This is a genomic window from Blastomonas sp. SL216, assembly GCA_026625625.1.
Lineage (GTDB): Bacteria > Pseudomonadota > Alphaproteobacteria > Sphingomonadales > Sphingomonadaceae > Blastomonas.
In genome coordinates, this window is record CP113055.1 from 1,430,072 (window position 1) to 1,487,112 (window position 57,041).

Annotated in this window: 54 protein-coding genes (2 of these 54 running past the window's edge); 22 read left to right on the plus strand and 32 right to left on the minus strand. The window is 63.9% G+C overall.

All coding sequences use genetic code 11. The annotated features are described in order from the left end of the window. A protein-coding gene (locus OU999_06805; GenBank protein ID WAC24887.1) for a hypothetical protein crosses the window boundary here: on the minus strand, nucleotides 1-1,548 show its 5' portion. Its footprint begins 393 nt before the window's first position; only the first 1,548 of its 1,941 coding nucleotides appear in the window; it begins with the start codon at nucleotides 1,546-1,548; the stop codon falls past the left edge of the window. A 297-nt stretch (nucleotides 1,549-1,845) separates the two neighbouring features. Between OU999_06805 and OU999_06810 the strand changes: the two genes are divergently transcribed. Further along, a complete protein-coding gene (locus OU999_06810; protein WAC24888.1) occupies nucleotides 1,846-2,313 on the plus strand; it encodes an Lrp/AsnC family transcriptional regulator in 468 nt (155 codons plus the stop codon). Between the two features lie 82 nt (nucleotides 2,314-2,395). Here OU999_06810 and OU999_06815 read toward each other — a convergent pair whose 3' ends face one another. Continuing rightward, entirely contained in the window at nucleotides 2,396-3,733 is a 1,338-nt protein-coding gene (locus tag OU999_06815) for a hypothetical protein (GenBank protein WAC24889.1), read from the minus strand. Between the two features lie 231 nt (nucleotides 3,734-3,964). On the opposite strand from OU999_06815, the gene OU999_06820 reads away from it, so the two are divergent. The 3 genes from OU999_06820 (at nucleotide 3,965) to gyrA (ending at nucleotide 8,252) form a co-directional block, all read left to right on the plus strand. Then, nucleotides 3,965-4,723: a YaaA family protein gene (locus OU999_06820; GenBank protein ID WAC24890.1), complete on the plus strand. Its 759-nt coding sequence runs from the start codon at nucleotides 3,965-3,967 to the stop codon at nucleotides 4,721-4,723. Then, on the plus strand, nucleotides 4,720-5,415 hold the full coding sequence (locus tag OU999_06825) for an SDR family NAD(P)-dependent oxidoreductase (protein WAC24891.1): 696 nt from the start codon (nucleotides 4,720-4,722) through the stop codon (nucleotides 5,413-5,415). Before OU999_06820 ends, OU999_06825 begins: the two co-directional genes overlap by 4 nt. Nucleotides 5,416-5,555: 140 nt before the next feature. Continuing rightward, entirely contained in the window at nucleotides 5,556-8,252 is a 2,697-nt protein-coding gene (gyrA, locus tag OU999_06830; GenBank protein WAC24892.1) for a DNA gyrase subunit A, read from the plus strand. Between the two features lie 3 nt (nucleotides 8,253-8,255). Here the strand turns inward: gyrA and OU999_06835 are convergent, their stop codons facing one another. From OU999_06835 to OU999_06845, 3 genes are read right to left on the minus strand one after another with little or no spacing between them, the layout of a single operon-like run. Then, nucleotides 8,256-8,645, minus strand: coding sequence for a type II toxin-antitoxin system death-on-curing family toxin (locus OU999_06835; protein ID WAC24893.1), 390 nt, complete (start codon nucleotides 8,643-8,645; stop codon nucleotides 8,256-8,258). A gap of 1 nt (nucleotide 8,646) precedes the next feature. Further along, the gene (locus OU999_06840; protein WAC24894.1) at nucleotides 8,647-8,874 is read right to left on the minus strand and encodes an AbrB/MazE/SpoVT family DNA-binding domain-containing protein; all 228 of its coding nucleotides are present in this window, start codon (nucleotides 8,872-8,874) and stop codon (nucleotides 8,647-8,649) included. A 31-nt stretch (nucleotides 8,875-8,905) separates the two neighbouring features. Beyond that, a complete protein-coding gene (locus OU999_06845) occupies nucleotides 8,906-9,577 on the minus strand; it encodes a lysoplasmalogenase (protein ID WAC24895.1) in 672 nt (223 codons plus the stop codon). A 96-nt stretch (nucleotides 9,578-9,673) separates the two neighbouring features. Between OU999_06845 and trmFO the strand changes: the two genes are divergently transcribed. After that, entirely contained in the window at nucleotides 9,674-11,044 is a 1,371-nt protein-coding gene (trmFO, locus tag OU999_06850) for a methylenetetrahydrofolate--tRNA-(uracil(54)-C(5))-methyltransferase (FADH(2)-oxidizing) TrmFO (protein WAC24896.1), read from the plus strand. On the opposite strand, the gene OU999_06855 is transcribed toward trmFO, so the two are convergent. Both OU999_06855 and OU999_06860 read right to left on the minus strand, forming a co-directional pair. Beyond that, on the minus strand, nucleotides 11,045-11,497 hold the full coding sequence (locus tag OU999_06855) for a hypothetical protein (GenBank protein ID WAC24897.1): 453 nt from the start codon (nucleotides 11,495-11,497) through the stop codon (nucleotides 11,045-11,047). It abuts the gene before it with no gap. A gap of 43 nt (nucleotides 11,498-11,540) precedes the next feature. Next, nucleotides 11,541-12,218: a hypothetical protein gene (locus tag OU999_06860; GenBank protein ID WAC24898.1), complete on the minus strand. Its 678-nt coding sequence runs from the start codon at nucleotides 12,216-12,218 to the stop codon at nucleotides 11,541-11,543. A 111-nt stretch (nucleotides 12,219-12,329) separates the two neighbouring features. Between OU999_06860 and OU999_06865 the strand changes: the two genes are divergently transcribed. Genes OU999_06865 through OU999_06875 form a run of 3 tightly spaced genes read left to right on the plus strand, consistent with a single transcriptional unit; the run spans nucleotide 12,330 to nucleotide 15,798 of the window. After that, nucleotides 12,330-14,330 carry a Tad domain-containing protein gene (locus OU999_06865; GenBank protein ID WAC24899.1) on the plus strand — a complete coding sequence of 667 codons (2,001 nt, stop codon included), beginning with the start codon at nucleotides 12,330-12,332 and terminating at the stop codon, nucleotides 14,328-14,330. A gap of 5 nt (nucleotides 14,331-14,335) precedes the next feature. Then, on the plus strand, nucleotides 14,336-14,926 hold the full coding sequence (locus OU999_06870) for a pilus assembly protein (GenBank protein ID WAC24900.1): 591 nt from the start codon (nucleotides 14,336-14,338) through the stop codon (nucleotides 14,924-14,926). Beyond that, entirely contained in the window at nucleotides 14,923-15,798 is an 876-nt protein-coding gene (locus OU999_06875; GenBank protein WAC24901.1) for a pilus assembly protein, read from the plus strand. Before OU999_06870 ends, OU999_06875 begins: the two co-directional genes overlap by 4 nt. A 75-nt stretch (nucleotides 15,799-15,873) precedes the next feature. On the opposite strand, the gene OU999_06880 is transcribed toward OU999_06875, so the two are convergent. The 4 genes from OU999_06880 to eno all read right to left on the minus strand — a co-directional run bounded on the left by OU999_06880 (nucleotide 15,874) and on the right by eno (nucleotide 20,228). After that, entirely contained in the window at nucleotides 15,874-17,259 is a 1,386-nt protein-coding gene (locus OU999_06880) for a pyruvate dehydrogenase complex E1 component subunit beta (GenBank protein WAC24902.1), read from the minus strand. Next, the gene (gene pdhA, locus OU999_06885; GenBank protein ID WAC25371.1) at nucleotides 17,259-18,281 is read right to left on the minus strand and encodes a pyruvate dehydrogenase (acetyl-transferring) E1 component subunit alpha; all 1,023 of its coding nucleotides are present in this window, start codon (nucleotides 18,279-18,281) and stop codon (nucleotides 17,259-17,261) included. The genes OU999_06880 and pdhA overlap by 1 nt, the downstream gene beginning before the upstream one ends. 255 nt (nucleotides 18,282-18,536) lie before the next feature. Further along, on the minus strand, nucleotides 18,537-18,848 hold the full coding sequence (locus tag OU999_06890; GenBank protein WAC24903.1) for a septum formation initiator family protein: 312 nt from the start codon (nucleotides 18,846-18,848) through the stop codon (nucleotides 18,537-18,539). A gap of 105 nt (nucleotides 18,849-18,953) precedes the next feature. Continuing rightward, entirely contained in the window at nucleotides 18,954-20,228 is a 1,275-nt protein-coding gene (gene eno, locus OU999_06895; GenBank protein WAC24904.1) for a phosphopyruvate hydratase, read from the minus strand. A gap of 224 nt (nucleotides 20,229-20,452) precedes the next feature. Between eno and OU999_06900 the strand changes: the two genes are divergently transcribed. The 4 genes from OU999_06900 (at nucleotide 20,453) to OU999_06915 (ending at nucleotide 22,300) form a co-directional block, all read left to right on the plus strand. Beyond that, entirely contained in the window at nucleotides 20,453-21,082 is a 630-nt protein-coding gene (locus tag OU999_06900) for a hypothetical protein (GenBank protein ID WAC24905.1), read from the plus strand. A 24-nt stretch (nucleotides 21,083-21,106) separates the two neighbouring features. Beyond that, nucleotides 21,107-21,544 carry a phage holin family protein gene (locus tag OU999_06905; protein ID WAC24906.1) on the plus strand — a complete coding sequence of 146 codons (438 nt, stop codon included), beginning with the start codon at nucleotides 21,107-21,109 and terminating at the stop codon, nucleotides 21,542-21,544. Beyond that, on the plus strand, nucleotides 21,541-21,915 hold the full coding sequence (locus OU999_06910; GenBank protein ID WAC24907.1) for a hypothetical protein: 375 nt from the start codon (nucleotides 21,541-21,543) through the stop codon (nucleotides 21,913-21,915). The genes OU999_06905 and OU999_06910 overlap by 4 nt, the downstream gene beginning before the upstream one ends. 160 nt (nucleotides 21,916-22,075) lie before the next feature. Next, a complete protein-coding gene (locus OU999_06915; GenBank protein WAC24908.1) occupies nucleotides 22,076-22,300 on the plus strand; it encodes a DUF4170 domain-containing protein in 225 nt (74 codons plus the stop codon). Nucleotides 22,301-22,312: 12 nt separating this feature from the next. Here the strand turns inward: OU999_06915 and OU999_06920 are convergent, their stop codons facing one another. From OU999_06920 to carA, 5 genes are all read right to left on the minus strand, one after another. Next, nucleotides 22,313-22,990 (minus strand): rhomboid family intramembrane serine protease, encoded by a 678-nt coding sequence (locus OU999_06920; protein WAC24909.1) that lies wholly within the window; start codon nucleotides 22,988-22,990, stop codon nucleotides 22,313-22,315. A gap of 3 nt (nucleotides 22,991-22,993) precedes the next feature. Continuing rightward, the gene (gene greA / locus OU999_06925; GenBank protein ID WAC24910.1) at nucleotides 22,994-23,470 is read right to left on the minus strand and encodes a transcription elongation factor GreA; all 477 of its coding nucleotides are present in this window, start codon (nucleotides 23,468-23,470) and stop codon (nucleotides 22,994-22,996) included. A gap of 107 nt (nucleotides 23,471-23,577) precedes the next feature. Next, nucleotides 23,578-26,931, minus strand: coding sequence for a carbamoyl-phosphate synthase large subunit (gene carB, locus OU999_06930; GenBank protein WAC24911.1), 3,354 nt, complete (start codon nucleotides 26,929-26,931; stop codon nucleotides 23,578-23,580). A gap of 63 nt (nucleotides 26,932-26,994) precedes the next feature. Further along, nucleotides 26,995-27,366 carry a ribonuclease E inhibitor RraB gene (locus tag OU999_06935; GenBank protein WAC24912.1) on the minus strand — a complete coding sequence of 124 codons (372 nt, stop codon included), beginning with the start codon at nucleotides 27,364-27,366 and terminating at the stop codon, nucleotides 26,995-26,997. Beyond that, nucleotides 27,363-28,541, minus strand: coding sequence for a glutamine-hydrolyzing carbamoyl-phosphate synthase small subunit (gene carA / locus OU999_06940; protein WAC24913.1), 1,179 nt, complete (start codon nucleotides 28,539-28,541; stop codon nucleotides 27,363-27,365). Before carA ends, OU999_06935 begins: the two co-directional genes overlap by 4 nt. Nucleotides 28,542-28,766: 225 nt before the next feature. Between carA and OU999_06945 the strand changes: the two genes are divergently transcribed. The 3 genes from OU999_06945 to rpoD all read left to right on the plus strand — a co-directional run bounded on the left by OU999_06945 (nucleotide 28,767) and on the right by rpoD (nucleotide 33,324). Next, the gene (locus OU999_06945) at nucleotides 28,767-29,225 is read left to right on the plus strand and encodes a GatB/YqeY domain-containing protein (GenBank protein ID WAC24914.1); all 459 of its coding nucleotides are present in this window, start codon (nucleotides 28,767-28,769) and stop codon (nucleotides 29,223-29,225) included. A gap of 43 nt (nucleotides 29,226-29,268) precedes the next feature. Further along, nucleotides 29,269-31,146, plus strand: a complete 1,878-nt coding sequence (gene dnaG, locus OU999_06950; GenBank protein WAC24915.1) for a DNA primase — start codon at nucleotides 29,269-29,271, stop codon at nucleotides 31,144-31,146. 165 nt (nucleotides 31,147-31,311) lie between these two features. Continuing rightward, a complete protein-coding gene (rpoD, locus tag OU999_06955; protein ID WAC24916.1) occupies nucleotides 31,312-33,324 on the plus strand; it encodes an RNA polymerase sigma factor RpoD in 2,013 nt (670 codons plus the stop codon). A gap of 138 nt (nucleotides 33,325-33,462) precedes the next feature. On the opposite strand, the gene OU999_06960 is transcribed toward rpoD, so the two are convergent. The 4 genes from OU999_06960 to OU999_06975 form a co-directional block, all read right to left on the minus strand. After that, the gene (locus tag OU999_06960; GenBank protein ID WAC24917.1) at nucleotides 33,463-34,107 is read right to left on the minus strand and encodes a hypothetical protein; all 645 of its coding nucleotides are present in this window, start codon (nucleotides 34,105-34,107) and stop codon (nucleotides 33,463-33,465) included. After that, nucleotides 34,104-34,550, minus strand: a complete 447-nt coding sequence (locus OU999_06965) for a hypothetical protein (protein WAC24918.1) — start codon at nucleotides 34,548-34,550, stop codon at nucleotides 34,104-34,106. Before OU999_06965 ends, OU999_06960 begins: the two co-directional genes overlap by 4 nt. Nucleotides 34,551-34,801: 251 nt before the next feature. Further along, entirely contained in the window at nucleotides 34,802-35,620 is an 819-nt protein-coding gene (locus tag OU999_06970) for a sterol desaturase family protein (GenBank protein WAC24919.1), read from the minus strand. A gap of 93 nt (nucleotides 35,621-35,713) precedes the next feature. Beyond that, on the minus strand, nucleotides 35,714-36,769 hold the full coding sequence (locus OU999_06975) for a helix-turn-helix domain-containing protein (protein ID WAC24920.1): 1,056 nt from the start codon (nucleotides 36,767-36,769) through the stop codon (nucleotides 35,714-35,716). A 195-nt stretch (nucleotides 36,770-36,964) separates the two neighbouring features. Here OU999_06975 and OU999_06980 point away from each other — a divergent pair, with 195 nt between their 5' ends. Together OU999_06980 and OU999_06985 are read left to right on the plus strand one after the other, a co-directional pair. Then, on the plus strand, nucleotides 36,965-37,300 hold the full coding sequence (locus tag OU999_06980; protein ID WAC24921.1) for a UrcA family protein: 336 nt from the start codon (nucleotides 36,965-36,967) through the stop codon (nucleotides 37,298-37,300). A gap of 378 nt (nucleotides 37,301-37,678) precedes the next feature. Next, nucleotides 37,679-40,210: a TonB-dependent receptor gene (locus OU999_06985; protein WAC24922.1), complete on the plus strand. Its 2,532-nt coding sequence runs from the start codon at nucleotides 37,679-37,681 to the stop codon at nucleotides 40,208-40,210. Between the two features lie 20 nt (nucleotides 40,211-40,230). On the opposite strand, the gene OU999_06990 is transcribed toward OU999_06985, so the two are convergent. Both OU999_06990 and OU999_06995 read right to left on the minus strand, forming a co-directional pair. Beyond that, entirely contained in the window at nucleotides 40,231-41,916 is a 1,686-nt protein-coding gene (locus tag OU999_06990) for a PAS domain-containing protein (GenBank protein ID WAC24923.1), read from the minus strand. Nucleotides 41,917-42,220: 304 nt separating this feature from the next. Beyond that, on the minus strand, nucleotides 42,221-42,361 hold the full coding sequence (locus OU999_06995; protein WAC24924.1) for a hypothetical protein: 141 nt from the start codon (nucleotides 42,359-42,361) through the stop codon (nucleotides 42,221-42,223). A gap of 143 nt (nucleotides 42,362-42,504) precedes the next feature. On the opposite strand from OU999_06995, the gene OU999_07000 reads away from it, so the two are divergent. Further along, on the plus strand, nucleotides 42,505-43,737 hold the full coding sequence (locus OU999_07000; protein WAC24925.1) for a hypothetical protein: 1,233 nt from the start codon (nucleotides 42,505-42,507) through the stop codon (nucleotides 43,735-43,737). Nucleotides 43,738-43,776: 39 nt separating this feature from the next. On the opposite strand, the gene OU999_07005 is transcribed toward OU999_07000, so the two are convergent. From OU999_07005 to OU999_07015, 3 genes are all read right to left on the minus strand, one after another. Then, nucleotides 43,777-44,223: a hypothetical protein gene (locus OU999_07005; GenBank protein ID WAC24926.1), complete on the minus strand. Its 447-nt coding sequence runs from the start codon at nucleotides 44,221-44,223 to the stop codon at nucleotides 43,777-43,779. Between the two features lie 176 nt (nucleotides 44,224-44,399). Beyond that, nucleotides 44,400-45,596 carry a DUF1343 domain-containing protein gene (locus tag OU999_07010; GenBank protein WAC24927.1) on the minus strand — a complete coding sequence of 399 codons (1,197 nt, stop codon included), beginning with the start codon at nucleotides 45,594-45,596 and terminating at the stop codon, nucleotides 44,400-44,402. 35 nt (nucleotides 45,597-45,631) lie between these two features. Next, nucleotides 45,632-46,153, minus strand: a complete 522-nt coding sequence (locus OU999_07015) for a DOMON-like domain-containing protein (protein WAC24928.1) — start codon at nucleotides 46,151-46,153, stop codon at nucleotides 45,632-45,634. Between the two features lie 232 nt (nucleotides 46,154-46,385). Here OU999_07015 and OU999_07020 point away from each other — a divergent pair, with 232 nt between their 5' ends. Next, complete coding sequence (locus OU999_07020; GenBank protein WAC24929.1) at nucleotides 46,386-47,327, plus strand: fatty acid desaturase family protein; 942 nt, start codon at nucleotides 46,386-46,388, stop codon at nucleotides 47,325-47,327. A 9-nt stretch (nucleotides 47,328-47,336) separates the two neighbouring features. On the opposite strand, the gene OU999_07025 is transcribed toward OU999_07020, so the two are convergent. The 3 genes from OU999_07025 to OU999_07035 are packed head-to-tail and all read right to left on the minus strand — an operon-like array spanning nucleotide 47,337 to nucleotide 50,533. Beyond that, nucleotides 47,337-47,906 carry a type 1 glutamine amidotransferase gene (locus tag OU999_07025; GenBank protein WAC24930.1) on the minus strand — a complete coding sequence of 190 codons (570 nt, stop codon included), beginning with the start codon at nucleotides 47,904-47,906 and terminating at the stop codon, nucleotides 47,337-47,339. A gap of 57 nt (nucleotides 47,907-47,963) precedes the next feature. Then, nucleotides 47,964-48,944, minus strand: a complete 981-nt coding sequence (locus OU999_07030) for a magnesium and cobalt transport protein CorA (GenBank protein ID WAC24931.1) — start codon at nucleotides 48,942-48,944, stop codon at nucleotides 47,964-47,966. Next, on the minus strand, nucleotides 48,941-50,533 hold the full coding sequence (locus OU999_07035) for a lysine--tRNA ligase (GenBank protein ID WAC24932.1): 1,593 nt from the start codon (nucleotides 50,531-50,533) through the stop codon (nucleotides 48,941-48,943). Before OU999_07035 ends, OU999_07030 begins: the two co-directional genes overlap by 4 nt. 43 nt (nucleotides 50,534-50,576) lie before the next feature. Here OU999_07035 and OU999_07040 point away from each other — a divergent pair, with 43 nt between their 5' ends. The 3 genes from OU999_07040 to OU999_07050 are packed head-to-tail and all read left to right on the plus strand — an operon-like array spanning nucleotide 50,577 to nucleotide 54,491. After that, nucleotides 50,577-53,414, plus strand: coding sequence for an ATP-dependent DNA helicase (locus tag OU999_07040; GenBank protein WAC24933.1), 2,838 nt, complete (start codon nucleotides 50,577-50,579; stop codon nucleotides 53,412-53,414). After that, complete coding sequence (locus tag OU999_07045) at nucleotides 53,411-53,956, plus strand: histidine phosphatase family protein (protein ID WAC24934.1); 546 nt, start codon at nucleotides 53,411-53,413, stop codon at nucleotides 53,954-53,956. The genes OU999_07040 and OU999_07045 overlap by 4 nt, the downstream gene beginning before the upstream one ends. A 4-nt stretch (nucleotides 53,957-53,960) precedes the next feature. Continuing rightward, a complete protein-coding gene (locus tag OU999_07050) occupies nucleotides 53,961-54,491 on the plus strand; it encodes a GNAT family N-acetyltransferase (GenBank protein ID WAC24935.1) in 531 nt (176 codons plus the stop codon). Between the two features lie 9 nt (nucleotides 54,492-54,500). On the opposite strand, the gene OU999_07055 is transcribed toward OU999_07050, so the two are convergent. The 4 genes from OU999_07055 to plsX all read right to left on the minus strand — a co-directional run. Beyond that, nucleotides 54,501-54,875: a MerR family transcriptional regulator gene (locus tag OU999_07055; protein WAC24936.1), complete on the minus strand. Its 375-nt coding sequence runs from the start codon at nucleotides 54,873-54,875 to the stop codon at nucleotides 54,501-54,503. Next, nucleotides 54,868-55,167, minus strand: coding sequence for an integration host factor subunit alpha (locus OU999_07060; GenBank protein WAC24937.1), 300 nt, complete (start codon nucleotides 55,165-55,167; stop codon nucleotides 54,868-54,870). Before OU999_07060 ends, OU999_07055 begins: the two co-directional genes overlap by 8 nt. A 118-nt stretch (nucleotides 55,168-55,285) precedes the next feature. Beyond that, a complete protein-coding gene (locus tag OU999_07065) occupies nucleotides 55,286-56,278 on the minus strand; it encodes a ketoacyl-ACP synthase III (protein ID WAC24938.1) in 993 nt (330 codons plus the stop codon). After that, nucleotides 56,275-57,041, minus strand: the 3' portion of a protein-coding gene (plsX, locus tag OU999_07070) for a phosphate acyltransferase PlsX (GenBank protein ID WAC25372.1). Its footprint extends 304 nt past the window's final position; only the last 767 of its 1,071 coding nucleotides appear in the window; its start codon lies off the right edge, out of view; it ends in the stop codon at nucleotides 56,275-56,277. Before plsX ends, OU999_07065 begins: the two co-directional genes overlap by 4 nt.

Consider the following 57,041-nt stretch of genomic DNA (forward strand, 5'->3'; position numbering starts at 1 on the left):
GGACCCCGAATAGTCGAGCAGAGGCTGGACCCGGGCGGACAGGCGTTCGACCAGATCGGTCAGCGGCACATGGCCTTGCGGATCGTCGATCGCGTTGCGATCGAGCCGCAGCGCGGTGTCGAGATCATCGAAACCGCTGAGCAGCTGCCGCGCATCCTGCCGGATCCGCAGCGCCATCTCGCGATATTCGCTGAGCACGGGGCCGAACAGCTGCTGCTCGATAATCTCGGAAAAGCCCATGATCGCATTGAGCGGCGTGCGCAGCTCGTGCACGATCTGGCGCAGGCCATCGCGGCCCGCCAGCCCGGGGGCGCCATCGGGACCGGCGCTTTCCCACGCCATCGGGCGGCGCAGGGTGCCGCTATAACCGGTAAAGCGCCCGGTCGCGCGGTCGAAACAGGGGTCGGCATCGATGCGCCATTCGCCCGCGAGCGCGGCGGCGCTGCCCAGGTCCGCGCGGCCGCCACGGATCGGCATCCGGCGGCTGAACGCGGTCGACACCGCCGCATCGACGCCGCGATAGCCGGTGATCGCTGGCTGGGCGAGCGACAGGCCGTGGACCATGCCCAGCATGATGCCGCGCGTGCTGGCGATGCTGCCATCCACGCCGGTCGCGAACTGGAAATGCTGATGGCCTTCGGGCCAAAGACCGGGCGCGCTGAACGGCTCTTCTGCAGGCTCGGCGGAGACAGGTTCGCTCGCCAATGCGCTGGCAGCTTCGCCAGCCGGTTCATCGGCCGGCTGTTCGGGAACCGCACCCTGGATCGCCTGTTCCAGTTCCTGCCATCCATCGCGGCTGCGCGCCGGGCTTTCTTCCATCGCCTGGCGAATGCGGACCTCTTGCAAGGCCTCGATGCGCTTGACGATCTCGCCGATGCTCTGCGGGCCCTGATTGTCGGCGACCGGCGCGGGCGCAGGTTCGGGCTCCGGTTCCGCCTGAGGCTCCGGCTCCGGCTCTGGCGCAGGTATCGAAGCGTCTGCGGGCGGCGCTGTTTCAGCAGCGTCTTCAGCCTCAACGACCAGCGCTTGCGGAATGAAGACAGTCTCGGCCATCTCTTCCGGTGCCGCATCGGCTATGGCTTCGACGGAGATCACCGGCTGCGCCACCGCAGCAGGCAGCGCGGTGTCATACAGGCCGAGCTGATCGAGCAGCGCCTGGGTGCGCGGGCCGAGGTCGCGGCGGTTGCGCAGGAAAGCGCGTGCACGCGTCGGCAGCGCCGGGACCAAAGCCGCCCATTGGCCATCGTCCAGCCGTGCCGCGCGCACAGCAGCGCTGGCGATATCGGGCTTTTCGGAGGCGAGATACTGGACGAGGACCGGCGAGACCAGCCGGCCCGACAGGCATTGCACGGTCAGCAAGCGATCGGCATCGCTGACCGTGGCGCGCAACTGATGGATGCGCGCCAACGCAGGCGCATGACGCTCGTCCACATCGTCGCCGCCGATCTGCCCCAGAATGTCGACCAGCTGGCGATATTGCGCCACCGCTGCCGTCCCGGTGGGAACCGCACCGGCCAGCACGGTGGAGAGGCGGTCATCATAGCGCATCGGCGGGGCAGCGGTCCTTGAAATCGGATCTTGAATTCTGGTTGGGCCAGGCACCTGCGATACACAGGACCTGCCCTCAGGAACAGGGATAGTCCGCGCAGCCCGCCTGCGAAAGGGCGCTTTTCGTCGCGTCGCAATGTGGGACAATTGCGTTACCGAATAATTATATTATAGATGGGTGGCGTCATGTTGCGGAAAATTTCCGCCTGACGCCCAATTACCGCAGGTTCAGCGCCGCAGCGATGCCACGCCATCGCACCGGTCTCGTTCCTGCCGGAGCAAGCCAGGGGAAAAATCGTGTCAAGTCTGGACCATATCGACCGGCAGTTGCTGACCCGGCTTCAGGAAGAAGGCCGGATCACCAATGTCGAGCTGGCAAGCCGTGTCGGGTTGACCGCGCCCCCTTGCCTGCGCCGCGTGCGCGCGCTGGAAGAAGCCGGAATCATCCGAGGCTATCATGCCGATATCGATCCCCAGAAACTGGGCTTTGCGATCACGGTCTTTGCCATGGTCAGCCTCAAGAGCCAGGCCGAGAGCGATCTCAAGGCGTTCGAAGAGCATGTCAGCACGCTGCCCGAAGTGCGCGAGTGCCATATGCTCAACGGCGAGATCGACTTCATCCTCAAGATCGTCGCGCGCGACCTGCAGGAATTCCAGGCTTTCCTCACCTCCAAGCTGACCCCGGCCGCGAATGTCGCCAGCGTCAAGACGTCGCTGACCATCCGCACGTCGAAACAGCAGCCCGGCGTTCCGCTCGAAGAATAAGCGGCTCGTTCAAGGCCACAAAAAAGCAGGCCTGGCGCGATGCCAGGCCTGCTTTTTTTGTCTTGCGATCAGGCTGAAGCGATCAGGCAGCCGGAGCTGCTGCGCCTGCACCCGCCTTCTGATCGACATACAGCACCCACAGCTTGGCAAGCGGCGCGCGAACGCCGCTCATGCCGCTGAGCGTCTGTCGCGCGGGGTCATATTTGCCCTGCGCGATCTGGGCGATCGCCTGGACCATCTGTGCACGCTCGGTATCGGCAACGCCCTTGGTCAGCGCGATCCCGGCCAGTTCCTCGGCTTCGGCATATTGCTTGTTGGCGAGCAGCGCGTCTGCCGTTGCAAGCGTCACCGTCGCGGTCGCCTTGCCGCGCGAATCGCGCACCGATTCAGGCAAGGTGCCGACATATTCGCCGCGGTTGCTGTTGGCGGTCGTCAGCGCGTCCTTGAAATAGGCATTGCTGTCGGTGATGACGCCTGCAGCCTTGCCTTCCTCGATCACCGCGATGACTTCGGTCGGACGACGCGCAGCACCGGCAGCTTCGATATATTCCTGATAATCGGCAGCGCTGGACATGCCGCCGGTCATGCGCAGCAGACGCATCGCATCGAGGCTCTGTTCGCTGGTGAAGCCGCGATTGTCGCTCTGCATCGCGCGGATCACTTCGTTCCACGCGCCCTTGCCGGTATCGGCACGCAGCAGAAGCTGTGCAAAGGCGCTGCTGTCGGTCTTGGTGGCGCGGGCGATCTGGAAACCGCGCTTGGCCCAGCTTGCGGCATATTGCTTGTCGGCAGCCAGATTGCCTTCCACCGCGCGCTGCAGATAGGGCAGGCCCTGCGCTGCCAGCGGGGCGTTGGTGGCATCGATGCTGCGACCGCCGGACTTGGCAATGGCTTCACCGAAATGCGCTTCGGCCAGCTGGAACAGATTGACCGGGCTGTTCTGACCGGCCTGCACGGCGGCGGTCAGGAAGGTGCGGGCACGGGCGAAGTCATTCTTCACCAGCGCCTTTTCGCCGATGAAGCTGTTGAAGGTGCGCATTTCGGCTTCGGTTGCCTTGCCGCTGGTCAGCGCCATTTCGACGCCCTTCATTTGCATCGCTTCATCGTTCTTCTTGAGGCCGATCTGCAGCGACATCTTGCCGGTGAGATATTTCTCGTCGGCGCTTGCCGCAACGGCAGCCGCTTCGGTCAGCTTGGCTTCGGCGGTGACGAAATCGCTCGCGCCAAAGGCGGTCTGCGCGGCGGCAAAGGCGTTGCGGAACTCGGGGCTCAGCTCCATCTGCGGCGCTTCTTCCTTGCCCTTCTTGCCCTTCTTTTCCTTCTGGGCGAAGGCGGCATCGACCGGCAGTGCCAGCGAAACCGCCGTGGTTCCGGCCAGGGCCAGCATCAGAGCCATGTTGAAACGGGAAATGCGACGCATGTTATCCTCCGAACTAAAACACGGCATTTTGGGGTGCCGATCATGTACAAGCCTTTGGCGGCTGGTTGATGAAGCCGTCCTTAATGACTCTGGCAGGAACGGACAACGACCTTTGCGGTTCCGGGCCAAAAAGCCCGCCGCGCGGCGATCTTGGCGTCATCACAGTGCCGGCCCCTCGCGCTCCAGCGATGGTCTTTGCATCGGTCCGTCGCTGGTCTATGCGCTGGCGCCATGATCATCCTGCTTTCCCCCGCCAAATCGCTGGATTTCGATTCGCCTGCCCCCGCCATCGCGCCGACCCAGGCGCGCTTCGAGCCGGAAACCGAACGGCTGGTGAAATCCGCAGCACGCCTCAGCAAGGCGAAGATGAAGCAGATCATGCCGGTCTCGGACGCGCTGATCGACCTCAACTATGCCCGCTATCGCGGCTTTTACGACCAGCCAGAGCGCCCCGCTGCGTTCGCCTTCAACGGCGATGTCTATACCGGGCTCGAGGCCAGATCGCTGGAAGAGCCTGCGCTGGCCTTTGCGCAGGACCATGTGCGCATTCTGTCCGGGCTGTACGGGCTGCTGAGACCGTTTGACAGCATGCGACCCTATCGCCTTGAAATGGGGACGCGATGGGCGCCCCGGCACAATTCCCTGGTCGCTTTCTGGGGGGATAAGATCGCCGCGACAATCGCGCAGGACCTGTCCGCCAGCGGCGGCGACACGATCATCAACCTCGCCAGCCAGGAATATTTCGCTGCGGCCGACAAGGGCCTCACCCGGCGCGGCATCCGCGTGATCACCGCCGATTTCCGCCAGCAGGGCCCCAAGGGTCCGCGCTTCGTCAGCTTCGATGCCAAGCGCGCGCGCGGCATGGCGGCGCGCTTCCTGTGCGAGAACCGGCACACCGACCCCGAAGCGCTGAAGGGCTTTGACAGCGACGGCAATCGCTTCGATCCCGAGGCGAGCGACCACGACGTCTGGCGCTTCGTGCGCGCATGAGCCGCAACACCGTCATCATCGGAGCCTCTGGCGGCCTTGGCTCGGCCTTCGTCCGCCAGGCCGGACAGCGCGGTGACACGGTGGTCGCGCTGGCCCGCAGCTTGGCAGGCAATGACCATATCGACCTGGAGGATGAGGCCAGCATCGCGGCGGCAGCGGCGCGGCTGGCCGATCGCGGCTTCGTACCCGATCAGGTGATCGTCGCCACCGGCCTGCTCCATGCCGATGGCCGCGGGCCTGAAAAGAGCATGAAGGACCTGGATGCCGCCTGGATGGCGCGCAACTTCGCGGTCAACACCATCGGCCCTACTCTGGTCGCCAAGCATTTCGTTCCGCTGATGCCACGCAAGGCCCCTGCCCTGTTCGCCGCCATCGGCGCGCGGGTGGGCAGCATTTCGGACAATCGGCTGGGCGGCTGGTACGGCTATCGCGCGGCCAAGGCGGCGCTGCACATGACGATCCGCAACATCGCCATCGAATGGGGCCGCCGCAACGACCAGTCGATCGCGGTCGCGCTGCACCCCGGCACGGTCGATACCGCGCTCAGCAAGCCCTTTCAGGCCAATGTCGCAGACGGCAAGCTGTTCGACGCCGACCGGAGCGCAGCCATGATGCTGGACGTGCTGGCGGGGCTGAATCCGGCCGATTCGGGCGGTATCTTTGCCTTTGACGGCAGCGCAATTCAGCCCTGACGGTAAGGGGCATCCAAGCCCCTGTTTTTCTTGTTGAAAAATACCCGTAAAACGCCCGCAAAAGCTGGCTTTTCTGCAGGGTGTCGCCTAGAGCCGAGGCTGACGCGAAAGCGTCATAAAAGGCATAAAAGGCGCATGGAATGAACGATACCACCGCACCCGCGGAACCCAGTGAAATCGAACGCATCGACATCGTCGACGAGATGCGGTCGAGCTATCTCGACTATGCGATGTCGGTCATCGTCAGCCGCGCCCTGCCCGATGTTCGTGACGGCCTGAAGCCCGTCCACCGCCGCATTCTCTTCGCCAGCCAGGAAGGCGGCTTTGTCGCCGGGCGGCCGTATCGCAAGTCCGCCAAGATCGTCGGCGACGTGATGGGTAACTATCACCCTCATGGCGACAGCGCGATCTACGACGCCCTGGCGCGCATGACGCAGGACTGGTCGATGCGCGTGCCGCTGATCGACGGTCAGGGCAATTTCGGATCGATGGACCCCGATCCGCCGGCCTCGATGCGATACACCGAAGCGCGCCTCGCCAAGGTCGCCAACAGCCTGCTCGACGATCTCGACAAGGACACCGTCGACTTCACCCCCAACTATGACGGATCGCGCGACGAGCCGCAGGTTCTGCCCGCGCGCTTCCCCAACCTGCTGGTCAACGGCGCTGGCGGCATCGCGGTCGGCATGGCGACCAACATTCCACCGCACAATCTGGGCGAAGTCATCGATGCCTGCCTCGCGTGGATCGACAACCCGATGATCGAGCTGGAAGATCTGATGAAGATCGTCCCCGGCCCCGATTTCCCGACCGCGCCGCTGATCCTGGGCCAGGCGGGCGTGCGCAACGCCTATTCGGTCGGTCGCGGATCGATCATGATGCGCGCGCGCCACAAGATCGAGGAAGGCCGCGGTGACCGCCGCTCGATCGTGCTGACTTCCATTCCCTTCCAGGTCGGCAAGAACAGCCTGGTCGAAAAGCTGGCCGAGGCCGCCAAGGAAAAGCGGATCGAAGGCGTCAGCGACATACGCGATGAATCGAACCGCGAAGGCGTGCGCGTGGTCATCGACCTCAAGCGCGATGCCACGCCCGATGTCGTGCTCAACCAGATCTGGCGGCACAGCCCGGCCCAGTCGAGCTTCCCCGCCAATATGCTCGCCATTCGCGGCGGTCGCCCGGAAGTTCTGCCGCTCAAGGAAATCATCGAGGCATTCGTCCGCTTCCGCGAGCAGGTGATCACCCGCCGCACCAAGTTCGAGCTCGCCAAGGCGCGCGACCGTGCGCATATCTTGCTGGGCCTGGTCGTTGCGGTCACCAATATGGACGAGGTGGTGCGGATCATCCGCTCGTCCGCTTCGCCCGCCGAAGCCCGCGCCGCGCTGATCGCGCGGCAATGGCCGATTGCCGAAATCGCGCCCTATATCCGCCTGGTCGAGGCGATCGAGGCGGAGATCGAGGGCGATACCTATACGCTGAGCGACGTGCAGGTTCGCGCCATTCTGGACCTGCGCCTGCATCGCCTGACCGCCCTGGGCCGCGACGAAATCGGCAATGAATTGAAGGTGCTTGCCGCCAGCATCGAAGAGTATCTCGCAATTCTGGCCGACCGCGCCAAGCTGTACGAGGTGCTGCGCGAAGAGCTGATCGCGGTGCGTGACGAATTCGCCACCCCGCGCCTGTCGGAAATCGCGCCGGCTGCCGATGGCATCGATGACGAAGACCTGATCGAGCGCGAGGAGATGGTCGTCACGGTCACGCTGCAGGGCTATATCAAGCGTACCCCGCTTGATGCCTTCCGCGCCCAGGCACGCGGCGGCAAGGGCCGCTCCGGCATGGCAACCAAGGACGAGGACGCCGTCACCAGCATGTTCGTCACGTCGACGCATACGCCGGTGCTGTTCTTCTCGACCCATGGCAAGGTCTATCGCCAGAAGGTGTGGCGCCTGCCCGAAGGTGGCCCGGCGACGCGCGGACGGCCGATGATCAACCTGTTGCCGCTCGCCACAGGCGAGACCATCCAGACCGTGCTGCCGCTGCCCGAGGACGAGAGCACCTGGTCCAATCTGCACGTGATGTTCGCCACCGCCAACGGCACGGTCCGCCGCAACTCGATGGATGCGTTCACCAACATCCCGTCGAACGGCAAGATCGCGATGCGCTTTGACGAAGGGTCGGACGACCGGCTGATCGGCGTCGCGCTGCTGACCGAGGGCGACGATGTGCTGCTCGCCACCCGTCAGGGCAAGGCGATCCGTTTTGCCGCCACCGATGTCCGCGAGTTCCAGAGCCGCACCTCCACCGGTGTGCGCGGCATGACGCTGCGCGATGGCGACGAGGTGATCTCGCTCTCCATCCTGGGCGGATTTGCCGCCAGCACCGAGGAGCGCGACGACTATCTGCGCGCCGCACCGTGGAAGGGCAACGAGGCCGAACCGACGCTGAAGCCCGAGCGCGTGGCCGAATTTGCCGAAGCCGAACAGTTCATCCTCACCGTGTGCGCCAATGGCTATGGCAAGCTGTCCTCGGCCTATGAATATCGCCGCACCGGACGCGGTGGCCAGGGTATCACCAATATCGACAATATCGATCGCAACGGCCCAGTTCTGGCGAGCTTCCCGGCGCACCAGTCGGATCAGCTCATGCTGGTCACCGATCAGGCCAAGCTCATTCGCCTCAGCCTGTCGACCATGCGCGTCATCGGCCGCAATTCGGCAGGCGTGCGCCTGTTCAACGTTGCCGATAACGAACATGTCGTCAGCGCCGCACGCATCGCCGAAGAGGATAATGGCGACGAGCCGGGTGTGGACGTGGACGAGGCCGAAGCGCCGAGCGAATAAGGCTCAGCCGCGCGGCACGATATGATCGCGAAACCAGCGGGCGACCTCATCCTCGGTGAGGTCGCCTGCGGCGAGTGCCATCGTCATGACGACAAGCTCGGCCTCGGTGATTTCGAATGCCACGTCATTGAGCAGCAAAAAGGTCAGCGCGACCACAGCAGCGCTGCGCTTGTTGCCATCGGCAAAGGGATGGTTGCGCGCCAGGCCAAAGGCATAGGCGGCGGCCAGATCAGCGGCGTCCGGCTCTCCATAAGCTGCGAGATTGAGCGGGCGAGCAAGTGCGCTTTCGACCAGCGCCGCATCGCGGATGCCGCTCAGTCCGCCATGTTCGGCAATCTGTTCGTCATGGAGCGCAAAGACGACATCCTGGCGTACCCAAATCCAGTCGGCCACCTCACTTGGCCAGTTCGCGCAGCGCGTTGCGATAACGCGCCATCACGTCACGGGCTGCCGACATCTGCTTGTCGAACTCGGGATCAGCGGACTTGAGCGCGATGCCATCTGCCTGCTTGACGACGGACACCTCGTCGCCCTGCGACAGGTTGAGATGCGCCAGCACGTCCTTGGGCAGGATCACCCCGGTCGAATTGCCGATCTTGATGAGCTTGAGGGGCTTGTTCATACGAATGTTATAACACGCGGCTGCCCATGCTTCAACCTGCGACCCTCGGGTCCTTGTGGCGCAGGCTCTGGATGACACCGGTGCAGATCAGGAACTGCCCGAAATAATAGAGCGGCCAGATCAGCCAATCGGGGATGGCCGAGCCTTCCAGCGGCCCCAGCCGGGCGAAGATCAGCAGGTCCGACACCACGAACATCAGCGCGCCAAAGCCGACGCGATAGCGCGGGAAATCGCTGGTCCAGGCCATGGCCGCCATCACGGCAAGGAACAGGCTGTACAGCGCGATGCCGCCCGCCCCGCTGCGGTCCATCGGCAGCGCCCAGGCGATCAGCACCACGCACGGCACCAGCAGCAGCGCAAACAGCCGCTGGCTGAACGTGACGCTGGCCCTCCGGTGCCGCGCATAGAGCCAGATCGCGACGACATGGCCGAACAGGAACGCGACCGCGCCATAGATCATGTCGATCTCGATCAGCATGTCGCCGATCGCGCCCAGCGCCATTACCGCGCCGATCATGCGGCCATCAGCCGAATGGTGGCGGACCAGGGCAAAGACCGCGAGAAACCCGACGCCCAGCCCCTTCCACAGCATCAGGTACAGCCCCGGGATCGGCGCATCACTGACAAAGAAATAGCTGATCGCTGCCACGAGGCTCACCAGTAGCCAAGGCCGCGATTCCGCCAGCGCGCGTTTGACGACCATGTATCTTCCCCCGTTTGCGTCCGTACCCCTGATGGCACCGAAGACCGATCATGCGCAAGCTGGGCAAATGCCCTCACACACGCTATCTGCACGCGCATGAGCAACAGCAGCGATTTTCAGCACCAGATTCACATCATCGGCGGCGGCCTGGCCGGATCAGAGGCGGCATGGCAGCTCGCGCAAGCAGGCATCAAGGTGCGCCTGTCCGAAATGCGCGGCAGCGGCGAGATGACGCCCGCGCACCAGACCGATGGCCTGGCCGAGCTCGTTTGCTCGAACAGCTTCCGCTCGGACGATGCCGATCGCAACGCCGTCGGCCTGTTGCACCAGGAGATGCGCACGCTGGATTCGCTGATCATGGCATCGGCAGACAAGGCCAAGGTGCCCGCCGGCTCTGCGCTGGCGGTCGATCGCGACATCTTCTCCGAAATCGTCACCAAGGCCTTGGCCGAGCACCCGAATATCCGGATCGTGCGCGAGCGGATCGACAGCCTGCCCGGCGAAGGCCCGACGATCATCGCCACCGGCCCGCTCACCGCCATGTCGCTCGCCCAGTCGATCGGCGCGGCGACGGGCGAGGATGCGCTGGCGTTTTTCGACGCGATAGCCCCCATCGTCCACCGCGACAGCATTGACATGGACATCTGCTGGATGGCGAGCCGCTGGGACAAGGTCGGGCCGGAGGGCGATGGCAAGGACTATATCAACTGCCCGATGGACAAGGACCAGTATCTGGCTTTCCATCGCGGTCTGATCGAGGGCGACAAGACCGAGTTCAAGGAATGGGAGAAGGACACGCCCTATTTCGAGGGCTGCATGCCGATCGAGGTCATGGCGGCGCGCGGGGTCGATACGCTGCGCTTCGGGCCGATGAAGCCCGTCGGGCTGGACAATCCGCGCACCGGGCGCTGGCCCTATGCGGTGGTTCAGCTGCGCCAGGACAACAAGCTGGGCACCTTGTGGAACATGGTCGGCTTCCAGACCAAGCTGAAGCACGGCGCGCAGGTCGAGCTGTTCCGCACCATTCCCGGGCTGGAAAAGGCCGAGTTCGCGCGGCTGGGCGGGCTGCACCGCAATACCTTCATCAACTCGCCGCGCCTGCTCGACGGGCAGCTGCGCCTGCGCAAGGCACCGCATATCCGCTTTGCCGGGCAGATTACCGGCTGCGAAGGTTATGTCGAAAGCGCCAGTGTCGGCCTGATGGCGGGGCGCTTTGCCGCCGCCGAACTGCAGGGGCGCTCGCTGGATACGCCGCCGGTAACCACCGCGCTCGGCGCGCTGCTTGGCCATATCACCGGCGGTGCGGAGGCGAGCGACTTCCAGCCGATGAACGTCAATTTCGGCCTGTTTCCGCCGCCTGAGGAGCCTGTCCACAAAAAGGCGCGCAAGGAAGCCTATACCAGCCGCGCCCGTACCGATCTGCAGGGCTGGCTGAACGGGACGGGCGAGGCTGTCGCCGCCGAATAATCAGCATTTGCAGCGCTGCACCGCGCGCTTGGGCTTGGTGGTGGCGAATTCCTCGGGCGACAGGCGGCCATTGCTGTCGCCATCGGCGCCGGCAAAGCGCTGCGACGTCGCGACCGCCCATTCCTCGAAGGTCAGCAGATTGTTGCCGTCCTTGTCGAGCGCGCGGAACGCCTTGGTCCGGCTGGCGAGCAGTTCCTCGCGGGTGATGATGCGATCACCATTGCGGTCGAACCGGGCAAAGCGGCGCTCTTCGCGGGTCATTTCGGTGGCCTGGGGCGGTTCGGGTCCGCGCATGGTTCCAGGATCAGCATTGGGCAGCCCGTCGTCCTGAAGCTCGGGCGGCGGTGCGGCAATATCGGCGAGCGCATCATCCCGTTGCTGCTGCGCGCGGATGAGGAAGAAGCCGCCGATCATCAGCGCGATGGCGGCCAGCCCGCCCAAAAGGATGCGCATTGCCCTGCCCTCCTCACTTCGCTGGCGACGGGCGGCTGGCTTATCAGCGCCCCGTCAGCCCGTGCCAGACCAGCCGGGCGAACACGCCCGGACTGCCCCAGGGACGATCCATCCGCCCCGATGCGATGTCAAGCTGCACCGCGCGCGTGATGATCGCCAGCGGGCGAAGCCTGCGCGGCAGGGCGATGCGCTTCAGCGCCGGGGTGTCGATCCCGGCCATAGCCGCATCCAGCACGGGCGTCCGCCGGTGGAAACGCAGCATGTCCCACAGCGCCCAGGCCCTGCCCGCCTGAGCGAGCGCAGCGCGGTCAGCCCCGCAATCGAGCGCGCAAAAGGCAGCGAACAGCGCGCCGCGACCGGCCGCAAATTCGGCCACGGCTTCGGCATCCTCTGCTTCCAGCGCCGCCTCCCAGCCACGGATCACCGGGCCAAGCGCCTCGGGCAAAGCCAGCCCTTGGGCCTCCAGCGGCAGCAGCGCGGCCAGCGCCGGATTGGCGGACGGGCGTTCGGCTGCGGGCTTGGCGATGACGTCATGCCACCATTGCAGCCGGATCTGCGCCAGCATCGGTTCACGCGCCTGCAGCACGATGCCTGCCATCTGCGCATCGAAGGCGAACAGCGCCTGGCACCAGCTGCGCATCCTGGCATCACCATAGCCAGTGGCGAGCGTCACCAGCGGTGAGACGGGAGTTTCGGGCGCGACCATGGCTGCGCGATCCACGAAAATCTGCCGCGGATCAAGGTAAACATGGGCGTAACCATCTCCCTTTGAAGGCTGCTTACCATTGCGCGCGTAGAAGAATGGATACGTCGCAGGGGCACTATCCAGACCATGACCATCCGCAACACCGAAAACCAGCGCCTTGAAAGCATCGCGCGGCCCGTCGCCGCAGCGGACGTGAAGCGCCCGGTGCTGAGCCGGCTGCTTGCGTCGAAACGCGGCAACGTGCTGCCCATCCTGGCCGCCAGCATCCTGCCGATGGCCGCGATGATCGGCGGCGCTGTCGACATGAGCCGCGCCTATATGGTCAAGTCGCGCATCCAGCATGCGTGCGATGCCGGCGTGCTCGCCGGACGCCGCGCCATGGCAGCCAGCACCTATTCGACCGCAGCGCAGAACCAGGCGCAGGACTTTTTCGATATCAACTACAAGGCGGGCTATAACCGCACCACCAATGTGGTGTTCACCACCAGCAACCCCACGGGCAGCAGCAAGGTGCTGGGCAGCGCATCGACGATCATGCCGACCACCATCATGGGCATGTTCGGCAAGCCTTCCCTGACCATCGCGGTATCGTGCGAGGCCGAGCTCAACCTCACCAATACCGACACCACCTTCGTGCTCGACGTCACCGGATCGATGCTCGAGACGATCCCCAATGGCAGCGGCGGCAGCATCGTCAAGATCACCGCACTGCGCAATTCGGTGATGAGCTTCTACGATACGCTGGCCAACGCCTCGTCGGGCAGCAACGCGCGCGTGCGCTATTCGTTCGTGCCCTATTCGACCAACGTCAATGTCGGCGAACTGCTTTATGATGCCAATCAGCAGTGGCTGGTGGGCGGCAATTCGGGCGAGACCTGGCCTTATCAGACGCGCCGTCCGATCTGGAGTATCCCGGTCACCGAAACCAATACGTCGGTTGATACCCAGAGCTCAGAGGTGCTGGAGACCTATGGCACAACGCTGAATATCGCGAAGTGCACGGATTATGGCAACAACGTCAATTTCGATCAGGCTACCGGCTGGAACTTCAGGCCGAACCCTCAGGGTTCACCCATTGTCGTGCAGAACGGCAATGTGAAGACCACGACCACCTATGTGCAGCACACCCACAACGGCCAGGCGTGGCCCAATTGGACTTCATCCAATCGCCGCACCTGTGTGCGCAAGAAAACGACGACGGTCGAGACGACTACCACCACGACCACGACCACCTACGTTCTGTCGCCGACCTGGCAAAGCGGGGCAACCTTCTCCTATTGGGAATATGGCCAGTTCAGCTTCCCGGTCGATGCCTTTCTCCGCTCGATCAAGTCGGCCAATCCGGCCGTGACCACGCCGAGCGAAACCAACGGCAGCACCAGCCGCTGGGGCGGATGCATCGAGGAGCGCGACACGCTTGCCGCGTCCAACTTTGCCAGCACGTCCAGCGGCATCACCGCCGATGGCAGTGCGAACGCGCATGACCTCAATATCGATGCAGTCCCCACCAGCACGGCAACCAAATGGCGGCCCTATTGGGAGGATGTCTATTTCTACCGCAATGACGGCACCAGCATCAAGAATTACGGCGGCGGCTATACCGCCTGCCCCAGCAAGGCGACGCTGCTCGCGACGATGACGCGCGATCAGGTGCAGACCTATGTCAACGGTCTGGTCGCGGTGGGCGGCACCTATCATGACGTCGGCCTGCTCTGGGGCGCACGGCTTGCCTCGCCGCAGGGCCTCTTCCAGTCGACCGTCAACGCCAACCCCGGCAATGCCGGCTCGGTCAGCCGTCACATGATCTTCATGACCGACGGCCAGCTGACCAGCTATGACTTTGTCGCCAGCATGTACGGCGTGGAAATGTACGACCGGCGCGTCACCGGCGGCAGCAACGACCCGACCCAGCTTGAGCGCCAGCGCCGCCGCTATCTCGCGATCTGCGAGGCGATCAAGTCAAAGGGCATCCGCCTGTGGGTGATTGCGTTCGGCACCACGCTGACCGCCGACATGCAGACCTGCTCGAGCAGCGGCAGTTCGTTCACCGCATCGAACAGTTCGCAGCTTAACACCGCGTTCCAGAATATCGCCAAGCAGATTTCCGAGCTGAGGTTGACCAAGTGATGCGCATGCCCGGATTTCTCAGGCGAGCAATCGGCGACCGGCGCGGGGTGACCGTGACCGAGTTCGGCCTGATCGCGCCCACGTTTCTCATGCTGCTGCTCGGCGTGTTCGACCTGGGCTATACCGTCTATGCCCGCGCTATCCTGGATGGCGCGGTGCAGAAGGCGGGCCGCGATTCCGCACTGGAAACCGGCACGCTAAACGTGGCCAATCTGGACGAGAAGGTGAGGACCAACCTGGGCGGGCTGGGTGAAGGGGCGACCTTCGCTTACACCCGCCGCAATTATCGCGACTTTGCCAAGGTCGGCCTGCCCGAGGATTTCGAGGACAAGAACAGCAACGGCAACCGCGATCCGGGCGAATGCTTCACCGATGAGAACCAGAACATGTCATGGGACCGCGACCTCGGCAAGGACGGGGTCGGCGGTGCGCGCGATGTCGTGCTCTACACCGTCAACATGACCTATCAGCGCAAATTTCCGCTCTATGGGCTGATCGGTGCCAGCAGCCAGGCGACCATCACGTCCGCCACGGTGTTGCGCAACCAGCCTTATGCCGACCAGAATGCCGAGACCAAGCAGGTGATCTGCACATGACGTTCGACATCCACACCGCCGCCGCCCCTGCCCCGGTCAAGCGCCGCTCGCTGCTGGCGCGCACCCGCACGGTTGCGCGCAGGCTTAAACGCGACCGGTCAGGCCTGGCCCTGATCGAATTCGCCTTTTCGCTGCCCATCTTCATGGGGCTGGGCTTTTACGGTGTCGAGGTCGCGAACCTTGCCATCACCCAGATGAAGATGAGCCAGGTTGCGCTCAACATGGCGGACAATGCCTCGCGTATCGGGACGCTCAACGCGACCCTGGGCGCCAAGGTGATCAACGAGGCGCAGATCAACGACGTGTTTCAGGCCGCCTCGATCCAGGCCGGTGCGGCGGGCATCTATCAGGATGGCCGCACCGTGCTGTCCAGCCTTGAGGTCAATGCCCAGGGCGGGCAGACGATCATGTGGCAGCGCTGCAAGGGCATATTGTTCGAGGATTCGGACTATGGCCCGCAGGGCACCGGCGCGACCGGCACCGGCTTTGCGGGCATGGGCCCGCCTGCAGACCGCATCCAGGCCAGTACCGGCACCGCGGTGATGTATGTCGAGCTGACCTATATCTACCACCCGCTGTTCGGCGACATGTTCATGCAGGATCAGGAACTGCGCCAGGAGGCGGCTTACACGGTGCGCGACGCGCGCGAAATCGGCAAGCCGCCGACGAACAACGTATCGTCAGCGCGCCAGTCGACCTGCAACAAATATGACGCGATCCTGCCGCAGACCAGCGATGCGCAGATTGCCTCCGCGCAGGCGGCTAATCAAGATGCCAGAAACAATGACATGAAGGACGGTGTGATGGATGGCAACGCCGGTCAGGGCAACAACAAAGGGGTCTGCACCGGCCTGATCTGCACCAAGGTATAAGGCTCGAAACTCGTAATCAGCAAGGCTGAAGGATGACCGGGCTGCACCGCCCGGCCATCCCTAGCATGTCCGGGCTCAGCCCTTGTAGGTCACCTTCTTGACCGCGGCGATCACGCGGGCGCTGTCGACCAGCGCCAGCTTTTCCAGGTTCGCGGCATAAGGCAGCGGCACGTCCTCGTTGGTCACGCGCAGCACTGGCGCGTCGAGATCGTCAAAGCCCTGCTCCATCGCCACCGCAATGATTTCCGACGCGATCGAGCAGACCGGCCAGCCTTCCTCGACCACCACCATGCGGTTGGTCTTTTTCAGGCTCTCCAGCACCGTCGCGGTATCGAGCGGACGCAACGTGCGCAAATCGACCACCTCGGCCTCGATCCCCTCGCCCGCCAGCTTTTCGGCCGCTTCGAGCGCGATGCCGACGCCGATCGAATAGCTGACGATGGTGACATCGCTGCCTTCGCGCATGATCCGCGCCTTGCCGATGGGCAGCACATGGTCTTCCAGCGCCGGCACATCGAAGGTGCGGCCATAGACCAGCTCGTTTTCCAGGAACACGACCGGGTCTTCGGTGCGGATTGCCGCCTTGAGCAGGCCCTTGGCATCGGCACTGTCATAGGGCGCGATGACGATCAGGCCCGGCACGCTGGCATACCAGGGGCCGAAATTCTGGCTGTGCTGAGCGCCGACGCGGCTCGCCGCACCATTGGGTCCGCGGAACACCACCGGGCAGCGCATCTGGCCGCCCGACATATAGTTGGTCTTGGCCGCCGAATTGATGACATGGTCGATCGCCTGCATGGCGAAGTTGAACGTCATGAACTCGATCACCGGACGCAGGCCGCCCATCGCCGCGCCGGCACCGATGCCGGCAAAGCCATATTCGGTGATCGGCGTGTCGATCACGCGGCGCGCGCCGAATTCATCGAGCAGCCCCTGAGTGACCTTGTACGCGCCCTGATATTCGGCGACTTCCTCACCCATCACGAACACGCGGTCATCGCGGCGCATTTCCTCCGCCATCGCATCGCGCAGCGCCTCGCGGACCGTGGTCGGCACCATCTGCGTGCCTTCGGGCACCGCCGGATCGCTGACCTCAGCGCGCTTGGGCGTTTCGGGAATGATCTGGACATTCTCGGTCGGTGCCGCCTTGGCCGCTTCGGGTTCCGGCGCAGGAGCGGGAGCAGGCGCCGGGGCAGCGGCGGGAGCGGATGCATCCTCGCCCTCTCCAGCGATCAGCGCGATCACCTCGCCCACCTTCACATTGTCGGTCCCGGCAGCAACCAGAATCTTCGACACGGTGCCTTCATCGACCGCCTCGAATTCCATTGTCGCCTTGTCGGTCTCGATCTCGGCCAGGATATCGCCCGAGGACACGGTATCGCCTTCCTTGACCAGCCACTTGGCCAGCGTCCCCTCTTCCATCGTCGGGGAAAGGGCAGGCATTTTCAGTTCGATGGCCATCAATATTGCTCCACCAGCACATCGGTATACAGTTCGGACGGATCCGGCTCGGGCGAGGTTTCGGCAAAGTCTGCCGCTTCGCTGACGATCGTGCGGATTTCCTTGTCGATCGCCTTCATCGCGTCCTCGCTCACGCCCAGCTTGATCAGCTCGGCCTTGGCTGCTTCGATCGGGTCGGACTTTTCCTTGACGTTCTGCACCTCTTCGCGGCTGCGATACTTGGCGGGGTCGGACATCGAATGACCGCGATAGCGATAGGTCTTCAGTTCCATCAGCAGCGGACCATTGCCGCCGCGGACATATTCCAGCGCCGCCTCGGCCGCGCCGCGCACTTCGAGCACGTCCATGCCGTTGACCTGCATGCCCGGGATGCGGAAGGAATCGCCGCGCCGGTAGAATTCGGTCTCGGCGCTGCCACGCGACACCTTGGTGCCCATCGCATAGCCGTTATTCTCGATCACGAAGATGATCGGCAGCTTCCACAGCGCAGCCATGTTGAAGCTTTCATAGACCTGGCCCTGGTTCGCCGCGCCATCGCCGAAATAGGCCATGCACACGCCGCCATCGTCGCTGTACTTGTGCCCGAAGGCGAGGCCCGCGCCGAGCGGTACCTGCGCGCCGACAATGCCGTGGCCGCCATAGAATTTGTGTTCGGTCGAGAACATGTGCATCGAACCGCCCTTGCCGCGCGAGATGCCCGCGCCGCGTCCGGTCAGTTCGGCCATGATGACCTTGGGATCAATGCCATAAGCCAGCATATGGCCATGGTCGCGATAGCCGGTGATCACGCTGTCCTTGCCCGGCTCCAGCGCCGATTGCAGGCCGACCGCGACCGCTTCCTGGCCGATATACAGGTGGCAGAAGCCGCCGATCAGCCCCAGGCCGTACAGCTGGCCGGCGCGCTCTTCGAAGCGGCGGATGAGCAGCATTTCCTTGTAGAAATGCAGCAGCTCTTCCTGGCTCGCCTGATAGCGTTCGGGCGTGCGCGGACGCGGGTGATTGCTGCCTTCTTCGGGCAGCACGGCCGCAGCGGCCTTTTCAGCCGGTGCCGCAGCGGGAGCCGCAGCCTTGGACCGGGATTTTGCAGGTGGTTTGCGAACGGGCTTTGCAGCGGGTGTCTTGACCAAGACGGAAAACCTTTCACGCTGAAGGATCAGTGCCATAAGGCAGGGGGAGGAATTGACCGCCTGTCTATAGAGGCACAGGCGCGGTTTACGCAACGGCCAAGGCGGTTTTTGCGCAATATTCCCGCAGCATCGAGGCGCAGGCAGCGCCGCTTATTTCAGCGGGACGATAACCTCGTCCGGATGCGCGACATTCAGTTCGCGCCGAACCAGCTCGCTCACCAGATCGGGATCGACCGCGCGCGGATCGAGCAGATTGACCCGATTGCGCAGGGCATCGCGCTGTTTCTGCAGCCGCGCCAGTTCGACCTTCTGCACTTCCAGTCGCTGGCGATAATCGCCCCAGGCGAGCACGCCCGTCGGCCCCAGCAGCGCGTAAGCCGCAATGGCCAGCAGCGCGACGAGCGAGATGCCCGGCGCGATGGCCTGTTTTGCGGGTTTAATCACGGGTTTGCGGGACGACATTAATCTCTTGAATCACAATTGATTCGGGCTGGCAAGCCGAAACGGCCAGCCCGAATCAAATATGCGATCAATGCCTCTCAAGTCGTGCGGCGAACCGCATGAACCTCAACGGAAGATGGCGCTGCCGGCATAATGGGCGCTGGCACCCAGCTCTTCTTCGATGCGGATCAGCTGATTGTACTTGGCAAGCCGGTCCGACCGGGCGAGCGAGCCGGTCTTGATCTGTCCGCAATTGGTGGCCACCGCCAGATCGGCGATGGTCGCATCCTCGGTTTCGCCCGAACGGTGCGACATGACCGCCGTGTACCCGGCGCGGTGCGCCATGTTCACGGCCTCCAGCGTCTCGGTCAGCGTGCCGATCTGGTTGACCTTGACCAGCAGGCTGTTGGCCAGCCCCTTGTCGATGCCCATCGCGAGCCGCTCGGGATTGGTCACGAACAGATCGTCCCCGACCAGCTGCACCTTGTCGCCCAGCAGCTGGGTGACGGCGAGCCAGCCTTCAAAATCGTCTTCGCTCATGCCGTCCTCGATCGAGCGGATCGGGTAATCAGCGCACAGCTTGCCCAGATAATCGGCCATTTCGGTGGGGCTGAGCGACAGCCCCTCGCCGCTGATCTCGTACTTGCCATTGCGGAAGAATTCGGTCGCGGCGCAATCGAGCGCCAGCATGACGTTCTCGCCCGGCTTGAACCCTGCCTTTTCGATCGAAGCCATGATGAAATCGAGCGCAGCGCGGGTCGAGGCGAGATTGGGGGCAAAGCCGCCCTCGTCGCCCACAGCCGTCGCCAGACCCTTTTCATGCAGGCCCTTTTTGAGCGTATGGAAGATTTCCGAACCCCAGCGCACCGCCTCGGCCAGGCTGTCGGCGCCCACCGGCATGATCATGAATTCCTGGAAATCGATCGGGTTGTCAGCATGTTCGCCGCCATTGATGATGTTCATCATCGGAACGGGCAGCACATGCGCGGAAACGCCGCCGACATAGCTGTAAAGCGGCAGGCCGCGCGCATCGGCAGCGGCCTTGGCCACGGCCAGGCTGACGCCCAGGATCGCATTGGCGCCCAGGCGCGACTTGTTCTCTGTGCCGTCCAGAGCAATCATCGTCATGTCGATGTCGCGCTGATCTTCGGCATCCAGGCCGACAATCGCCTCGAAAATCTCGCTATTGACCATGTCGACGGCCTGGGTGACGCCCTTGCCCATGTACATGGACATGTCGCCATCGCGCTTTTCGACCGCCTCATACGCGCCGGTCGATGCGCCCGACGGCACGCCAGCGCGGCCGAAGCTGCCATCTTCCAGCAACACGTCCACCTCGACCGTGGGGTTGCCGCGGCTGTCGAGAATCTGGCGGGCGTGAATGTCCATGATCGCGGTCATAAGCGGCACTCTTTCAGGTCTGGCAGGGTGGAAGGATGGCGCCCCTCTAGGCGGTGAACCGCGCATTTGCAACAGTTGCAGGCGTACGGGCACCATGCTGTAAAGTCGCGTTGCTGCACCCGCGAAACCGCTTGAAAATATGGACGGACTGGCCAGAATAGAATTGGGCAAGCGGAACCGTGGCAGCGCTTCATGCGTCTGCCCTCAAGCTTGAGGAGGAATTCATGTCCGAAGAAGAAACCAAGGCCGCCGCCGCGCCGAAAAAGCCGCGCGCCAAAAAGGCTGCGACCGGTGAAAGCGCGCCCAAGGCCGCGACCGCCAAGCGGACCACCAGCGCCAAGAGCGGCACCGCGGCCCCCAAGCGCAAGGCTGCGCCCAAGCCTGCAGAAGCGCCTGCCGAACAGACGCCCACGCCCAACAGCGCGGTGCTGGTCTCGACCGGCGTCGCCGCAGCAGCTACCGGCGTTGCCGCGCAATCTTCCAGTGCCTTCCAGACCGTTTCCGAAAAGGTGAGTGCGATGATTCCCGAAGACATGACCGGCAAGGCCAAGGACGTGGCCAGCGACGTCAAGGACATGGCCTGCGATGCCGCGAACAGCGTGGCGCAGATCCTGAAGGACAGCGCCGGCGCGATCGACGACAATGTCGGCCCGAAATATGGCGACTATGCCCGCAGCGCCGCGCAGAGCGTCACCGACGTGGCCGAACGCATCCGCGCCAAGCCGGTCGAGGAAATCGCGGAGGATACGCGCGAATTCGTGCGCACCAAACCGGTGGCCGCCGCCGGTATCGCCGCAGTTTTCAGCCTGGTGCTCGCCAAGGTGCTGAGTTCGGTGTTCGGCAAGCGGCGCTGATCCGCTGACCGGAACCGCAATAGAGTGACACAGCCCCAATCCGAGACCGTGCCCGTCCAGGGCGCGCCGGTTGATCCGCCTTCGCCAGAGGCAGAGGCGGATCAACCCGGTCTCATCGAACAGCTGCACGGCCTGTACGCCGATGGCCGTGCGATGGTCGATGCCGAAGTCAGCTTTCAGAAGGTGCGCCTCGCCGCCGCAGGTCGGCAGATCCGCGCTATGGCGCTGCTTGCCTTTGTCGGCCTGGTGCTGATCGTCTGCGCGCTCATCGCGCTGGTCGTCGGCACGATGATCGCGCTGGTGCCGCTGATCGGTGGCTGGGGCGCGATGGGGGCAACGGTGCTGGGCTCGCTGCTGCTGGCGGTGCTGACCTTCTGGCTGGCGGCGCGGCGGATCGGCAAGATCAGCGCATTGTTTGCCAGCGATACCAACGATGATGAAGAAGCAAAGGCCGGTGCATGACCGAGGCGGCTGAACACCCTGTTCCCGAACATGAAGACGATGGCGCAGAGACCCTGGCCGAGGTCTCCGCACGCCGACTGGCGGCGCGCAGCCAGTGGCAAATGGCGCTGGCCCGCGCCAAGGATCGCTTTGCGCCCGCCAATCTGCGCGAAGAGGCGATAGACACCGCCGCCGAGAAGATCGGATCGGCCGCCGACAAGGCAGCGGGGCTCGCCTGGGCGCATCGCGGCAAGATTGCGCTGGCCGGCCTGCTGGGCGGGCTGTTCCTGGCGCGCAAGCCGATTGCCAAGAATGCCGGGCCGCTTGCAGCCAGGGCCAAGGACGGAGTCAGCAAGGCCGCGGCGAAGCTGCGCAGGTCCGGCAAGCCCTGATTGCCGCAAAACCTGCCCGGCATCGCTGCAACAGGGCTGGAAAATCCCGCAAAAGCTGATTATGGCGCAGCCCCAGCGCATAGGGGGCCGCACGCACGACCCCTTGCTTGGAGAGGATGCCGCCAGGCATCCGGATCATCTGTCAGGGACGCACATTCACATGAGCAAACTTCATCTCGTCATGGGCGGACGCGTCAGCGACCCGCAAACCCTCGATTATTGCGAACTCGACAAGATGGACCTTGTCGGCGTCTATCCCGATTATGCGAGCGCGGAAGAAGCCTGGCGCAGCAAGGCGCAGGCTACTGTCGATGACGCCGAAATGCGCTATGTGATCGTGCACCTGCACCGGCTGCTCGACCCGGAAGAAAACCCGGCCGGCTAAGGGCTTCGGCTTTCAGGGAATATCGTGACGCGGCCGCCGGATCTGGTGGCTGCGCACGAGCGGCACCGCGAGCAGCAGCCCCGCCGCAAAGCCGCCGATATGCGCCCAGATGGCAATGCCCAGCGCAGTCCCGGCAAAGGCAAGCTGGCTGAGCAGGTTGATGCCGACCCAGGCCGCCATCAGCCACGCCATGTGCACGGCAAGCTGCGGTATCGGCCCGATCGCGGGCGGCTTGCGGCGTGAAAACAGCAGGAAATAGGCGGCCATCAGCGCAGAGATCGCGCCGCTTGCGCCGACCACTGGCACCATCGACACCGGATCGATGGCGTAATGCACCCCGGCTGCGGCGATGATCCCCGCACTATAGAGCAGCAGAAAGCGCTCCCAGCCCAGCGCCATTTCCACGATCCGCCCGATCACCACCAGCACCAGCATGTTCATCGCGAGATGAAACAGACCGGCGTGGAGAAAGGCCGAGGTAACGGGGGTCAGCCAGACCGGCACAACCCAGGGATAATCCACCGGCAAGGCGCTGGAATGCCCGTACAGGCTGTCATGCAGCCGCGCCGCCCAGAAACCCCCTTCGATCTGCATGGGCTCGGTCCAGCCGGTGACAATACCCACCAGCCAGACCAGCACATTCAATATGACCAGCGCGTTGGTCGCCGACCCGCGCGGTATGGGGGGCATGGTTCAGATGAACTCGATCTTGGACACGAGATAGAACTTGTCGCCCGAAGGCACGCTCACCTCGACTTCGTCGTCGAGCTGGCGGCCGATCAGCGCCCGGCCCAGCGGGCTCGAATAGCTGATGCGGCCCTTGCGCGCGTCAGCCTCGGCTTCGCCGACGATCTGATACTTCACCGGCTTGTCGTCTTCGTCCATCAGCGTCACGGTCGCGCCGAACACGATCTTGTCGCCCGAAAGCGTGGTCGGATCGATGATCTGCGCGCGGCTCAGCTTGCCTTCGAGATCGGCGATGGTCGCCTCGACCTGGCCCTGGCGCTCCTTGGCGGCGTGATATTCGGCATTTTCGGAGAGGTCGCCATGCGCGCGCGCTTCCTCGATCGCCTCGACGATCAGGGGGCGCTCTTCCTTGAGCGCCTTCAGTTCGCGCGAAAGCTTTTCATATCCTTCTGCCAGCATGGGCAGCTTATCGACGGTTGCCATTCGGCATATCCCTTCTTCCTTGGCCGACGCCCGGCCAATCGTCCGACAATAATGCCTTTAGCGGCCCGGAAATGGGGCCGCATCAGGGTAACGACTTGTCGGGGGGCTCAAGCGTCAGGCCGTATATTATAGGCCTGAAGCGGCTTTACTTCAAGGCTTGTCCTGGCCAGCGATGCCATCGCCTTCACCGCCGCGACGCTGGCCGCCGCCGTGGTGAAGTACGGAATCTTCCCCGTCAGCGCGCTGGCGCGGATCGATTGCGAGTCCTTCAGGCTCTGCCACCCTTCGGTGGTGTTGAAGATCAGCGCGATCTGGCCGTCCTTGATCCGGTCGACGATATGCGGGCGCCCCTGGGCCACCTTGTTGACCTCGGTCACCGCCACGCCATTGTCGGCGAGATAGCGCGCGGTGCCACCGGTGGCGACGATATCCATGCCCAGATCCGTAAGGCCGCGCGCGGCATCCAGGATCACCGGCTTGTCGCCATCCTTGACCGAGATGAACACCGTACCCTTGGTGGGCAGCGTGAGCCCTGCCCCGATCTGCGCCTTGGCAAAGGCGGTGGCGAAATCCTTGTCGATGCCCATGACTTCGCCGGTGGACTTCATCTCAGGGCTCAGCACCGGATCGACCCCGGCAAAGCGTGCCCAGGGGAACACCGCCTCCTTGACCGCCATATGCTCGATATCGCGGTCGATCACCGGCAGATTGGCCAGCATCTCGCCCGCCATCACGCGCGCGGCATATTTGGCCACCGGCTGGCCGATCGCCTTGGCGACGAACGGCACGGTGCGGCTGGCGCGCGGGTTGACCTCGATCAGATAGACCTGCCCGTTCTTGACCGCGAACTGGATGTTCATCAGGCCGCGTACCTTCAGCCCTTCGGCCAGCAGCCGCGTCTGACGCTCCATCTCTGCGATGATGTCAGCGCCCAGGCTATACGGCGGCAGGGTGCAGGCGCTGTCGCCCGAATGGACGCCGGCTTCCTCGATATGCTGCATCACGCCGGCAATCGCGACATCCTTGCCATCGCAGATCGCATCGACATCGACCTCGATCGCATCGCGCAGATACTGGTCGATCAGGACCGGGCTGTCGCCGGAGACCTGCACGGCGGTGGCGATATAGCTTTCCAGCTGCGCCTGACCGTCGACGATTTCCATCGCGCGGCCGCCCAGCACATAAGACGGACGGATCAACACCGGATAGCCGATGCGGTTGGCGACCGCGATTGCCTCTTCGCGGCTGCGGGCGATGCCGTTGGCAGGCTGTTTCAGGCCCAGCTTGTCGACCAGCTTGGCAAAGCGCTCGCGGTCTTCGGCCAGGTCGATCGCATCGGGCGATGTGCCCAGGATCGGAATACCGGCATCCTCGAGCGCCTGTGCGAGCTTCAGCGGTGTCTGGCCGCCGAACTGCACGATCACGCCGACCAGCTCGCCGGTCGAACGCTCGACATCGAGCAGTTCGAGCACGTCCTCGGCGGTCAGCGGCTCGAAATAGAGCCGGTCCGAGGTGTCGTAGTCGGTCGAGACGGTTTCGGGGTTGCAGTTGACCATGATGGTTTCAAACCCGGCGTCGCCCAGCGCAAAGCACGCATGGCAGCAGCAATAGTCGAACTCGATTCCCTGGCCGATCCGGTTGGGTCCGCCGCCGAGGATCACGACCTTGCGCCGCGTCGTCGGCTGGCTCTCGCATTCGGGCTCGCCGAAGCTCGGGGCCTCATAGGTCGAATACATGTACGGCGTCTTCGCTTCGAACTCCGCCGCGCAGGTGTCGATCCGCTTGTAGACCGGGCGCACGCCCAGCCTGTGGCGCAGCGCGCGCACCTCCTCTTCGGTGACGCCGCCGGTCATCGCGACCACGGCATCGCGCACCATGCCCGATCCGCGCGCCAGCGCCCGGTCCATGCCGGGGCGCAGATTGGCCGATTGCAGCGCCAGATAGGCGAGGCGCTTGTCGGAAAAGCCCATGGACTTGAGCCTGCGCATCCCCGCCGCATCGCGCGGCAGGCCATCGGCCAGCACCTCGGCCTCGGCATCGACGATCTGCTTGATCTGCTCGAGGAACCAGGGGTCGAACTTGGCGACGGCATGGATCTGCTCGACCGTCATGCCTTCGCGCAGCGCCTGGGCGGCGATCAGCAGCCGGTCGGGCGTCGCCTGGCTCAATTCGGCGACAATATCCTCATGGGCTGCGCCGACCAAATGGTCGACGAAATTGAAACCGCTCAGGCCCGTTTCCAGCCCGCGCAGTGCCTTCTGGACCGATTCCTGGAAGTTGCGGCCGATCGCCATCACTTCACCGACCGACTTCATCGCGGTGCCGAGCAGCGGGCTCGATCCCTTGAACTTCTCAAAGGCGAAGCGCGGAATCTTGGTGACGACATAATCGATCGTCGGCTCGAAGCTCGCTGGCGTCGCGCCGGTAATGTCGTTGGTGATCTCGTCGAGCGTGTAGCCGACGGCCAGCTTCGCCGCGACCTTGGCGATCGGGAAGCCGGTCGCCTTCGACGCCAGCGCCGAGGAGCGCGACACGCGCGGGTTCATCTCGATGACGATCAGGCGGCCGTCCTTGGGGTTGACCGCGAACTGCACGTTCGACCCGCCCGTCTCCACGCCAATCTCGCGCAGCACCGCGATGCTGGCCGAGCGCATGATCTGATATTCCTTGTCGGTCAGCGTCAGCGCGGGGGCGACGGTGATGGAATCGCCGGTGTGCACGCCCATCGGATCGACATTCTCGATCGAGCAGATGATGATGGCATTGTCGGCGCGATCGCGCACGACCTCCATTTCGTACTCTTTCCAGCCGAGCAGCGATTCCTCGATCAGCACCTCGGTGGTGGGCGATGCATCGAGCCCGCCGGTAACGATCTGGACGAACTCGTCGCGGTTATAGGCAATGCCGCCGCCGGTGCCGCCCATGGTGAAGCTGGGGCGGATGATCGACGGCAGGCCGGTGCGCTCGAGCACGGCGAGCGCCTCTTCGACCGTATGGGCGATGCCTGAACGCGCCGATTCCAGCCCGATCTTGTCCATCGCCTCGCGGAATTTCTGCCGGTCCTCGGCCTTGTCGATCGCTTCGGCCTTCGCGCCGATCAGCTCGACATCATATTTTTCCAGCGTGCCATTGGCATCGAGCGCCAGCGCGGTGTTGAGCGCGGTCTGCCCACCCATCGTCGGCAGCACCACCAGCTTCTCGTTCGGCCGCTCGGCGCGTTCCTTGGCGATGATCTTGGCGACGATCTCGGGCGTAATCGGCTCGACATAGGTCGCGTCGGCCATGTCGGGATCAGTCATGATCGTCGCGGGGTTGGAGTTGACGAGGACGATGCGATAGCCCTCTTCCTTCAACGCCTTGCACGCCTGCGTGCCCGAATAATCGAACTCGCACGCCTGGCCGATGATGATCGGGCCAGCGCCGATGATCAGGATGCTGTCTATGTCGCTGCGCTTGGGCATTGTTGTCGTGCTCTCTTTAAAGGCGTGAATTTTGTGTCAGGGCGGGGGCAGCAACGGGCATCGTCAATGCACCGTGCCGGTCTGGGCTTCGCAGCCCCAGCCATCATATTCGAGGTCGAACAGCTGCTCGATCTGCAGGCAGAGTTCGGTGAGCGCGCGGATCGACTTTTCATCGACCGCCTGCACCCGCTCCAGGAACAGCCAGGGATGGCCGCCCTCGGCATCATCCTCATGCCCCAGCTCGGTCAGCCCCAGCTCCTCCGCGGCTTCGGACAGGCGCTCCAGATTCTCCTCGGACCCGCGAAAGCTCACGTCCACCGAACGGCGGATGCTCGCCTGGTCGCCATTGTCGGCCAGATTGCGCAGCACGTCCTGATCGGCGGCCCATTCCTGCTCCATCCGGGCAGGATCGACGGGGGGGAGCTTGAGAGTCACGCGGCGGTCGCCGGAGCCTTGAGGCCGCTCACAAACTTCTCGAACAGGTAGAAGCTGTCCTGCGGTCCCGGCGAGGCTTCGGGGTGATACTGAACCCCGAACGCATTCTTGTCGGTGAACGCGATGCCGCAATTGCTGCCGTCGAACAGCGATACGTGCGTCTCGACAACATTGGCTGGCAGGGTCGCGGCGTCGACCGCGAATCCGTGGTTCATGCTGGTGATCTCGACCACGCCCGTTTCCAGTCGCTTGACCGGATGGTTCGCGCCTCGGTGGCCCTGGTGCATCTTGGTCGTGCGCGCGCCGGCAGCCAGGCCGAGCAGCTGATGGCCGAGGCAGATGCCGAAGATCGGCACATCCCGCTCGAGCAGGCCCCGGATCACCGGCACCGCGTACACGCCGGTCGCGGCGGGATCGCCCGGGCCGTTCGACAGGAACACGCCCGCAGGCTCCAGCGCGAGGATCTCATCGAGCGAGGTCTTGGCGGGCACCACGGTCACCTTCGCACCGGCCTCAACCAGCGAGCGGAAGATATTGTGCTTGGCGCCGTAATCGATGGCGACGACATGGGGGCGTGTCCCCTCGCCCATTTCGGCATAGCCAGCCCCCAGCGTCCATTTGCCGCCCTGCCAGCCGCGCGTGTCGGCACCTGTGACCTCGATCGCCAGGTCCATGCCCTCGAGCCCCGGCCAGCCCTGTGCCAGTGCGAGCAGCGCGGGCATGTCGAACACGCCATCGGGCGCGTGGGCGATCACGGCATTGGGGGCGCCTGCTTCACGGATGCGGCGGGTCAGCGCGCGGGTATCGATACCCGACAGGCCGATCTGGCCGTTCGCGCCCAACCACTCGCTGAAATGCTGGACGGAGCGGAAGCTGCTGGGGTTGGTCACATCCTCGCGCACGATGCAGCCCAGCGCCTGGGGGACATCGGCCTCGATATCCTCGGGGTTCGCGCCGACATTGCCGATATGCGGGAAGGTGAAGGTGATGATCTGCCCGGCATAGCTCGGGTCGGTCAGGATTTCCTGATAGCCGGTGATCGAGGTGTTGAAGCACACCTCGCCCGTCTTGGCCCCCGCGGCACCAAAGCCCCTGCCCCAGATCGCGGTGCCGTCGGCCAGCAGCAACAGGCCGGTCGCGCCTTGGGGTTGAGCGGAGGTGGTGGCGTGCGCCATGGATCGTCTTCCTTGCGTTGCGTATTGAGTCGCGAATATGCCGGGCCGCAGGATATGGCAGGACAAGGCCGGGCCAAAGCCCCGTGACGCTTCCTGCCGGACAGCGGCCAAATTGGCGGGTCACTAGGCGCGCCTGGCTTGCACGGTCAATCTATGAAAAACATTTTTATCCGGCTAGGTTGGAAGCTTGTTCCAAAATCCACGGGAAAAGAAAGGTTCGCGCGCATGATTCGCGATTTGCTGAAAGCTGCGCAGGTGGCCGCCATGAAGGCAGGCGACAAGGAGCGTACGGCCGCTGTCCGGCTTATCCTGGCCAAGATCAAGGACCGCGATATCGAGCTGCGCACCCAGGCCGCGCCGGCCGATGACGATGCGATGGTCACCGAGGTGCTGCAGAAGATGATCAAGCAGCGCCGCGAATCGATCGCGATGTACGAACAGGGCGGCCGCGCCGAGCTTGCCGCGCAGGAAGCGGCCGAGGTCGCGGTGATCGAGGAGTTCCTGCCCGCCCAGATGGACGAGGCCGCCGCTAGGGCCGCGATCGCCAAGGTGGTCGCCGATACCGGCGCTGCCAGCCTCAAGGACATGGGCAAGGTCATGGCCGAGGTAAAATCGCGCCACGGCAGCGAACTCGACATGAGCAAGGCCAGCGCCTGGGTAAAGGAGGCCCTGGCGGGGGCTTGAGCGATCACGCCCCTTTCCGTTTGTCCCGAGGCAAGCCACTCGCATGACCCTATCCCCGCAATGGCTGGACGAACTGCGATCGCGGATCACGCTGTCCACGCTGATCGGGCGGCATGTGAAGGTGCAGCGCGCAGGCCGCGAGTACAAGGCGTGCTGCCCGTTCCATAACGAGAAGACGCCCAGCTTCACGATCAACGACGACAAGGGGTTCTACCATTGCTTCGGCTGCGGGGCGCATGGTGATGCGATCCGGTTCATGACCGATCACCAGGGGCTGGGCTTCATGGATGCGGTCAAGGAGCTGGCCGCTGAAGCGGGGATGAGCGTGCCTGCGCCCGATCCGCGCGCTGCCCGTCAGGCCGAGGCGCGGGCCTCGCTGCACGATGTCTGCCAGGCGGCGCAGGACTGGTTCGTGGCGCAGCTGAACAGCGCTGCTGGCGAGGAGGCGCGCGCCTATCTGAAGAACCGGGGGCTGACCGCCGAGACCATCGCGCGCTTCGGCATCGGTTTTGCGCCCGACAGCCGCATCGGCATCAAGTCGGCGCTCGGCAATCTCGACGAGGAGCTGCTGGTCGAGGCGGGATTGCTGATCAAGGTCGACGACAAGGCCCCTTATGACCGGTTCCGCGGCCGGGTCATGATCCCGATCCGCGATCCGCGCGGGCGCGTCATTGCGTTTGGCGGCCGCATTCTGGGGGCGGGTGAGCCCAAATATCTGAACTCGCCCGACACGCCATTGTTCGACAAGGGCCGCACGCTCTACAATCTGCACCTCGCCGCTCCCGCCTCGCGCCAGACCGGGCGCGTTGTGGTGGTCGAAGGCTATATGGACGTGATCGCGCTGGCCCAGGCGGGCTTTGGCGAGTGCGTCGCGCCGCTCGGCACCGCGCTGACCGAGCACCAGATCGAGCGGCTGTGGAAGATGGTCGATCGGCCCCTGCTGTGCTTCGATGGAGACAATGCGGGGCAAAAGGCCGCGATGCGCGCCGCGACCCGTGCGCTGCCGCTGCTCAAGCCCGGCCTGTCGCTGGGCTTTGTCTCGCTGCCGGGCGGCCAGGACCCGGACGATCTGGTTCGCGCATCGGGCCCACAGGCCTTTGCCGCGTGCCTTGATCAGGCGACCGGCCTGCTCGACCATCTCTGGACGCACGAGCTGAACGCGGCTCCGCTGCAAAGCCCCGAGGCACGCGCCGGGTTGAAGGCGCGGCTCAATGCGCATGCCGACACCATTGGCGATGGCGACATCAAGGCGCTGTATCGGCGCGAGATCGGCCAGCGCTTTTCCGACCTGTTCTTCGCAGCGCGTACGCCCTCCCCCGCCCGTCCGGCGCAGCAACGCGGCGGCAGCGGCGGCGGCAAGGGCTGGCAGCGGCGCGACGAACCCGTGCCGCCGAGCGAGGAGCTGCGCGCCTTCAGCCGTCAGCCGATGAGCGACCTGATCGTGCGCGGCGTTATCACTGGCCTCATCCACCGCCCGCACCTCATCGGGCAGCACAGCGAGACATTGAGCGAATTCGTCACCCTGGCCGATCGCTGGGCTGCGCTGCTCGATGCGCTGATCGATGCAGCGCATAGCCACGCATCGGGCGCTCTTGATCCGCCTGCACTGATGACCATATTGCATTCCAAGGGGCTGGCAGACGCGGTGGACAGGCTGAAAACGGGCGGAACGCCGCCTTTTTCCTTCTGTTCCGCCTGTACCGATCCAGCCGACCAGTTGCGCGAGGTGCGGATTGCAGAGGACTTTGCCGAAGCGATCGAAGTGATGATCACCCGCCCCAGGCTGGAGGCGGCGCTGCAGGATGTGACTCGCCGTTTCGAAAATGACATGCAAGACGGTTTGTTTTTGGAGCAGCAGCAGCTAAGGGCAAGAAAGGATGCGTTTGACCAGCGCCTGATTGAATTGGCAGAGCGAGGCTGAGACGGCCGGGACCCGGGGGTCCTTTCCGATCATTGCCACCGCGCCAGATCGGCACACAGGTTGACGCGAAATATTTGAAACGGCCCCATGCGGCCTGATAAGACAGTATAATTCGCTCTGGCCGGGACGCGGGCCTTGGTGAAACAGGTGACAGGAATTACGGAATTGGCAAGCAAGGCACCGAAAGACAGCAAGACCGACAGCACCGATGCACCGCTGATCGATCTCAATGAAGCCTCGGTCAAGAAGCTGCTCGCGCGTGCCAAGAAGCGCGGCTACATCACCTATGACGAGCTGAACGAAGCGCTGCCGCAGGACCAGATGTCGTCCGAGCAGATCGAGGACGTGATGTCTGCGATCTCCGAAATGGGCGTCAACATCGTCGAGAATGACGAGGAAGGCGGCGAAGAGCAGCCCGTCGACGACAATGACGCGCCCGACGATGGTTCGGAGCAGCTCAACATCTCTCCCGAAAAGAAGAAGGAGACGATGGACCGCACCGATGACCCGGTGCGCATGTACCTGCGCGAAATGGGCGCGGTGGAACTGCTCAGCCGCGAAGGCGAAATCGCGATTGCCAAGCGCATCGAGGCTGGCCGCGACACCATGATCCTGGGCCTGTGCGAAAGCCCGATCACCTTCCACGCCATCATCGAATGGTCGACCGCGCTCAACGACGGCGAGATGCAGCTGCGCGAGATTCTCGATCTCGACGCGATGCTCTCCAAGGAGCCCGCACCCGAAAGCCTGTCAGAGGACGGCGACGATGATGGCGAGATCAGCGAAAAGACCGCCGGCCCCAGCTTCAAGGACGAGGACGAGGTTGAGGAAGTCACCGATTCGGAAGACGAAGAGGATGATCTGACCGAGCGTCGCACCCGTCGCCCCGAAGAGGATGACGAGGAAGACAACACGCTCTCGCTCGCGCAGATGGAAGCGCAGCTCAAGCCTGCCGCGCTCGAAAAGTTCGCGCAGATCACCGCGCTGTTCCGCAAGTTCGAGAAGATCCAGGGCGAGCGGCTCAACGCGCTCAGCATTGGCGACGATTTCCCCGCCGCCAAGGAAAAGACCTATCAGAAGCTGCGCGAGGACCTGACCGCCGAAGTGGAATCGGTGCAGTTCCACGCCAACAAGATCGAATATCTGGTCGACCAGCTCTATTCGTTCAACCGCCGCCTGACCGCGCTGGGCGGCCAGATGCTGCGTCTGGCCGAGCGCCACAAGGTACCGCGCAAGGATTTCCTCGACCGCTATGTCGGGCACGAGATGGACGAGCAGTGGCTCGAATCCATGGCCGGTATCGACAAGAAATGGGCCAATTTCGCCGCCAATGAGGCAGGCGCGGTCGATCGCATCCGCGCCGAGATTTCGGACATCGCGGCGGCCACCGGCATGTCGCTGGGCGAGTTCCGCCGCATCGTCAACATGGTCCAGAAGGGCGAGCGCGAGGCGCGGATTGCCAAGAAGGAAATGGTCGAGGCGAACCTGCGCCTGGTGATCTCGATCGCCAAGAAATACACCAATCGCGGCCTGCAGTTCCTGGACCTCATCCAGGAAGGCAATATCGGCCTGATGAAGGCGGTGGACAAGTTCGAGTATCGCCGCGGCTACAAGTTCAGCACCTATGCGACCTGGTGGATCCGTCAGGCGATCACCCGCTCGATCGCCGATCAGGCGCGCACCATCCGTATTCCGGTGCACATGATCGAGACGATCAACAAGCTGGTGCGCACCAGCCGCCAGTTCCTGCACGAACAGGGCCGCGAGCCGACGCCCGAAGAGATGGCCGAGCGCCTGTCGATGCCGCTCGAAAAGGTCCGCAAGGTGATGAAGATCGCCAAGGAACCGATCAGCCTCGAAACGCCGATCGGCGACGAGGAAGACAGCCACCTGGGCGATTTCATCGAGGACAAGAACGCGATCATCCCGGTGGATGCCGCGATCCAGGCGAACCTCAAGGAAACCGTGACGCGGGTTCTGGCGTCGCTGACGCCGCGCGAAGAACGCGTGCTGCGCATGCGCTTCGGCATCGGCATGAACACCGATCACACGCTCGAGGAAGTGGGCCAGCAGTTCTCGGTCACCCGCGAACGTATCCGCCAGATCGAGGCGAAGGCGCTGCGGAAGCTGAAGCATCCGTCACGGTCGCGCAAGATGCGGAGTTTCTTGGATCAGTGAATAACTACGTCGAGCGCGATCTGCTGGCGCAGAATAGAATAGCCCCAGTCATTCGGGAAATGCTTTACGCTTTGCATCTTAATTATTGAACATTAGCCACACATTGAATTCGATACCAGCGCTCAACTGCGACATTATTCAACAGTCCTGGCAGAAGCTTCGATCAATAATATCATTTGAGGCATCGTCCCAACCTCGAGCAATCACTGCTGCTCGGCGATACTTGTTAGGATGACTGGATGTATCGCGCTCACTCCCTATTGCCAATATCGCCGCCTGCGCAGCATCGGATGATGATCCTAAACGCTGTAGCGCTTGCCCACTCCAGTAGTCAGCGTTGAGCTCTCCACGATGGGAATCAGTATCAAATCCAGCAATATGGTGACCAACTTCATGCGCAATTACTTGAATTGCACTCCACTCCGTGCCGACTTGATCATTTAGTCTATCAAGGAAGTCCACATCAATACCTAATATTTTTCGCCCACCTGCAACGGTAGCATAAGCATTATCCTCGTCCTCGGTAATCAATATTCTGAAATCGTAGTCGAGGCCAAGCTCCTCCAATATTCTACGGACGATTTGTGGAACTCCAGAGCGATCGTTACCACGAGCTTCTCGAGTAACAAATTCTCTTCCGTATGCCGTCCATCCGTCTTCAAGGGAAAACCCGCAAAATGGGATCGCCCTTTGCGCATATACTGGCGTAACCAATCCGCCGCAGCATAGATCCGCCCCGCAAATCAAGCCGGAGGTAGCGAATGCTCGTCGAGTCAACTTCATCGCGGCGAGAATCCCCTAGGCGTGCTGGGTATGCGCAGAACTACCGTCCGATCCTCATCATCTACTTCAAGTTCTTCGATAGATTCCTCGTCAATGCCATTTTCGATATCGGAATCCGCCGGATTCCGGCGCTTTCGATTTCTATCATCTGTGGAGGCACACATGCTCACTAACTGCTGATACCAGCCGTTAATCAAATAAGACTGATTAGCATACCATTGATTTAATTGAAGTAATTGTGAGTTTCCGCAATATGCATTGTAACCACAGCGCATTGGAATACCCTGATAAAGCTCGGCATTTGCCACTTGATTGACCTGACCGGCATAAGCCTGCAGTTGATAAAGAGCACTGCCGCAAGTCGTGGACTGAGCAGATGCGGGCGCATTTATCGCTGCAGCGATCATCGTTAACGCCAACATGGATTTTATGCCGTGCTCCATCACTTCCCCCACAAGTTTCGCTTAAAAATATCAGGCCAGAAAATTATGTCGAGTCATTTGGGAACACCGTTAGGGTGTACGACAATCACAAAATGGCAGCATAAATTCCGGGAACATCGAGTTCCTAGGCCACAATGGATGATCACCGGATCACAGTACTTGACACTAAAGTCAGATAGTTACCGTATCCTCTGCGTAAAAATCCAGATTTGATACGCTACTCAGCTGTATCGAACCCTCGCCCCACAAACTCAAGCCCTTACCTCTCCCCCCGCCTGCACTGTAGCCACACGCCCCCGCCCAGTCACTTCCGCAAACTTCGCATGGTATTTCGGGTGCTCGGTGCCCATCCACTTGTCCCACCAGGTGAAATACAGGCCATAATTGGTGTTGAACCCGCCATTGTGGTGCAGGTCGTGGTGGACGGTGGTGTTGATCCAGCGGGTCAGCGGGGAGGACAGCCACCAGCGCGGGAAGAATTCGAAGCCCGCATGGCCCATCGCGTTGCGGATGATCTGGAAGTTGAGCCAGGTGAACATCACCCAGCCAGGCGTCGGCACGAAGAACTGCCAGAGCGGCACGAACAGGAACATCACCGCCGCTTCCGGCATCGCGAAGCTGTACGCGGCCCAGGGCGTCGGCGTGATCGAGCGGTGGTGTGCACGGTGGAAATGCTTGAACAGCCGGGGATGGTGCATGAAGCGGTGCGCCCAGTAGAAATAGGCGTCATGCGCGATGATGATCCCGGCCAGGATCACAAGATCGATGCCCAGACCGAAGCCCTTGCCGAACACGCTGTAGAGCAGCCCGACCTCCTTGCCCCAGATCAGGAAACACGCGCCGATCACATAGACGAACACCGACTGCAGCGACTGGAGAAACTCGCGGCGCATATCGGCGGCCGTCGCCTCACGCGCCTGAATCTTGCGCGCCCGGATCGCGGTGCGTCTGAGCAGCCACACGACCGCAAAGGTCACCGATGCGGCGATGAAATAGCGGCCGAAATCAAAGGCGAAAATATGGTGGCCCTTGGCGAGGAGAATATCGAGGGGCGGGAAACCTGTGGTCATGCTCGGCTCCTGGTGGCAGCGGTCAGTGACCGAATGCCCGGCTTTGTGCCTTGATGCCCAGCTTTGCCCGAAAGCGGCTAGCCGATTTCGAAATCAGCCAGTTGAACGGGCACGAAATTCGCTCGGCGTCATCCCTTCGGCCTCGCGGAATGCGCGATTGAACGGACCCAGCGAACCAAAGCCTGCATCGAGCGCGATGGTGATGATCGGCACATCCTTCTGTGCCGGATCGGCCAGCGCCGCCTTCACCTCTGCCAGACGATAGCCGTTGAGAAAGGCTGCAAAATTGCGGTGGCCAAGCTGGCCGTTGATGGTGCGGCGCAGCCTGTATTCCTGCTCGCCCAGCATTGCGGCGAGCTTGGCGATCGACAGCGTCTCGTCGCGGTGTGGCATCTCTGCCGCCATGTGGCGCAGAAGCTTTTCGGACAAGGGGTCGGCAATCGGCTCGGCAGCGGGCTTGACCGGGGCCACGGGCGCGGCAGCAGCGCCGAACAGGTCGGCCTGGCGCATGCGCAGCATCACCGCGCAAAAGCCGAGCACCGCCAGCAGCGCTCCGCTCGCGACAACGCGCTTGAGTTCCAGCGTCCCGCCGGGGAGCGCCTTCGGATCAGCGACTTCGACGATCGCGATCAGGATGACATAGACGGCAATGACCCCCACCAGCAGCGGACGGATGCGACGCCGACGCTCGACCAGATCGCCCTCACGGCTGCGCCACACCTCCCACAATGCAGCAGCGGCAAAGGCCAGCATGAAAAGCCGGAAAAGGACGCGTGAGGCGAGCGCAACATTGCCATCGGACAAGCCTGTCAGCTGCACGACCAGTGTGTTGAGCACGGAGAGCAGCACCAGACCGGCGCTGATCGCCGTCACCTGCTTTTCGTCGTTGAACCACGCCTTGCCAAACAGCCAGAACAGGCCTGGCGTTGCGCCCGCGCCCAGCGAAAACAGCAGGCCGATGATGCTCCGCTCGTCACATAATCCGGACGTCACGATCAGATAGCTGCAGATCGCAGCGTTCATCGCCACGGCCAATCGCGCTGGAACATCCTGCCAATGGTCGCGGACAAGGATCCAGCTCCAGAGAGCGAGAATTGCGATCGATCCGCCGCGTGCCATCTGATCGATCTGTTCGAAAGCCGTCATCATGACAGGGCTGCCAAAGCCGGAAGGCCACGGCAAGCCGATTCCGAAATCGACCAGCAAGAGCAGTTTGCATCAGCCTCGCCCCATCCGGAATCGACCAGCCATTTTTCGAAATGAGCAGGCTTGGGGCGGGTCGCTCCCGTCACTGTGCCTCATCACCGGTCAGTCCAAGGATCGGCGACAATGAGGAGACTTGCGATGACGAAGATTTTCACGGCACTGGCCCTGGCAGCGCTGACGATTCCGGCGATCGCCGCCCCTGCCCAAAACGCGCAGAGCATGCCGGTTCCGATCAACCATCTGGATCTGGCATCCACGGACGGCCAGAGGAGCCTTGCGCGGCGCATCCACCGTGCCGCCCAGGCGCTGTGCGCGATTCACGCCGTCGATAGCCTGCCACAGGCCCAGCGCTCGGAGCGCCGCTGCATCAGGGAAACGCAGATGCGCGCCCTGGCCGCGGCAAGAACCCAGCACGCCGCCCTTGCCGCTGTGCCCGCGCGGATGGTGCAGCCGGGTATCGCGACGGCGGAATGAACAACGCGGCACGGTGCCCGATTCCCATCGGGGATGCGAGGCGCATCGCCCCTGTCGGCCAGGCTGACCGCAAGCCACGATGGCAGAGGCGGATGGTCGTGGCGATTCCCTTCCTGATCGGCGCGCCATCCAAAAAATTATTCGCTGCCCTTTGCGTCAACTTGTCGGTCAGGAATACCGACGTAATTCCGCCAATTCGGCTCTAGTTTTGCAGCAATACCGCGCAGCAATGCCAAAGGCGGAGCCATGTTGTCCCATAGTTCCGCCACGCACAGTAAAGAAAAATTTTACCACGCCCCAATAGCGATTCGTGTTGGGCGCTCCGTCTGGTGTCCGGCAGGGGGCCGGCCGACCGAGCGCTAAGGGGAAACACGATCCATGGCCAAGACTGCATTTCTGATGGTCACGTCCTATCTGGCGCTTTCGACACCGGCATGGGCCGAAACGGCTACCGCGTCTGCCTCTGCAGCTACGGCGTCCGATGCCGCAGCATTGGAAACGACCGATGCCGATGCTGCGCAGCAATCCACCGACACTGCGGCCAAGCCGCCGCAGGAGATGTTCTCCACTGGCGTTGCCAAGGGCCGTGACCGGCTGGATAGCGCAACCTCGACCAGCGCGCTGCGCGGCGAAGACATCACGATCCTGGGCCCGCGCCCGATCGGCGAAGTGCTGCGCACCATGGCGGGCCTGCGCGTCGCGACCAGCATCGGCGAAGGCAATAACAACTACACCGTGCGCGGGCTGCCGCTGGCGGCCGGTGGTTCGAAATACATGCAGATCCAGGAAGACGGCCTGCCGCTGCTGGAATTTGCCGATCTGTTCAACGTCGGCGCGGATGTCTATCTGCGCAACGACCTGACCGTGAACGCGATCGAGACGATCCGTGGCGGCTCTGCCTCCACCTTCGCGTCCAACTCGCCCGGCGGCCTGATCAACATCCTGTCGCGCACCGGCGAGGTCGAGGGCGGGTCGGTGCAACTCACCACCGGAGTCGATTTCGACACGAAGCGCGTCGATTTCACTTATGGCGGCAAGCTGGGCGAAAACACCCGCTTCCAGATCGGCGGCTTCTACCGCCAGGGTGAAGGCCCGCGCAACAATGGCTTCGATGGCTGGAAGGGTGGCCAGATCAAGTTCAACATCACGCGCGAGTTCGAGAATGGCTATATCCGGCTGTATCTCAAATATCTCGATGACCGCTCGCCGACCTTTGCGCCCTATTTCGCCAACATCACCGGCACCAACGCCAATCCGCGCATCCGCAGCTTTCCCGGCTTCGACCTGCGCGATGACACCATCCTGTCCTCTTTCCTGGGCCCGATCATCACGCTCGACCAGAACAACAACCCGGCCGCCTTCCCGGTCGCGACCGGCCAGAGCGCCGAATCCAAGTCGATCGGGCTGGAGGGCCAGTTCGAGGTCGCCGGTTGGACGATCACCGAACGCATGCGCTATGCGGCCAATGGCGGCGATTTCAGCCGCGGCTTCCCCAATACGGCCAACACCGTGTCGGCTTTTGCCGCAGGCCAGGGCGGGGTCGGCGCAACCGCGCGCTATGCCAGCGGGCCTCTGGCGGGCCAGCTGATCGATCCCAATGGGCTGATCAACGGCAACGGACTGCTGTCGCTCTATTTCTTCTCGTTCGTGCGCGCGCGTTCGCTCGACAATTTCACCAATGATGTCCGAGCCAGCAAGGTGTGGGAACTGCCCGGCGGCAAGCTGACCACGACGGTCGGCGGCTATCTGGCGACGCAGGACCTCAACACCACCTGGCTGCACACCGCGATGAACATCGACGCCAATGGCGACAATGGCACCGCGCAGGTCGACATCTTCAACGCCGCAGGTCAGCCGCAGACGCTGAACGGCTATTTCGCCTTTGCCCGTGCGACCAGCCTGTTCCGCCGCGCGTTCGATGTGAACTACAAGGTGTTCGCGCCTTATGGATCGGTGAACTATCATTTCGGCAAGATCGCGATTGGCGGCAGCCTGCGCTATGATATCGGGCGCGTGCGCGGCTCGCTGGTGGGGGCAGACCTCAACAACGGCAGTGTCGGCCTGATCACGCAGGACATCAACCGCGATGGCATCATCAACCCGGCCGAACGCCGCGTTGCCTTCCTGCCGTTCACCCAGTCCGCGCCGGTCAACTATAACTACGGCTATCTGAGTTATTCGGCGGGGATCAACTATCGCGCGGCAGAGCCCTTCTCGCTCTTCGCGCGCTACAGCAAGGGCGCGCGCGCCAATGCCGACAAGGTGCTGTTCACGCCGCTGATCAGCAATGCCACGGGCGACATCCGCAGCAACACCGACAAGCAGGACAATGTGAAGCAGCTCGAAGGCGGCTTCAAGTTCCGCAAGGACGGCTTCACCTTCAACGCGACGGCGTTCCGCGTGACGGCAGCGGACCATAATGTGATCAACGGCGCAGCCAATCGCACCGATCGGCGCTACCGTGCCACCGGCGTCGAAATGGAAGGCGGGGTGCACAAGGGGCCGTTCAGCCTGATGATCGGCGCAACCTATACCAAGGCCAAGATCACCCGCGACCTGCTCGATCCGACGCTGACCGGCAAGGAACCGCGCCACCAGCCCGACTGGACCTTCTTCGCGACGCCCTCGGTCGATCTGGGCCGCGCCGTGATCGGTGCCAGCATCGTCGGCGTGACCAAGAGCTTCTCGCAGGATTCGAACCTGCTGGTGATGCCCGGCTTCACCACGGTCGACCTGTTCGGCCAGGTCAAGCTGTTCAACGGCGGCAGCCTGCAGGTCAACGCCAACAACGTGTTCAACACGCTCGGCATTTTCGAGGTGAACCAGGCCAGCGTGCCAGCCAATGGCGTCGGCTTTGCCCGCGCGATCAACGGGCGGACGATTTCCGCCTCGTTGCGCTTCGACTTCTGATCCCCGGGGGGATGGGGACGTCAGGCGCTCTCGGGAACCCCGGCAGCGCCTGATGGCGCATCGGCTAGCGCCGCCTGTCCTGCCGGCTCGCGCGGCAGGAACAGCGTCATCACCGTACCCTTCCCCACCTCGCTCTCGATGCTGAGGCCGCCGCCCGATTGATGGGTGAACCCGTGCACCATCGAAACGCCCAGGCCGGTGCCCTTGCCGACCTGCTTGGTGGTAAAGAATGGTTCGGCGACGCGGGCCAGCACGTCAGACGGCATGCCGGTGCCGGTATCGATGACGCTGATCGCGACATAATCGCCATCGGCAAGATCGCCCAGCGCGTCAGGACCCGGTGCGCGCACCGCACGCGCGGCGATGCGCACCGTGCCGCCATCGGGCATCGCATCGCGCGCATTGATCACCAGGTTGAGCAGCGCCGATTGCAGCTGGGCAGCGTCCGCGATGATCGCACCGCAGCTGCCGTCCTCGTTCACCTCGACCGTAACTCCCGTTCCCGCCGACACCCGCAGCAACGGCTCGAGCTCGTGCAGGAATGCAGCAAGGTCGATCCGCTCAGGGTCCAGCCGCTGTTGCCGTGCGAACGCGAGCAGCTGCTTGACCAGCCCGGTGCCGCGCATCGCCGCATTGGTGCTCATGTCGATCAGCTTCAGCGCTTCGGGATCGTCGAGCCGCCGCCCGACCAGTGACAGCCCGCTCAGCACGGCGGCGAGGATGTTGTTGAAATCATGGGCGACGCCCGCAACCAGCCGGCCCATGGCCTCCAGCTTCTGGCTATGGATCAGCGCGTCCTGCGCAGCCTCACGCCGGGCGATTTCCTCGGTCAGCTGGGCATTGGCCTCGTGCAAGGCCGCCGTCCGCCGCGCCACGGTGATCTCCAGATCGTCGGCCAGCGCGCGCAGCGCACGTTCAGCCTGCACGCGTTCCTCGATGATCGTGCCCGACGGGATGAGACCGGCGATCGCGCCTGAGGAATCGCGCAACGGGGCTAGCTGGAAATCGATGGTCATCAGCTGGTCACCGAGCCGCACCGGAACGTCATAGCGCACGACTTCACCGGCGCCCGCCGCGCCGATGGCTGCCTTCAGCCGTTCCTGCACCGCCGGATCGTAAGACCACCAGGGGGCCTCCCAGAACGGCCGCCCCGCCACATCGCCCAGTTCCAGCCCGGCCGCATCGAGAGGCGCGCGATTGGCATAATCGACATGACCGTCCAGCGTCAGCACGCCGACAAAGGCGAACAGCTGGTCGAGCACGCGGCGCAGCCGGTCCTCGCGCTCGCGAATTTCGCGTTCCTGGACGCGGCGGTCGGTGACATCCTCGCAGATGATGCCGATTCCGGTGACCTGGCCCTCGCCGACAAAGATCGGGTAGAATTGCTCGCGCCATTCGCGGATCTGTCCCGGATAAGCGAGCGTCGTGCCGGTGACGGTGACATCGCGCAGCGGTTCGCCGGTCTCGATGACCTTGAGCAGCATCGGCTCGGCCGTTGCGCGCAGATCGGGCACCAGATCCCAGACCTTCTTGCCGACATGCTCCTCGGGCGAAAAGCCGTTCATGTCCGCGAGCGCGGGGTTGACGCGGACGAAGCGCAGATCGCGGTCCACCAGCCCCAGGCCCAGTGGCGCGCGCGCGTACAGCGCATCCAGCTCGGCCGCATGGGTAGCCTGCTGCAAGCGGGAAGCATCAGTCTGAACCATAAGATGCCCCTGCCTCAACGAATCGCAGGCCATGGGTGAGTAACCGCAGCACCCGCTATGCCCATGCTGATCTATGCGTCCCAATCACCGGACGTCCAATGAAATGTGAAACACGCAGGCATTCACTTGCCGCCAAAGTAACGTGCCGAAACGATGCTCAATCGCCAGATATTGATGAATGTTAACAAGCATTTGGCTGTGAACTGAACGCGCGCATTAGCCTTGGCCTGTTCTATCAATCTGATCTGCAAGGCAAAAAGGGCATGACGAACTATCGCACATGGCCGTCGGGTAAATCCGCCCCTCAGGCGCCATAGCCCGTTGACCAGTGATCGTGCAGCGGATGTTCGGTGCCGGACCTGTGATCGATCATCGGCAGGTGCACCGCGAAATTCCTGTCACAGGCTTGCGGCTCGATGGCATCGTGCCCGTATTGAAATGCCATCGCTCCAGTTCATGCCGACGCGGCACAAAATTGGCGCGGATGCACACGGCGGGAAACGAGACGAAGCCCGGACCGGCATAGACCACAATCTGATCGAAAGGCGTGTCTTGCCGCCTGTGGCTGGCGCGGGCATGGGAGAGGCCATGCGCATCGTTCAATGGTTGGCCGCGATCGGCCTTGCTTTTCTGCTATCTGGCCCTGCCAAGGCCGAGCTCATCATGGCCGATGGTTCGGTCATCTCAAGAGAGGAAATCGCCAAGGCTGCCACCGGCTGTACCGCCGGTCAGGCCCCGGCCTGCCTGATACGCGGGCTCGCCGCGCGTAACGGGGCCGCGCAACCTGTCGCCATCGATGAGGCCGCAGCAGCCTTGCGCAAGGCGTGCGAGGGCGGACTGGGCCTGGGATGTGCCGGAGAGGCCGAGATTGCCGCGCTTCGCCACGACCGGCGCAAGGACCCCAAGCTCGCCGCAGAGCGTTGGGCCAGGGCGCGCGGCCTGTTCACCGCAGCCTGCGATCAGGGCAGCGCGATCGCCTGCCACAATCTGGCCGACATGCTGGTGAACATCCGCGCGATGGCCGACACGCCGCGCGCCGCGACGCTCTATGCCAAAGCCTGTTTCGATCTGAAATTCGGTCCGTCCTGCCTGCAAGGCGCTGCCCTGGCCGGGCTCTCCAGCGCGCCTGCACATGATCCTGCGCTTGCCCAGCGCTTCGAGGCCGCGCTCGATCCCGCGCTGGACGCCGAATGCCAGCAAGGCCGGCCCGGAGCCTGCGCGGCGCTGGCCGAATGGCTCATCAGCCGTCCGGGGCTTGGCGACAAGGTGCGGATCGCGGCGCTCGCCGACACCGCCTGCAGCAACGGCGCTGGCCATGGCTGCGCATTGGCGGCCGATCTGATCCGGCGCGATGACCGCAGCGCCGAAGGATGGGACCGCCAGATCGAATATCTCGACCGCGCCTGCGCCCTGCAATTCGCCCGCTGCGCCCAGCTGGCCGAGGCGATGCGCGCACATCCCCCGATCCGCACACTGGATAGCGGCCTGCTCTTCCTGGCCGATATCAAGGCCTGTCTGGGCGATGTGCAGGAGCATTGCTGGCGGCTCTATGAGCCAGCGGCGCGGCTGAATGCGACCGAGCTGGAGCAGCTGGTGATGACCTTCGACCAGGCCTGTCTCAACCTGCCCCGCCCCAGCGCCGAATTGTGCGCCGCTGCAGCGAGCAACCATGTCGAGCGTGCCGAAGCCATGGCCGCCAGCGCGACCGCCGACCGCGCCGAAGCCCGCAGGCTTTATCAGCGCGCGCTCGAACTGCCCGAAGACGCCACCGACAATGCAACCGCGCATGCCGAGGCCAAGGCGTTTCTGGCGGGCGCGTAGCCCGGGCCATTCACATGCTGACGCTAGGCCCGAGAATAATCAGCGCGTGGCCCGGCGGGTGAGCGCGTCTGCGGGGAAGGCATCGTTCGCGCTGACGGGCGGTTCCGCGGCTTCGTCGTCATAGGACATCAACCATGCCTCGGCCTCGTCCATATCGGTGAAGAACCGTGCGGCACGGCCTTCGCTCGCCCTCACGAGCTGCATGCGCGCCAGCGACAAGGACACGACAAAGGCGAGCTTGCGCGAGCGATATTGCGGGTTTGACATCATCGCGGCGAAAGCCGGGACCATCTCCTGCGGCTGGATCTTCATGTCGCGCACATCGACCAGCGTCACATGCTGGTTGGGAGCGCTGGTCAGCTTGAGATGCGCCGCGTTGCGGGCCGCGACATAGCGCTCGACGTCCGCCGCCTCAAAGAAACCACCAAGATAATGCCGAACGACGTTGGTTACCGGATCGGCTTCAACTTTAAAGTGCGCGTTCATGCCCCCATATTGACGGCAACGGGTGAAAAAATCGTAATCGACGGACGCCTGTACGAACGATTTTCTATCGCGTTGATTTCCAACCGCTGCAAGAGGCGCGGCAGCCAGCTATCGCCGTCCAGACCATTCGGCCCTGCATGGCAAAACCGGTGACGATCTGTGGTTATCGCGGCGGGTCAATAGAGCCTTGGGGCCCCAGCCGCTTCCCATGCCGCTTCATCCGCCCGGGTCAGCGCGTCGAGATCGCCCGGGGTGGCTGCCGCATCGTCGACCCATTCGCGCAACAGCGGGCCGCCGTTGATCACGTCGATGGCCAGCTTGCCGAGTTCATATTCATATGGGAAATCGCGCCACAGCGGGTAATCCGGATAGAGCGCACGGATCGCCTTGAAGCCCAGTGCCTGGACGCGCCAGGGGCGGAAAGCCTGGTGATCGTAGAAGCGCCCCTCGGCATGGATATGCACGCCATGGCACAGCTGGCCGACATGCTTGTGGAAGGTCGGCTCGAACCAGATTTCGCGCAACGCACAGCCGGTGAGCCATTCGGGTGCGATTTCGTGCATCTTCGCGATCACATCGCGCGCGTTGATGTCGGGCGCGCCGAACAGTTCGAGCGGGCGCGTGGTGCCCCTGCCCTCGCTCAGCGTCGTGCCTTCCAGCATCACCGTGCCGGCATAGGCGCGCGCCATGTTGACGTTCGGCGCGTTGGGGCTGGGATTGACCCAGAGCCGGTCGGTAGGCCAGCCAAAGCCAGGCGCCGCATAGGGCTGCCAGCCCTGCATCTCGATCACGCGGTAATCGACATCAAGGCGATAGTGCTTGATGAACCAATGGCCCATCTCGCCCAGCGTCAGCCCATGGCGCATCGGCATCGGCCCTGCACCGACAAAGCTCTCCCAGCCTTCGCGCAGCGTCAGCCCTTCGACCGGACGACCGGCCGGATTGGGTCGATCGAGCACCCAGACCGATTTGCCATGCTGGGCTGCGGCCTCGAGGATGTAGAGCAGCGTCGTGACGAAGGTGTAGATGCGGCAGCCCAGATCCTGCAGATCGATCAGCACGACATCGAACGTGCCCATCATCTGCCCGGTCGGGCGGCGCACCTCGCCATACAGGCTGAACACCGGGATGCCGTGCACCGGATCGGTGAAATCCGGGCTTTCGACCATATTGTCCTGCTTGTCGCCGCGCAGGCCGTGCTGCGGGCCGAACGCAGCGGAAAGCGTGATTTCGTCGAGCGCAGCCAGCGCGTCGAGCGAGTGGCGCAGATCTGCGGTGACCGAAGCAGGATGCGCAAGCAGCGCGACGCGGCGACCTTTCAGCGGCGCGCGCAGATCAGGCTCTGCCAGAAGACGATCGATACCGAAGAGCATAGGACCTCGCGCTGCTTTATAAACGTGCGGGTTCTTTAGCCCAGCCGCGCGGCAAAACAATCGGGGTGATGAAAATCGGGCTTTCCGGCAGGATGGACAAGCGACCAGTAGCTCTTGCTGCCGTCTTTCGCCTCGATCACCGCAGTGATGGCAAGCCGCCAGGGTGCGGGGCCAAGCAGGTCGGCCAGCCCGGTCAGGTCGAACGTGGCGCGCCAGCAGCCGCCCTCACCTTCAATGACCGGATCGGTCGGCAGGGCGAGGTCGCGCATCCCGGCACGGTAGTCGTCGAACGCATAGGCGGCCCAGGCACCCGAGGGAGCGAGGTTGAACTCGGAATAGGTGGGACCGGTGGTCGATCCGATAAACGCCTCGAAGCAACTGTGCTGCCAGAGGCCATCGGTGCGGCCCTGTGCCGGGGCGGGCCAGAGGATGCGGCCTTCGGGGTCGGTGACGTGATAGGCGATGGCGAGCGCCTGGTTTTCCCATATGGACCAGTCAACCGAGAGCGCGAGGCCATCGGGTGCGGCGAAATCGGGATGGGGATGTAGTTGCGACATACTGACAGCATTTCAGACCAACCACCCGCAGTTCAACCTCTTTCGTCATTCCCGCGAACGCGGGAATCCCGCTTCTGCGCTGACAGAGAGGAAGAAGCGGGACCCCCGCCTTCGCGGGGGTGACGAGTTGGGGCGATAAGGAGCCAAGCGAAAATGACGGAGTTGGCGGGGGATGAAGACGCTGCTAGACTGACGCAAACGTAAAGCGCGGACAGCGTATCGGGAGAGCATCATGGCGCTGGTCAAGGCCGCCAATCCATCGCAGATTTTCGGGCGCGAGGTGTTTCGTGACCTCACGGCTGTGTCGCGCTGGAAAGGCCTGGCATTGGTCGCGCACGCATGGGTGGTGATCATCGCGCTCGCCTGGTGCGCGGCCTATCTGGGTACATGGTGGGCTTGGGCGATCGCGGTCGTGCTGATCGGCGGGCGGCAGCTGGGCCTGGCGATCCTGATGCACGAGGGTGCGCACGGCCTGCTGCATCCCAATCGCGCCGTGAACAACTGGGTCGGCCAATGGGTCACCGGTGTACCGATGGGGACCGATCTGCACGCCTATCGCACCTATCACCTGACGCATCACCGTTATACGCAGCAGCCGGAGGACCCGGACCTGTCGCTGTCCGCGCCTTTCCCCACCACCCGCGCCAGCCTGGTGCGCAAGGTGTTTCGCGATCTTACCGGCCAGACGTTCATCAAGCAGCGCGGCGCGCAGCTCGCCATGGCGATCAAGGGCTTCGCGCCGGGTGCCAAGGAGCAGAATCTGTTCATCGGAAAGGTGACGCTGCGTTTTCTGGGCGCGCAGATCGTGCTGCTGGCGCTGTCGTTCGCCACGGGCCTGGGCGCGCTGCCCTGGCTGATCTGGATGCTCGCGATGGCAACGACGTTCCAGCTGTACTTGCGCATCCGCAATATCGCCGAACATGCCTGCACGACCACGGGCAGCGAAGACCCGTTCACTCACGCGCGCACCACCTATGCGGGCCTGCTGGAGCGCGCGACGGTTGCGCCCTACTGGGTCAATTTCCACAGCGAGCACCATCTGTTCATGGGCGTGCCGTGCTACAATCTGCCCCGCGCACACCGCATGCTGGTCGATGCGGGACATGCCGGGCGGATGACCATCGCGCCCGGCTATGCCACGGTCCTGCGGCAGGTGGTAAAGCCTGCCGCCTGACCTTTCGGGTCACACCATTTCGGTGCGTGCGCCCGCCTTTTCGCTGACCATGTCGGCGATCGCCTTGCTGAACGCGGGCAGATCATCGGGGCAGCGGCTGGTGATGAGGTTGCCGTCCACGGCCACTTCCTGGTCGACGACATGCGCGCCGGCATTCTTGAGATCGGTGCGGATTGACTTGTAGCCGGTCAGCGTGGCGCCCTTGGCAAGGCCCGCCTCGACCAGCAGCCACGGCGCGTGACAGACGGCGGCGATCGGCTTGCGCGCATCGGCGAACGCCTTGATCAGCGCCATCGCCTCCTCATCGACGCGCAGCAGATCGGGGTTGATCTGGCCGCCCGGAAGCACCAGCGCGTCATGTTGCTCGACCCGCGCGCCCGAAAGCGGTGCATCGACAGTGACGCTCTGGCCCCAGTCATCACCCTTCCATCCCCTGATCTCGCCGCTTTCGGGCGAGACGATGGTGACGTTGGCGCCAGCGGCCTTGAGGTCGTCGCGCGGCTGGATGAGTTCGGATTCCTCGAAACCATGGGTAGCGAGGATGCAGATATTGCGGCCGGAAAGATCGGGAAGGCTCATGGGGGTTCTCCGTAATGGGGTTTCCCTTACCCTACGGATGCGGCCCGAACGCGTTCCCTAAAGCCACTTGGCCCATTTGAAACGGACATACAGCCCGATGCAGATCGTCACCATCGCGCCGACCACGACGAAATAGCCGTAGCGCCAGCGCAGTTCGGGCATGAACTCGAAATTCATCCCGTAAATCCCGGCGATCGCGGTGGGCACGGCCAGGATCGCGGCCCAGGCGGCGAGCTGGCGGGTGATGACGCCCTGGCGCTGCTGTTCGAGCAGGCCGCTCGTTTCGATCACCGATGTCAGCGTATCGCGCAGGCCGGCGACGCGATAATCGGCGCGGCGGACATGATCGTGCAGGTCGCGGAAATAGGGATGTATGTCGGTATCGATCTGCGGCAGCTCCAGATGCATGCAGCGGTTGGCGACATCCTGCATCGGGCTCAATACGCGCTGCAGCCGGAACAGGTCGCGGCGCAGCGAGAACAGCTGCGAGGTTTCCTGCTTGTTGAGAAACGCATCGAGCGCGCGGTCCTCGATACCCAGCACCCGGTCCTCCAGCGCGTCGATCACCTCCAGATAGCCATCGACGATGAAATCGAGGATCGCATGCAGCACGAAATCCGCGCCACGCTTCAGCAGCCGCGGCGTCGCCTCCAGCTTGTGGCGCACGGGGCTGTGGTCACGCAGCGAGCCATGGCGCACGGTGACGATGAACTGGCGGCCCATGAAGACCGCGGTATTGCCATAGGTGATCGCGGTGTTGCTGTCGCTTTCATCCAGATGCACGGTGCGCGCGACTGCGAACAGATGCTCGCCATAAGGCTCGATCTTGGGCAGGTGCCGCCGGTCCAGCGCATCCTCCACCGCCAGCGGATGCAGACCCAGTTGCGATTGGATCGGCATCAGCTCGGCCTCGGTGGGCTCATGCAGCCCGATCCACAGCAGGTCTGCCGGATCGTCGAGCGGCGGCAGCGGCTGGCTCAGGTCCAGATCGCGCGCCAGCTCGCCATCGCGGTACAGGCGCGCGGCGATGACGGTCATGCAGCCTCGACCGGTCGGCCGAGCGCCTCGGCGATCAGCTTGCGGGTGTTGGCAATGCCGTAGAGCGCGATGAAGCTGCCCATGCGCGGGCCCTGCTCGCTGCCCAGCAGTGTCTCGTACAAGGCCTTGAACCAGTCGCGCAGGTTGCCGAAGCCATAGGCCTCGTCCTTGCCGATGGCATAGACGATGTTCTGGATATCCTCGGCAGAGGCATTCTCGGGCAGCTCGGCCAGCTCATTGTCCAGCCGGGTCAGCGCGTCGATTTCCTTGCCCTCGGGCCAGCGGCGCTTGAGCGTCGGCGCGATGAAATCGCGGCCATAGTTCACCGCATTCTCGATCAGCCCGTCGAGCTCGGGATGCGTTTCGGGCGACACGCCAGGCGCGTATTTCTGGACAAAGCCCCAGACGAGATCCTTGTCGTCCATCCCGGGCAGGCTGACGACATTGAGCAGCAGGCCGAAGCTGACCGGCGGGCTGCCTTCGGGCACCTCGCCTGCGTGAATATGGTGCGCCGGATTGCCCAGGCGCTTGTCCTCGTCCTGCGTATGCCAGTTGTCGCGGAACTGGAAATATTCGTCGACCGCGCGCGGGATCACGCCCAGATGCAGCTGCTTGGCCGCCTTGGGTTCACGGAAGATATAGAAGGCTAGGCTGTTCTCGCTGCCATAGCGCAGCCAGTCCTCGATCGACAGGCCGTTGCCCTTGGACTTGGAGATCTTCTCGCCCTTTTCGTCGAGGAACATCTCGTAGATCATGCCCTCGGGCTTCTGGCCGCCCAGCACGCGCGCGATCTTGCCCGATTGCACGCCGCTGTCGGTCAGGTCCTTGCCGTACATCTCGTAATCGACGCCAAGCGCAACCCAGCGCATGGCCCAATCGACCTTCCACTGCAGCTTCGCGCCGCCCGCCAGCACCGATTGCTCGATGGTCTCGCCCTCGTCCGTGAAGCGCACAATCCCGGCATCGGCATCGACCACCTCGACCGGCACCTGCAGCACCACGCCCGACTTGGCGCTGATCGGCATGATCGGCGAATAGGTCGCGGCGCGTTCGGCGCGCAGCGTCGGCAGCATGATGTCAAGGATCGCCTGATAGTTGCGCAGCACCCCGCGCAAGGCATCGTCAAACGCGCCGCTCTGGTAGCGCTCGGTCGAGGACACGAACTCGTAATCGAAGCCGAACTGGTCGAGAAACGCGCGCAGCATCGCGTTGTTGTGATGCGCGAAGCTTTCGAACTTGCCGAACGGATCGGGGATCTGGGTCAGCGGCTTGCCCAGATGCGTCCGCAGCATGTCCGGGTTGGGCACATTGTCGGGCACCTTGCGCAGGCCGTCCATATCGTCGCTGAACGCCACCAGCCGCGTTGGCGCGCCGCCGGTGAGGGTCTCATAAGCGCGGCGGACGAGCGTGGTGCGGAACACCTCCTGGAACGTGCCGATATGCGGCAGGCCCGAGGGGCCATAGCCGGTTTCGAACAGCATCGGACCTTGCGCATCGGGCTTGCCGGCCGGATAGCGTTTCATCAGCTTGCGCGCTTCCTCGAACGGCCATGCCTTGGATCGCATTGCTGCCTCGCGATACGCGCTCACACGTGTTTCCTTTTCGTTCCGATGTCGCCATATAGGGCGGGTGATGATCGCTTCCCTAAACTTTCCAGCCCTGCATGCAAGCCATAGCGCGATCTGGTTCGCGCATCCGGGCGAGCCTGCGGTGCGCATCTCCAAGGGCGAAGCGATCAGCCGCGCGGCGGAGACTCCGCTGATCATGCTCAACGCGCCTCTGGTGGCGCAGCGCCTGGGCTATCCCGAGCTTTCGGGCCTCGATCTGCTCGAGCTGTTCGCGTTCATCCACCCCGCCCAGTTCATGGTGCCGACGCCGATGGGGCTGGTGCGCGCACTCAAACTCCCTTTCCCCTTCAGGGGGGAGGGTCGGGGAGGGGGGCACGCGCCGGAACTCGCGTTGCAGTCCCCTCTCCCAACCCTCTCCCCTGAAGGAGAGAGGGCGGATAGTCCCCTCCCCGAATCCGCCATTCCGGCCCTGCTCCATGCCGCCGCCGAGGCGCTGATCGCGACGCTGGAGCGGCCCGACTGGCCGCAGCGCGAAGGGGCGTGGACCGGGCTGCAGGCGCTGGCGCGGCTGCGCTGGCCATGGGCGGGCGTTGCTTCAAAAGCGTTGAAACAGCCCGAAAAGGCCGAACGCTGGCTGTTCTCGCGGCTACCCGAATGGGAGGAGCAGCAGCCCCGCCCGCAACCCCGCCAGATCACGCTCGCCGAAGCCGATGCCGAAGCGCAGCTCGAGGCGCTGACCGGCACGGGGGCGGAGCGGCGCGAAGGCCAGCGACAGTTCGCGCGCACCGCCGCGCACATCTTTGCCCCGCGCGAAAAGCGGCAGGAGCCGCACATGCTGCTGGCAGAAGCGGGAACCGGCATCGGCAAGACCTTGGGCTATCTCGCCCCCGCCTCGCTCTGGTCGCATGGCGCGGGCGGCACGGTGTGGATTTCCACCTATACCAAGGCGCTGCAGCGGCAATTGTCGCGCGAGACCGAGCGCATCTACGGCTCCGAGGCCGATTTCCGCAAACGCGTGGTCATCCGCAAGGGCCGCGAGAATTATCTGTGCCTGCTCAACCTTGAAGATGCCCTGCAGGGCGGTTTCCAGAACCGTGCCGCCGTGCTGGCGCAGCTGGTCGCGCGCTGGGCCGCGTACAGCCGCGATGGCGATATGATCGGCGGCGATCTGCCCGGCTGGCTGACCACGCTCTTCCGGCGCGCGGGCGTCACCGCGCTCACCGACCGGCGCGGCGAGTGCGTCTATGCCGGCTGCCCGCACTATCGCAAATGCTTCATCGAGCATGCCGCGCGCTCGAGCCAGAATGCCGATCTCGTCATCGCCAACCATGCGCTGGTGATGGTCAACGCGGCGCGCGCGCGCGAGCAGCAGGGCCGCCCGACGCGGATCATCTTTGACGAGGGCCATCATCTGCACGATGCCGCCGATTCGATGTTCGCGGTGGCGCTGACCGGCCAGGAAACGGTCGAGATGCGCCGATGGGTGATGGGGCCGGAGGGCAAGTCGCGCGGACGCAGGCGGGGCCTGGCCGCGCGCCTGTCCGATGTCGCGTCCTATGACGAGCTGGGCGGCCGCGCGATCGAGGCGGCACGGATCGCCGCAGAGGCGCTGCCCGGCGAAGGCTGGCTCGCGCGCATCCGCGAAGGCGCGCCTTCGGGCGAGATCGAACAGCTGCTCGCCGCGATCCGGGGCACCGTCTATGCGCGCGACGAGAGCGGGGCGGAGGATGCCGGCTATGGCCTGGAGACCGAGCTTGCCGAACTCGATGGTCCGCTGATCGCCGCCGCGCTCGATGCCGCCCGCGCGATCGATGCGCTGCACGGGCCGCTGGTCGCGCTTGGGCGGCGGCTGGAAGTGCTGACCGAAGACCCGCCCGACTGGCTCGACGGCCAGGCGCGCGCGCGCATCGAAGGGGCGCTGGCATCGCTCGGCTGGCGGATCGACCTGCTCGCCGCCTGGGCCGCGCTGCTGGGGCGCATCGGCGGGCCGACCGATCCCGATTTCGTCGACTGGCTGGCGCTCGACCGGGTGGAGGGGCGCGAATATGACATGGGGCTGCACCGCCGCTGGCTCGACCCCGGCAAGCCGCTGGCCGAGGCCGTGATCAAGCCCGCGCATGGCGTGCTGGTGACCTCTGCCACGTTGAAGGCGGGCGAGGACTGGGGCCCTGCCCTCACCCGCACCGGCGCGGTGCATCTGGAAAAGACGCCCGAACTGTTCGAGGCGCGCAGCCCGTTCGACTATGCGACCCAGGCCGAGGTGCTGATCGTCACCGACGTCAGGAAAGGCGACATGGCCGGGCTTGCCGGAGCCTATGGGCGGCTGATCGAGGCCGCAGGCGGCGGCGCGCTCGGGCTGTTCACCGCGATCAAGCGGCTGCGCGCGGTGCATGGCCGCATCGCCGACCGGCTCGCGCAATCGGGGCTGCCGCTTTACGCGCAGCATGTCGACCCGATGGAAACGGGGACGCTGGTCGATATTTTCCGCGACGATCCGCGCGCCTCGCTGCTGGGCACCGACAGCTTGCGCGACGGGGTGGATGTGCCCGGCGACTCGCTGCGGCTGGTGATCATGGAGGGCGTGCCCTGGCCCAAGCCCGATATCCTGCACCGCGCCCGGCGCGCGGCGGGCGGCGGCACGAAATATGACGACATGATCATCCGCGCGCGGCTGGCCCAGGCGTTCGGGCGACTGATCCGCCGCGCCGATGATCGCGGGCGTTTCGTCATGCTCTCTTCGGCCTTCCCGTCGCGCCTGCTCAGCGCCTTCCCGCCGGGCACGCCAGTGCGACGCGTGACGCTTTCCGAAGCTTTACAAGCGGTGCAATCTGGCGTTTCTGCGCAGGCGAACCAGGGCGCGCGATTCGATCCCGTGACGGGATCGGGGGGAGAGATGCAATGAAAAGGCTGACCTTGCTGCGGCACGCCAAATCGGACTGGCTGGACCGCAGCCTGCGCGATTTCGACCGTCCGCTCAACGCGCGCGGGATGAAGGGTGCCAAGGCCATGGGGCTGTACGCGGCCGAGAAGAAGATGGTGTTCGACGCCGTCGTCGCCTCGCCCGCCGTGCGCGTGACCGAAACGATCGACCATTTCGAAGCCGCTTATGGCCAGACGCTGCACCCCGATTGGGACCGCCGCATCTACCTCGCCTCGTCGGTGACGCTGATCGACGTGCTGCGCGGCGTCGATGACAGCGCGAACCATGTACTGATGGTGGGGCACAATCCGGGGCTCGAGGATCTGGTGTTCGATCTTGTCCCCGATGACGGTTCCAGCCCGTTGCGCGATGTGGTGGAGGAGAAGTTCCCCACCGCCGCGCTCGCCATCATGGAACTGGGCATCGATCGCTGGGCCGATCTGGACAACCGCACCGCCAGGCTGATCGAAGTGACCCGCCCGCGCGATCTGGACCCCGATCTGGGGCCGCAGGACGACGACTGACATCATGGCAACGACACTGCCCGAAACCCGCCTGCGCCGCGCGGGGCCGGACGATGCTGCCAAGCTGGCGCTGCTGGGTTCTGCGACCTTCCTCACCGCCTTTGCGCATGACCATCCCGGGCAGGCGCTGATCGATCATTGCGCGATCGAGCATGGCGCAGCGCGCTATGCCGGATGGCTGGACAAGCCCGCTTACGCCTTCTGGCTGATCGAGACCCTGATCGGCGCGCCGGTTGGCTATGCGATGCTGAGCCCGCCTGAACTGGACATCAGCCCCGATCCGGGCGCGGTGGAACTCAAGCGCATCTATGCCCTGTCCGGCTGGCAGGGCGCAGGTCTGGGGCAGCGGCTGATGGAAGCCGTGATCGACGAGGCGCGCGCACGCGGCGCGCCGTCGCTGTACCTGTGCGTCTATACCAACAATCCCGATGCGCAGCGCTTCTACGCCCGGTTCGGGTTCGAGAAGGTCGGGCAGCAGCAATTCATGACCGGCAACGTGCCGTTCACCGACTGGATCATGCGCAAGGCGCTGTAAGCTTCCGGATCAGGCGCTGGCGAGCGCTGCTGCCAATCGGTCGCGAATGGCGCGCAGGCCCTGGATGTCCACCGAAGAACCCGTCGGTGCAGCCGAGGGTGCGGGCGCCGGTGTTGCCGGGGCCTTGCCCGCCAGATACTGGCGCGCGCCGCGTACGGTGAATCCCTCGCGGTTGAGCAGCCGATCGATCGTGCGCAGCATCTCGACATCCTCTGGCCGGTAATAGCGGCGGCCACCCGCGCGCTTCAACGGCTTGATCGTGTCGAACTGCGCCTCCCAATAGCGCAGGATATGCGGCTTGACCCCCAGCTCGGTCGAAACCTCGCCGATGGTGCGCATCGCACCTTCGGCCTTGCTGGCCGGGGGCGAGAGCGGATCAGTCACCCGCCATGATCCTTTCCTTCATGATCTGGCTGGCGCGGAAGGTGAGCACGCGGCGCGGCGTGATCGGCACTTCAACCCCGGTCTTGGGATTGCGCCCTACCCGCTCGCCCTTGTCGCGCAGCAAGAAGGTGCCGAAGCCGGAGATTTTCACGTTCTCGCCGCGCTCCAGCGCATCGGTCATGTGGTTGAGCACCGATTCCACCATTTGTGCGGCATCGGCGCGCGACAGGCCGAGCTGATGGTTGATTGTGTCGGCCAGATCGGCCCTGGTCAAAGTCCCCACCGAACGCATCGCCCCGTCTCCTAACCCGCTAAGGCGCGGAGAGTAGCGGATCGGCGATATAATGGCAAATCGGGGCTATGTAAAAACAGTGCGAATTGAGCGCATTGAACGACAAAATTGCGTGAGGTTAATAGCGGACTACGGCCGCACCCCAGGTAAGCCCGCCACCCATCGCTTCCAGCACCAGAAGGTCGCCGCGCTTGATCCTGCCATCGCGCACCGCGGTGTCGAGCGCCAGCGGGACCGAGGCAGCCGATGTATTGGCATGCTGATCGACAGTGACCACCACCTTTTCGGGCGACAGGTTCAGCTTGCGCGCGGTCGCATCGAGGATGCGGGCATTGGCCTGGTGCGGCACCACCCAGTCGACATCGGCGCTGGTCATCCCGACGCGGTGCAGCACCTGCTCCATCACTTCTGCGAGATTGACGACTGCATGGCGGAACACCTCGCGCCCCTTCATCCGCACCTTGCCGACCGTGCCGGTGGTGGAAGGTCCACCGTCGACATAGAGCAGGTCGTGATGGCGGCCATCGGCATGCAGTTCTGTGGTCAGGATACCGCGCGGCGCGGAATCATCGGCTTCCGACGTCTCCAGGCCCAGCACGACTGCGCCCGCGCCATCGCCAAACAGCACGCAGGTGCCACGATCTTCCCAGTCGAGAATGCGGCTGAAGGTCTCTGCGCCGATCACCAGCGCCTTGCGCGCCATGCCGGTGCGCAGCATGCTGTCAGCGACGCTGAGCGCATAGAGAAAGCCCGAGCAGACCGCTGCGACATCAAATGCCATGCCGCCGGTCATGCCGATGGCGGCCTGCACCTTGGTCGCGGTCGCGGGGAAGGTGTGGTCGGGCGTGGCCGTTGCGAGCACGATCAGGTCGATATCCGCGCCCTTGAGGTCGGCTGCCGCCAGCGCTGCGCGTGCCGCGCCAATCGCCAGCGTTCCGGTGGTCTCTTCCGGCGCGGCAATATAACGCGCCTTGATGCCGGTGCGCTCGGTAATCCATTCGTCCGAGGTATCGACGGTTTCGGCCAGTTCGGCATTGGTGACCCGTCTGGCGGGCAGCGCCGATCCCGTGCCCAGAATGACACTGCGTTCTGCCGGGCCTTGATGGTTCATTTGGGAAATTCGCCCGATCCGTTGGAGGCGACGCCGTTGCTGGCGATCGCGCTGGTATCAAAATCCTTGAGCACATCGCCGATGCGCTGGGTGATATTGTCCTCGACCAGCCGTGCGGCGACCTCGACCGCATTGGCCACGCCCTTGATGCTGGCCGATCCATGGCTTTTCACCACAACGCCGTTCAGCCCCAGGAACACCGCGCCATTATGGTTGTTGGGATCGAGATGGTGCTTCAGCAGTTCGGTCGCCGGGCGCGAGATCAGGAAGCCGATCTTGGATCGGAGCGAGGACTGGAAGCTGCGCTTGAGCAGGTCGGTGACGAAGCGCGCGGTGCCTTCCAATGCCTTCAGCGCGATATTGCCGGAAAAGCCGTCGGTCACGACGACATCGACATCGCCGCGCGAGATCTTGTCCGCCTCGGTAAAGCCCTGGAAATGCATCGGCAGATGCGTGGCCGCGCGCAGGGCAGCCGCGGCATCGCGCAGCGCTTCGGTGCCTTTGGATTCCTCGGTGCCGATATTGAGCAGCCCGGTGCGGGGCTTTTCGAAGCCGAAGATGATCTGCGAATAGACCGCGCCCATGATCGCGAACTGCACCAGATTGCGCGCGTCGCATTCGGTGTTCGCGCCCAGGTCGAGCATCACCATGTCGGTGTCTTCGAGCGTCGGCAGCAGCGCGGCGAGCGCGGGCCGGTCGATGCCGGGCATCGTGCGCAAAGCCAGTTTGGACATCGCCATCAGCGCGCCGGTGTTGCCGGCGC

Coding starts and splice junctions, on each gene's coding strand:
- OU999_06890 (WAC24903.1), bottom strand. CDS start 18,848: ATGTCGTCCCGCAAACCCGTGATTAAACCCGCAAAACAGGCCATCGCG.
- gyrA (WAC24892.1), top strand. CDS start 5,556: ATGAACGATACCACCGCACCCGCGGAACCCAGTGAAATCGAACGCATC.
- OU999_07020 (WAC24929.1), top strand. CDS start 46,386: ATGGCGCTGGTCAAGGCCGCCAATCCATCGCAGATTTTCGGGCGCGAG.
- OU999_07030 (WAC24931.1), bottom strand. CDS start 48,944: ATGACCGTCATCGCCGCGCGCCTGTACCGCGATGGCGAGCTGGCGCGC.
- trmFO (WAC24896.1), top strand. CDS start 9,674: ATGAGCAACAGCAGCGATTTTCAGCACCAGATTCACATCATCGGCGGC.
- OU999_06840 (WAC24894.1), bottom strand. CDS start 8,874: ATGAACAAGCCCCTCAAGCTCATCAAGATCGGCAATTCGACCGGGGTG.
- OU999_06845 (WAC24895.1), bottom strand. CDS start 9,577: ATGGTCGTCAAACGCGCGCTGGCGGAATCGCGGCCTTGGCTACTGGTG.
- eno (WAC24904.1), bottom strand. CDS start 20,228: ATGACCGCGATCATGGACATTCACGCCCGCCAGATTCTCGACAGCCGC.
- OU999_06920 (WAC24909.1), bottom strand. CDS start 22,990: ATGCCCCCCATACCGCGCGGGTCGGCGACCAACGCGCTGGTCATATTG.
- OU999_06960 (WAC24917.1), bottom strand. CDS start 34,107: ATGAAGTTGACTCGACGAGCATTCGCTACCTCCGGCTTGATTTGCGGG.
- OU999_06980 (WAC24921.1), top strand. CDS start 36,965: ATGACGAAGATTTTCACGGCACTGGCCCTGGCAGCGCTGACGATTCCG.
- OU999_06875 (WAC24901.1), top strand. CDS start 14,923: ATGACGTTCGACATCCACACCGCCGCCGCCCCTGCCCCGGTCAAGCGC.
- OU999_07060 (WAC24937.1), bottom strand. CDS start 55,167: ATGCGTTCGGTGGGGACTTTGACCAGGGCCGATCTGGCCGACACAATC.
- OU999_06965 (WAC24918.1), bottom strand. CDS start 34,550: ATGGAGCACGGCATAAAATCCATGTTGGCGTTAACGATGATCGCTGCA.
- OU999_07000 (WAC24925.1), top strand. CDS start 42,505: ATGCGCATCGTTCAATGGTTGGCCGCGATCGGCCTTGCTTTTCTGCTA.
- OU999_06995 (WAC24924.1), bottom strand. CDS start 42,361: ATGGCATTTCAATACGGGCACGATGCCATCGAGCCGCAAGCCTGTGAC.
- OU999_06880 (WAC24902.1), bottom strand. CDS start 17,259: ATGGCCATCGAACTGAAAATGCCTGCCCTTTCCCCGACGATGGAAGAG.
- OU999_06975 (WAC24920.1), bottom strand. CDS start 36,769: ATGATGACGGCTTTCGAACAGATCGATCAGATGGCACGCGGCGGATCG.
- OU999_06865 (WAC24899.1), top strand. CDS start 12,330: ATGACCATCCGCAACACCGAAAACCAGCGCCTTGAAAGCATCGCGCGG.
- dnaG (WAC24915.1), top strand. CDS start 29,269: ATGACCCTATCCCCGCAATGGCTGGACGAACTGCGATCGCGGATCACG.
- OU999_06945 (WAC24914.1), top strand. CDS start 28,767: ATGATTCGCGATTTGCTGAAAGCTGCGCAGGTGGCCGCCATGAAGGCA.
- OU999_06870 (WAC24900.1), top strand. CDS start 14,336: ATGCCCGGATTTCTCAGGCGAGCAATCGGCGACCGGCGCGGGGTGACC.
- OU999_07025 (WAC24930.1), bottom strand. CDS start 47,906: ATGAGCCTTCCCGATCTTTCCGGCCGCAATATCTGCATCCTCGCTACC.
- OU999_07040 (WAC24933.1), top strand. CDS start 50,577: ATGATCGCTTCCCTAAACTTTCCAGCCCTGCATGCAAGCCATAGCGCG.
- OU999_06855 (WAC24897.1), bottom strand. CDS start 11,497: ATGCGCATCCTTTTGGGCGGGCTGGCCGCCATCGCGCTGATGATCGGC.
- carA (WAC24913.1), bottom strand. CDS start 28,541: ATGGCGCACGCCACCACCTCCGCTCAACCCCAAGGCGCGACCGGCCTG.
- OU999_06815 (WAC24889.1), bottom strand. CDS start 3,733: ATGCGTCGCATTTCCCGTTTCAACATGGCTCTGATGCTGGCCCTGGCC.
- OU999_06985 (WAC24922.1), top strand. CDS start 37,679: ATGGCCAAGACTGCATTTCTGATGGTCACGTCCTATCTGGCGCTTTCG.
- OU999_06970 (WAC24919.1), bottom strand. CDS start 35,620: ATGACCACAGGTTTCCCGCCCCTCGATATTCTCCTCGCCAAGGGCCAC.
- OU999_06910 (WAC24907.1), top strand. CDS start 21,541: ATGACCGAGGCGGCTGAACACCCTGTTCCCGAACATGAAGACGATGGC.
- OU999_06825 (WAC24891.1), top strand. CDS start 4,720: ATGAGCCGCAACACCGTCATCATCGGAGCCTCTGGCGGCCTTGGCTCG.
- OU999_07045 (WAC24934.1), top strand. CDS start 53,411: ATGAAAAGGCTGACCTTGCTGCGGCACGCCAAATCGGACTGGCTGGAC.
- OU999_06990 (WAC24923.1), bottom strand. CDS start 41,916: ATGGTTCAGACTGATGCTTCCCGCTTGCAGCAGGCTACCCATGCGGCC.
- OU999_07065 (WAC24938.1), bottom strand. CDS start 56,278: ATGAACCATCAAGGCCCGGCAGAACGCAGTGTCATTCTGGGCACGGGA.
- OU999_06820 (WAC24890.1), top strand. CDS start 3,965: ATGATCATCCTGCTTTCCCCCGCCAAATCGCTGGATTTCGATTCGCCT.
- carB (WAC24911.1), bottom strand. CDS start 26,931: ATGCCCAAGCGCAGCGACATAGACAGCATCCTGATCATCGGCGCTGGC.
- greA (WAC24910.1), bottom strand. CDS start 23,470: ATGGCAACCGTCGATAAGCTGCCCATGCTGGCAGAAGGATATGAAAAG.
- OU999_07010 (WAC24927.1), bottom strand. CDS start 45,596: ATGCTCTTCGGTATCGATCGTCTTCTGGCAGAGCCTGATCTGCGCGCG.
- OU999_06900 (WAC24905.1), top strand. CDS start 20,453: ATGTCCGAAGAAGAAACCAAGGCCGCCGCCGCGCCGAAAAAGCCGCGC.
- OU999_07015 (WAC24928.1), bottom strand. CDS start 46,153: ATGTCGCAACTACATCCCCATCCCGATTTCGCCGCACCCGATGGCCTC.
- OU999_06915 (WAC24908.1), top strand. CDS start 22,076: ATGAGCAAACTTCATCTCGTCATGGGCGGACGCGTCAGCGACCCGCAA.
- OU999_07005 (WAC24926.1), bottom strand. CDS start 44,223: ATGAACGCGCACTTTAAAGTTGAAGCCGATCCGGTAACCAACGTCGTT.
- OU999_07050 (WAC24935.1), top strand. CDS start 53,961: ATGGCAACGACACTGCCCGAAACCCGCCTGCGCCGCGCGGGGCCGGAC.